A 56,065-nucleotide genomic window follows, 5' to 3' on the forward strand; every position below is an offset into this window, starting at 1 on the left:
GATATCCGATCACCGGGACGCGCCAGCACCCCCACAGGCACGCTTTCCATAATGCCCTGCCAGTCTTGCCAGCGATGGAAACTCGCCAAATTATCTGCCCCCATAAGCCAGACAAACCGCACATCACGATATCGTGCCTGCAAGCCGCGCAAAGTTTGCGCGGTATAGCGCGTTCCTAGCTTGGCCTCCAAATCCGTGACCATAACCCGAGGGTGATCCATCACATCGCACGCCCGCGCCAGCCGCTCCGCCATGGGTGCTGGCCCACGCAATTTCAGTGGGTTTCCGGGGCTGACCAGCCACCAAACCTGATCCAACCCAAAGCGTTTCAGCGCCTCGCGCGTGATATGTGCATGCCCGCTATGGGCCGGATCAAACGACCCGCCCAGCAGGCCCACAACTTGACTAGCCCCCGCAATTGGCCACCCCGCCTGCATTAAATCACTCAGTCTCGGAGGATTTCGCCCAAAGGTTGATCGCCTCCTCCGCGCTAATCTCGTCGATCTTTGCCAGATCATCCGCCGTGAATTCCAGATTTGCAACGGCCCCTACGCAGTCCACAATCTGGCTGGGTTTAGACGCGCCAATCAAAGCCGTCGTCACGCGACCGCCGCGCAACACCCAAGCCAGCGCCATCTGCGCCAACGTCTGTCCGCGCGTCTCCGCCAGATCATTCAACGCCTGAACGCTCGCCAAGGACCGCTCGTTAATCATACCTTCCAGCAATGATTTGCCCTGTGTCGCCCGGCTCCCCTCGGGAATACCGCCCAGATATTTCTTGGTCAAAATACCCTGCGCCAAAGGCGTGAACGCAATGGACCCCATACCCAAGTCATCCAGCGTATCCAGCAAACCGTCATGTTCCACCCAGCGGTTTAGCAAGTTATACGATGGCTGATGGATCAACATCGGCGTGCCCATCTCTTTCAAAATCGCCACGGCTTCACGGGTCCGCTCGGAATTATACGATGAAATTCCCGCATAAAGCGCGCGCCCCGAGCGCACGATATAATCCAGCGCCCCCATGGTTTCTTCCAAAGGCGTCTCTGGATCAAACCGGTGCGAATAGAAAATATCAACGTATTCCAAGCCCATTCGCTTCAACGATTGATCGCATGAGGCGACCAGATATTTCCGGCTCCCCATCTCACCATACGGCCCTGACCACATGTCATAGCCCGCTTTGCTTGAGATGATCAGCTCATCGCGATATCCCGCAAAATCCGTGCGCAAAACCTCTCCGAACGCGGTTTCCGCAGACCCGGGAGGCGGGCCGTAATTATTCGCCAAATCGAAATGCGTGATGCCATGATCAAACGCCGTGCGGCACAGTTCGCGTTTCAATTCATGCGGCGTGTCACCGCCGAAATTGTGCCACAGCCCAAGGCTGATCGCGGGCAACTTAACGCCCGATTTACCGCAACGGCGATAGGGCATCGTTTCGTACCGATCCTGTGCGGGTCGGTAAGCGGGCGGGAATACTTTCGGCGGGGTGCTAATTTTTGTCATAACCGCAGTCTGCGCGAAATCTGTAGTAGTTTCCAGAACCCAATTTTCTGCGGAGCTCACCACCAAGTTAACTTATACATATCGCAATTGCCCCGCCTCGCCCAACCCGCTAAACTTGCGCCAACATTTCACCTCTTTTCGGAGCATCCCCCATGGCAGCTAATAAATTCGTCTACTTCATGGACGGCGTCTCCAAGCAATATCCCGGCGGCAAAAAGGTGTTTGAAAATATCCGCCTTAACTTCTTGCCTGGCGTCAAAATCGGCGTAGTCGGGACCAACGGTTCGGGCAAATCATCCCTCATGCGCATCATGGCCGGTCTGGACAAGGATTTCACTGGCGAGGCATGGGCCGCCGAGGGCGCTCATGTCGGCTATTTGCCGCAAGAGCCGAACCTAGATGAAACCCTAGACGTACGCGGCAATGTGATGCTCGGTGTAAAGCCGAAAAAGGACATTCTTGATCGCTACAATGAGCTCGCGATGAATTACTCCGACGAGACCGCCGACGAGATGGGTAAGCTACAAGACGAGATCGACGCACAAAACCTGTGGGATCTTGACGCGCAGATCGACGTTGCGATGGAAGCTTTGCGCTGCCCACCTGATGACGCCGAAGTTGCCAGCCTTTCAGGCGGTGAAAAACGCCGGGTTGCCCTGTGTAAATTACTCCTTGAAGAGCCAGACATGTTGCTCCTCGATGAGCCGACCAACCACCTTGACGCCGAAACCATCGCTTGGCTGCAAAAGCACCTGATGGATTACAAAGGCACCATCCTAATCGTCACCCATGACCGCTACTTCCTTGATGATATCACCAGCTGGATTCTGGAACTCGATCGTGGTCGCGGCATCCCCTACGAGGGCAATTATTCCGCATGGCTAGAGCAAAAAGCCAAACGTCTAGAGCGTGAATCCAAGGATGATAAATCCCAACAAAAGACCCTTCAAAAAGAGCTCGAATGGATTCGCGCTGGCGCAAAAGCGCGCCAAGCCAAGTCCAAGGCCCGGATCAACGCCTATAACGAGATGGCCAACCAGTCCGAGCGTGAAAAGCTAGGCCGCGCCCAGATCATCATCCCCAATGGTCCACGTCTAGGGGCCAAGGTGATCGAGGTCGAAAATCTCACCAAGGCCTATGGCGACAAACTTCTCGTCGAGGACCTCAGCTTTAGCCTACCTGCTGGTGGCATTGTCGGCGTCATTGGTCCCAACGGCGCGGGTAAATCCACGCTGTTCCGTATGCTCACGGGCCAAGAGCAGCCCGATTCTGGCTCCGTCACCTATGGCGACACCGTACAGCTTAGCTACGTGGATCAGTCGCGCGACGCCTTGGAATCCGACACAACCGTGTGGGAAGAAATCTCCGGCGGCAGCGAGATTATCCAACTCGGTGATGCGCAAATGAACTCGCGTGCCTATTGCTCCGCCTTCAACTTCAAGGGCGGCGACCAGCAGAAAAAAGTGGGCAAACTATCGGGCGGTGAACGCAATCGTGTGCACATGGCAAAACTCCTAAAATCTGGCGGCAACGTATTGCTGCTCGATGAACCTACCAATGACCTTGACGTAGATACGTTAAGGGCGCTTGAAGATGCGATCGAAGACTTTGCTGGATGTGCTGTCGTCATCTCCCACGACCGCTTCTTCCTCGATCGGCTCTGCACACATATCCTAGCCTTCGAGGGCGAGGCGCATGTCGAATGGTTCGAGGGCAATTTCGAGGCCTACGAGGAAGACAAAATCCGCCGCCTTGGACCGGATTCAGTGGAACCAAAACGGGTGAAATACAAAAAGTTCACACGGTAGGGTGTGTATTCATGCACACCTGCCACCATTACATATCACAGCTTGGTGCGCATAAATGCGCACCCTACGAACATACCCCCGATCGTTGATCACGGTGAACTGATGAAAACTGCCATTCCAATGGGCTTTTCACAAATCCATGCTTCACCAGATTATACCAACAATACTCAACACATGCGCGATAGCTCGCATCATCGCGGATGTGATGCTCCCAAAAGCGGCGTTGCCAAATACCTCGTTCACGGCGCGCTACATGACTTGCCCGTCGCGTTCCCGCAGGGACAGATAGCCCAAACCTTGCCTTAATCACGCCCCACCGTGTCGAGAAATCTCTATCCCCTGCGGGTAATGTCCACACTGCGTGCAAGTGGTCAGGCAATACAACGAACGCATTAATTTCAAACGGCCGCCCTTTTCGTGTAAGTCTCACAGCCTCCCGCAAACTTTCAACTTCGCGGAGCAACAAGTCACTCCCCCTCTCTGCCAAACACACTGTAAAAAACACGCGCCCGCCAGTAATCTTTGGTCTGATATATTTCGACATGCCTCACTCAATACTCCCAAAGCCTTAATAAGCGGCCGCCTGCCCACCCTCACGTTTTTCACCCCCTTTGACCCACATCAATGTCACCGCGGGGGCAAGGCTCATACTCCTCTTAAACACAACCAAGGGAGACCCTCATGTCACATACGCCTCACGAACTCGCCGAAGAATTCCCCGACAAAATCGACCAAATGCATACCCTCAAAGAATCGGACGCCCATTTCCGCAAGTTGTTCGACGAATATCACGAGGTAAACCGCGCCGTGCACCGCGCCGAAACCAACGTAGAGCCAACCGATGACGCCCATGAGGCCGCCCTGCGCAGACAGCGCATGTCCCTCAAAGATCAAATAGCGGCGATGTTATAGACGAAAAAGCTTTACTTGCAGGGCAAAGTCTGCCAAATGCGCCCTGCAACGTTTGCCTCTTTCGACCCACTGTCTTCCCTAATACGGCCGCCAGTCTATTCGTTACAGACCAATCGAGCCGAGCTGCCGCAATAAAGTGGGCAGCACTAAATTAAGGAATAACACGATGGCTAATGGCACCGTGAAATGGTTTAACTCAACTAAAGGCTTCGGCTTTATCGCTCCTGAAGGCGGATCCAAGGACGTGTTCGTGCACATCTCTGCACTTGAGCGCTCCGGCCTGTCCTCCTTGGACGACAACCAAGCCGTAACTTTCGACGTAGAAGCTGGCCGTGACGGCCGCGAAAGCGCCGTAAACATCGCTCTGGCATAAGCCGAACGATCTAAGAATTTGGGAAGGGCGCGCAGGGGAAACCTTGCGCGCCCTTTCTCATTTATACGCGTCTTAGGCGCTACTTTTTCTTAACGAACTCGGTCAGGATCACGATCCGCTGCCCCTCGACCCGCCCCTCGATGTGGCCCGCATTGTCCGCCACCAAGGAAATGCCGCGCACCGCCGTGCCGCGCTTGGCCGTGAAGCCACCGCCTTTAACTGGCAAATCCTTGATCAACACCACATTGTCGCCTGCCGCCAGTAACGTGCCGTTCGAATCGCGATGCTCCAACGGCACATCCGCTGCCCAAGCCGCCAAATCATCTTCCAGATAAACCATATCCAAAGTCTCTGCCGCCCAAGCCGCATCCATCTTGCGCAACTGGCGCACCGCCAACACTTGCACCGCAGGCACCTCGGACCAAACCGCGCCCTGTAAGCAGCGCCAATGCCCCTCATCCCCCGCACCCGACGCGCAGGTATCACACAGCGCCACCACATCCGTACGCGGCGTAACAGCCACGCCGTCCGTTGCCACAGCCCCGCACAACTCACACGCGCCATTGCTGCGCGTCATCACATTCTCTGGTATCATTCTCAAAGCCTCATCCAATTTGCGTCAGCCCTAGCGCGATTATACATAAAAGGCCACTCGCGCAGCGGTTGGCACCTCCCCCTCAATCCTCTAAAAGCCCCCCATGTTGAAATACGATCTCATTGTTGTTGGCTCCGGCCCCGCAGGTTCTGCCGCCACCATCACGGCCGCCAAGGCAGGGCTATCCGTGGCTGTGATCGACAAGGCCACCTTCCCCCGCGACAAACTCTGTGGCGGGCTGTTCACGGGCCGAAGCCAAAAAGCCATGCGCGCCATTTTCGGCCGCGAGGTCGATGGTGACCTGTTCGTGACCTCCAATCACATGCGGTTTTCCGCCAAAGGCCGGGTGCTGGCCGACATCCCCAACGCCCCCCCCGTGCATCTGACCATGCGCCGTGATTTCGACGCGATGCTCCACGCCGAAGCGCTCAGCGCTGGTGCAACCCCCTACCTTGGCCAGCCGATCACTAATCTAAGCGATAACTCCCTGATCCTGCGTGACGGCACAACATTAACCTTTAAGGCCCTCATCGGCGCGGATGGGGTCAATTCCTTCATCGCGCGCACCCTCTTTGGGCGCCCCTTTGACCCTGATAAAATCGGCTTCGGCCTAGAGATCGAAACACCACGCCCCGCCAGTCGTGACGATGCCGTAGAAATTGACTTTGACGGCGCGCATTGGGGCTATGGCTGGTCCTTTCCTAAGCGCAAAACCATCACAATCGGCGTCGGTGGGATCAATATTAAAAACCCTGACATGAAAGCCAATATGGCCGCCTATGTCCGCCAAACAAACAGTGATGAAGACCTGAGGTATAAAGGCCAATACCTGCCATTCGGGGGTTACAAAAAGCGCCCCGGCCGGGGTCACATTATCCTAGCTGGCGATGCCGCCGGGCTGGTAGACCCGATCACCGGCGAAGGTATCGCATTGGCTATGGAAAGTGGCGCGCATGCCGCAAATGCCGTTGCAAAAGCGCTATCTGATAATCAACCAAACACCGCGCTAAAGCACTACATGAAAGCCGTAAAGCCGATACAGCGCTCGATAGATCAGGCCCGCATGTGGCGCATGATTATGTTCCCAAAGGCGACCGAGGGTTATTTCAAGAAAGCGTTCGAGCGCGGCGATTCTCTACAGATGAAATATCTGGAACTCCTCGCCGGAGAGGCAGAATACGCCGACCTGCGCGGGGCGCTGTTGCGGCGTATTCCAAAGCTTGGCTGGCGGCTGTTAAAGCACCGCCTCGGGATCAAAACCCCGGATTAGTCTTTAACGATGAACGTGACTTTCAAAGCCACGCGATATTCGGAAATCTTGCCGTCTTTAACAGTGCATTTTTGGTCTTGAACCCATGCACCTTCAACGTTTTTCAACGTCTTGGAAGCGCGCTTGATACCATTCTCGATGGCATCGTCGAAGCTTTTGGAAGAAGAGGCGATGATTTCTGTGACGCGTGCGATTGACATATTATGTCTCCAGTTAGGGTAAAGAAGCCTAAGCTACGGCAATCAGCGCAGAACACAACTTGCACCAGCGGGGAAAAAGCGTACCACTCCCCCCATGAGTGATCCTTTTTTCTTCGGCTACGGCTCTTTGGTGAACGCCAAGACCCACAGCTACACCTCCACCCATCCCGCCACGCTTAATGGCTGGCAACGGGTTTGGCGCCACACATCCGCGCGTGACTTGGCCTTTCTCAGCGTCACCTCCGCGCCCGGTGCCCAGATCAAAGGCCTCATCGCCAAAGTCCCCGATGCCGACTGGGATGCGCTAGATATTCGCGAGACTGGCTACTTTCGCAGCCCCCTTGATCCCGCCTCCATATCCCACAGTGCTGATGCCCCGGATATTGAAATCTATCAAACCCATCCAAGCCCCGACCCCACTCAGCCACACCCGATCCTGCTCAGCTATATTGATGTCGTGGTCCAAGGCTTCCTAGAGGTGTTTGGCGAAGACGGCGCGGCGCATTTCTTTGACACCACCCAAGGCTGGGACGCGCCGGTCTTAAACGACCGCTCAACCCCGCAATACCCAAGGGCGCAAACCCTAGAACCCGCGCAAACGGCCCTTGTAGATCATCACCTCGCGCGCCTATCTGCGCGCGTGGAAAATACCTAGCAAGCGGCGCTCGCGCTGGAACGGCTCCATCTTGACCGGCTCATTCGCAGCAACCACCCGCACCGCCAAACGCCATGCAATCGCGGCGAAAATCACCCCACCGACGGCTTGCCCAATCAGCACTCCGGGCGCGCCATACATCCACGCGCCCAACATCACAAACGGGATCGTACCCAGCGTATGACGGCCCCAATTCAGCGCGGTCGAATAATACGGATGCCCCAAATTATTGAACCCGGCATTGGCCACAAACATCACCCCGTTGAAGAAATACATCAAAGCCAGCGGGCCGCAGAACAGGTAAATCAAATCCTGCGCAATGGTGCCATCCGCTTGAAATAAACCAACTATCAGGTCGCGCATGACGAATAATGCCAATGCCGCAAGCACCACATAGATTGCAACGAATATGACCGCATCCCTAAGCGTGCCAACAACACGCTCAGACTTTCCAGCCCCCAAATTTTGCGCAAATATCGGCCCAACAGCGCCCGACAACGCAAAGATCGCTGCGAATGCCATCGGCGTCAAACGTGACACAACCGCCATGCCCGCCACCGCAACTTCGCCAAACTCAGCCATCGCTCGGGTCACATAAGCCTGCCCCAATGGTGTTGCCAATTGCGTCAGGATCGCCGGGACCGCGATAGCAAGTATAGGGACCGTGTCGCGAAATAATGCCCTAGGCGTTGGCCGCTCGATCCCGCCGTAATGCACAATCAAAGGTCGCATCGCCATAACCGCAATCGTCAGGCGCGCCGCAACCGAGGCCATCGCCGCCCCCGTCAGATCCAGGCTAAACGCAAAGATAAAAATAGGGTCCAAAACGGCATTCACCACACCGCCCCAAATTGTTGCCATCATTGATCGCCGTGCGTCGCCATAGGCACGCAAAACTGCGCTGCTCATCATGCCCAACATCAAAAACGGCAGGCTTGGCACAATGATCGCTAGGTAGTGTTCTGCTAAAACCGCGGTCTCTCCGGTGGCCCCAATCAACCCCACCAGAACATCTAAATTGAACCACACAATCGCCGCAAAACTCACCCCAACGCCAAAGCCCCACACCAAGGAACTACTGGTTAATCGCCGTGCTTTTTCCGTGTCACCCGCCCCCAAAGCCCGCGCCACCAAAGCGCCGCCCGCGATCGACATGCCAATGCCCGCAGAGCTGGTGAAAAACAAAATTGCGCCCGAATACCCAATCGCCGCGGCCAGCTCTGCCTTGCCCAACATCGAGATGAAAATCATATCGACAAAATCAACAAAGAAGATCGCCATTAGCCCAACCGAGGCCGCCAAACTCATCACGGTGATATGTCGCAACAGGTTTCCTTCAACAAATTTTGCTTGATCAGACATGAGCGTAACGCCTCCTGCGCGCCATCAGCTCACACTGACATCGTCGCCGCAACCGCCTTTTTCCACGCGCTGTATTTTTCACCTCGCTCCGCCTCATTCATATCCGGCTCAAAGCGGCGCTCAAGCGCCCAACTCGCGGCAAACCCGTCCATATCTGGGTAAATTCCGGCGCGCGATCCCGCCAACCATGCCGCCCCCAACGCGGTTGTCTCCAACACCTCGGGGCGGTCAACTTGCGCATCGATAATGTCCGATAAAAACTGCATCGCCCAATCGCTGGCCGTCATTCCGCCATCGACACGCAGCACATTTTCACTATCCCCGCCCCAATCTGCCTTCATCGCCTCCAGCAAATCACGCGTCTGATAGCCCACACTTTCCAGCGCCGCACGCGCCAATTCCGGCGCTCCCGTTGCACGCGTCAGCCCAAATATCGCGCCTCGACAATCCGCATCCCAATAGGGCGCCCCAAGCCCCGTGAATGCCGGCACCATAATCACATTTTGCCCCGGATCAGCCCCCTCGGCCAAAGCATGCGTCTCGCCCGCATCACCAATAATCTTGATCCCATCGCGCAGCCATTGCACCACTGCGCCAGCGATAAAGATCGAGCCTTCCAGCGCATAAGTTGGTTTCCCATCAAACTGATAGGCAATCGTTGTTAGCATCCGGTTCTTGGACGCCACAGGTGTGCCACCCGTGTTCAGCAACGCAAAACACCCCGTTCCATAGGTTGATTTCATCATCCCCGGCTGAAAACATGCTTGCCCCACCGTCGCCGCCTGCTGGTCCCCTGCAACACCCAAAATAGGCACCTCAGCCCCCAGAAAATCAGCGTCGCAAACACCAAAATCAGCCGCGCAATCCTTCACCTCTGGTAGCATCCCCACCGGGATGCCCAACAGCTCGCAAATCGCCATGCTCCACCGCCCCTTGCGAATATCGTATAGCAAAGTGCGCGCCGCATTCGTCGCGTCCGTCACATGGCTTGCGCCGCCCGTCATCTTCCAAATCAAAAAGCAATCCACGGTGCCAAAAAGCAGCTCACCCGCCTCAGCGCGCGCCCGCGCACCCTCTACATTCTCCAAAATCCAGCGCAATTTCGTCCCCGAAAAATACGGGTCCAACAACAGCCCTGTGCGCTCGGTGAACATCGCCTCATGCCCCGCATCACGCATCTCGCGGCAATAGTCGCTGGTGCGCCGATCTTGCCAAACAATCGCATTATAAACCGGATCGCCCGTCACTTTATCCCACACTATCGTGGTCTCACGTTGATTAGTAATCCCGATCGCCGCCACATCGCTGGCACTCAGCCCCGCGCGCTCAAGCGCCGCACGACACGTCGCAACAGTGCTGGACCATAAATCCGCAGGGTCATGCTCCACCCAGCCAGATTGCGGGAAATGTTGCGTAAATTCTTCTTGCGCCGAGGCCACAATCTTCATGCCCCCATCAAAGATAATCGCCCGACTTGATGTCGTCCCCTGATCAATCGCCAAAATATGTGTCATGCAATTCCCCCCCCAATACCTCTCTTACGCCGCGCGTTTTGCCTGCATCCAATCGTCCAACAGCTTGATCTCAGCCTCGCTCATTCGCAAGCCCAACTTAGACCGCCGCCACACCACATCTTCCGCGCTTTGCGCAAACTCATGCGTCATCAACCAAGTCACCTCGCGCGCGCTCATTGTCGCGCCAAAGCTCTGCCCCATCTCGGATTTCGCCCCTGCATCCCCCAACATAACTCGCGCATCAGTCCCATAAGCCCGCACCAATCGCTTCGCCCAAACATCGCTCAAAAACGGGTAATCCATAATCAAGCCGTCAATCAACGCCTCAACCCCATCGACCGCAAAATCGCCGCCTGGCATCGCAACACCCGCAGTCCAATCGCCCTTATCCTCATCCACAAACGGCGCAAGCTTCGCCATCGCCCCTTCCGCCAACTTGCGATATGTCGTGATCTTGCCGCCAAAAATGTTCAGCAACGGCGCGCCCTCATCATTCAAACTCAGCACATAATCGCGCGTCGCCGCCGCCGCCGATTTTGCCCCGTCATCATATAGCGGCCGCACACCCGAATAGCTCCACACCACATCCTCCACCGAGATATCACGCTTGAAATACCCGTTCGCAAACTCAATCAAATAATCGCGCTCGATATCTGTGCAAACAGGCGCCTCAAACGCATCCCCGTGCTCCGCATCCGTCGTCCCAATCAGCGTAAAATCCGTCTCATAGGGAATGGCAAAAATGATCCGCCCATCTTCACCTTGAAAGAAATACGCCTTGTCATGCTCAAACAATCGCTTGGTCACAATATGGCTGCCACGCACCAAGCGCACACCCTCACGCGATGCAATCCCCGCGACATTCTTAATCACATCCTCGACCCAAGGCCCGCCTGCATTAACCAACACTTTGGCCTTTTGCTGCCACTCATCGCCAGTGCGCCCATCCCGCAACGACACCACCCAAAGCCCCGCCTCACGCGTCGCCGACACAACCGTTGTGCGCACCATAATCTGCGCCCCGCGCGCCTGCGCATCACGCGCATTCAGCACCACCAACCGCGCGTCCTCAATCCAACAATCCGAATACTCATAGGCAAACTTGAACCGATCATCGATCCCCTCGCCCACCTCATCCACGCTCAAATCCACCGTCCGCGTGCCCGGCAAAATCTCCCGCCCACCAAGGTTGTCATATAAAAACAGGCCAAAGCGGATCAGCCAAGCAGGCCTGCGCCCGCGCATCCAAGGCATCACAAAGCTCAACAGCTTTGACGTCGGCGTCGCCCCCTCAAAGCGCATATCCCTATGATAAGGCAGCACAAAACGCATCGGCCAACTGATATGGGGCATAGCACGCAACAACGTCTCACGCTCGATCAGCGCCTTGCGCACCAATCCAACCTCAAAATATTCCAAATAGCGCAAACCGCCGTGAAACAACTTGGTCGAGGCACTCGACGTAGCCCCCCCCAAATCGCCCATCTCCGCCAAGCTCACAGACAACCCGCGCCCCGCCGCATCACGCGCAATACCGCAGCCATTTATGCCGCCACCAATAACAAATAAATCAACCACGCCTTCACGCATCATCACCGCGACTCCTCAGATCTTCACCCTCAAACCACATAGGTTTACTTTCGTTTCGTCAAGGTTTACTTTCGCTTTATCGTCAAATCAGGTGCGTTATGGCAGAAAACTTCCGGCAATCAGAAATCCTCGACATCGCCCGCCGCAAAGGCCGCGTCAGCGTTGATAAGCTCGCGCGCCGCTTTCACACCTCCGTGCAAACCATCCGCAAAGACCTGTCAGACCTGTCAGATAACGGCCACCTAAAGCGGGTGCATGGCGGCGCAATCCTTCCCAAAAGCGCCTCCGTTATTGGCTACGAGGACCGCCGAAACCTCAACCACACCCCCAAAGCGCGCATAGCCAAAGCCTGCGCCGCCGACATCCCAGAAGGCGCCTGCATCTTCCTCAATATTGGCACCACAACAGAGGCCGTCGCACGCGCCCTCCTCAGCCATCAAAACCTGATGGCCGTTACAAATAATCTCAACATTGCCAATATCTTATCCGAAAATCCAAATATCAAAGTCATGGTTGCAGGCGGCACCCTGCGCCGCTCGGATGGCGGCTTAATTGGCGCCATGACCACAAAACTCATCGCCCAATTCAAGTTTGATATCGCCGTAATCGGCTGCTCTGCCATGGATGATGACGGTGATATTTTGGATTTCGACATTCAAGAGGTCGAAGTCAGCCAAACCATCCTGTCTCGTGCGCGCAAAAGCTACCTTGTATCGGACAGCTCAAAACTCCAACGCACAGCCCCGGTCAAAATCGCATCGCTCAAAGACATCGACCACTTCTACACCGACGCCCCCCTGCCCAAAAAACTCCAAACCTCCTGCGCCAACTGGGCCACAGAAATCCACGTCTATTAACCCCATCATTGTTCCAAAAATATCCCGGGGGCCCGGGGGCAGAGCCCCCTAATTAACCTCTGCGGGCAGAGCCCCCATCACTTAAAACAGCGCGCGCAGCGCACCATTTGAACAATCGTTCAGTTCACGCATCATCAGGCTCAGGTATCCCCATCAATGCCATCGGGCTCACCCCCAAAGTCGCAGATGCAAACGGTCCCCCATGGCATGTCAGACCCAAATCATTCAAATCCGCCGGACCCGTCTCAGCCAAAATTTCAGCCGCAAAGTCCTCACCATTATCTTTCGGGCGATATCCCAAATGCGATGATTTTGAATTATCCACCGGTGATCGATCATTATCCGACACCCCGTAAATTACGGTAAACCCGACCACAGGCGTATCAATCGCGCGTGTCACAACTTGCACCAAATCATCCGGGCTCAACCAAGACCCAAGCGCGCGCGCATTACCAGGGCGCGAGGTCGCCGACAGGATGCGGATATGCACCGATTCCAGCCCCTCTTTTTCCCAATACATCCGGCCCAAATCCTCAGTGAAGCACTTGGCCAAGCCATAATATGTGTCCGGTCGATGTGGCATATCAGGCGTAATCGAAACAGTTTTAGGGTACATTCCCATCGCATGAATCGAAGACGCATACACGATGCGCCGCACCCCATGCTCCTTGCCCGCCTGCCAGATATTATAAGACCCCACAAAGTTCGGGCCCCACATTTGCTCAAACGGCAGCTCGTCCACAATCGCGCCAAAATGCACCACCATATCCGCGCCTTCCAGCAGTGGGCCAATTTGCGCCATATCGGCCAAATCAGCCTGCACAAACCGCTCATTACCGCCTAATTCGCCAATGTTTTCAACAATGTCTGTGGATACCAGCTCATCGCACATCGCCGCCAACGGCGCGCGTAACAGCTTACCCAGATTGCCCGCAGCACCCGTTAACACGATCTTTTTCATAGCATATTCCTCAAAACCATTTGGCCTGACATCAACACTCTGGGATGTTAACTGCAAGCCCCCCAAGCGAGGTTTCCTTGTATTTCGTACTCATATCCACGCCGGTCTGGCGCATCGTCTCGATGCAATTGTCCAGCGGCATAAAATGCGTGCCATCCCCGCGCAGCGCCAGCGACGCCGCCGACACGGCCTTGATTGCACCCAATCCATTGCGCTCAATACACGGCACCTGAACCAGCCCCGCCACAGGATCGCACGTCATGCCCAAATGATGCTCCAACGCAATCTCCGCCGCGTTCTCAATCTGCGCATTCGTACCACCCAGCGCCGCACATAATCCCGCCGCAGCCATCGCCGAGGCCGATCCAACCTCGCCCTGACACCCAACTTCCGCCCCCGAAATCGAGGCATTATGCTTAATCAGCCCACCAATCGCCGCCGCCGTCAGCAAAAAATCTCGCTGCCCCGCCTCATGCGCCCCAACACATTGGTCGCAATAATAGCGCAGCACCGCCGGCAACACGCCCGCGGCCCCATTCGTGGGCGAGGTCACAACCTTGCCCCCAGCCGCGTTTTCCTCATTCACCGCCATGGCGTAAACGCTCATCCAATCGTTAATCACATGCGGCTGAGACCGGTTCATCCCCTGCTCCGCGACCAATTGGTCATGAATTCCCTTGGCGCGTCGCTTCACCTTCAACCCACCCGGCAGCACCCCATCAATGCGCAACCCACGGTCCACGCACTCAAACATCGCATCACGAATAACGTCCAAATCACGGTCCAATTCAGCGCGCGACTGCCCCACCAACTCGTTGGCTTCCTTCATCTGCGCAATACTCTTGCCCGCCTTCGCGCCCATCGCCAGCATCTCTTTTGCCGAGCCAAACGGATACGGAAACCCCGCCTCCACCTTTTGCACATGCAAATCCGGCTCATCACCAGCCAGCTCCGCCTCGCTCATCACAAAACCGCCACCGATGGAATAATACGTCTCCTGCATATACAAATGCCCCGCCCGGTCCCACGCCTTCAAAATCATCCCATTCGTGTGGCCCGGCAAAATCAAATCATAGTCAAAAACCAAATCCTTGGACGGATTAAACGCCAATTCAGGCAAGCCCTCAGGGCGCAAAACCTTGTCGCGCTCCAGCGCTTCAATCAGCCCATCCACCACATCTGGATCTAAACTTGCAGGCAAAAACCCCATGAACCCCAGCATCACCGCGCGGTCTGTTGCATGCCCCTTGCCCGTAAATGCCAACGAGCCATGCAGCGACGCCGAAACGCCCGCCAACTCGCCCGCACCCGGCTCCTTTTCACGACCACTACGCAGATCATCCAAGAACCGCCCAGCCGCCGTCATTGGCCCCATCGTGTGGGACGAGGATGGGCCTATGCCCACCTTAAAGATATCGAAAATACTCAAAAACATGAGCTCATAATCTCCGCAAACGAAAACCGCCGCCCATCAAAACAAGACAGGCGGCGGTCAATTTACGACTACAATTGGTAGTTTAGCTGCGACCCTTCCAAGGCACCAAAATCCGTTCGGCCCAGCGCATCAACAAGTCGATGCTAAAGCCAATAATGCCGATCAAAATGATCCCCATCAGCACGATGTCAGTGTTTTGGAACTTGGCGGCAACCATGATCATCATGCCTGCCCCTTTCTCGGCGGCAACCAATTCAGCTGCCACAACAGTGCCCCAACAAACACCCATCGCAACACGTGCTCCGGTGAATATTTCCGGCAAGGAATTGGGGATAATCACATGGCGCATAATTTGCCATTTTGACGCCCCAAGTGAATACGCTGCGTGCACTTTGGTGATGTTCACCCCCGATACGCCAGATCGTGCGGCAATCGCCATAATCCATAATGCTGCAAGGAATAGCAGGATGATTTTGCCTGTCTCCCCGATGCCTGCCCACAAGATTACCAGTGGGATCAAAGCCAAAGGCGGCACTGGGCGCATGAACTCCACGATTGGATCAAACCAGCCGCGAAACCAATTACTTAGCCCCATTGCATAGCCTAGTGGGATGCCCACCAATGCGCCAAATATGAACCCAACAACAACTCGAAACAAAGAGAAGCCAAGATGCTGCCACAAGGTGAAATTGCGGAACCCATCAGTGGCAACCTCCCCAACGCGGCTTAGCACATCCTCGGGTGGTGGCAGCCAAATCGGCTCCATCTGCCAGCCCGTATTAGGCACGATATTCAGCGTGCCTTTTGGGGTCATCGCAACGCGCGCAAAATCGGTAAACACCTCGCCGCCCGGCGCAATTTCTTGCCCGTTCACAGCCACGATTTTCGCACCGTCATCACGCCCCAGATCGTCGTTTTTATCAACGCGCAGCAGCTTGGATCGGTATTTCACAATCGACATTGCATCATTTTTAGCAAAGCCATCGCCGGGCTCAACCGCAGGCACACCATCTGCACCCTCTTTTTCATGCACATTAACTGTCACGGTCGCATCATCACGCTGCCCGTCAGCCTCTAGCGTATAAGTGAATTCACCCATCCCAGTATAGGCGCCCGGCGCATGTAGAAACGATGGGATCATGCTAGAGCCGGTAAAAGCCCCCCAGATCAAAAAGATCGACACGACCGAGATAATCGACGCGGCACGGCTTGGCTTAACAGCGCTCTCATCGCCAAATGTCACCGTTTTCAGCGACGTATAATCACCACGGCTGCCTTGTTTAGAGACAAACTTCACCGCGAAATAAGCCCCAACAAAGATCGCTACATAGATTGCTAAAATAATCATGCGCTTTCCTCCGTGCGGCCCATAATCTCTTCTTCCATATCCCAGATCATGGCCAAAATTTCTTCACGGGTTTTGTTGTAATCAGGGTGCTTCTTCACCTCGCGCAAATCCTGCTCTACGCCTAGGTCTGCAAACGGCAGGCGGTACTCTTTATGGATACGACCGGGGCGCGGTGCCATGACCAACAACCGCTCGCCCAGCAGCAATGCCTCCTCAACCGAGTGGGTGATCAAAATGATCGTCTTGCCGGTCTCTTTCCACAGCTTCAGCACAAGGCTTTGCATCTTTTCGCGGGTCAGCGCATCCAGTGCGCCCAACGGCTCATCCATCAAAATAACGTCTGGATCATTTGCTAAACAGCGAGCCAAAGCCACACGTTGTTGCATCCCGCCCGACAGCTCATAGATCGCTTTTTCTTTGAAATCATGCAGCCCAACCACATCCAAAAGGTGATCCACATTGGCGCCATATTGCGCCTCGCGTTCCCCTTTCATTCGGGGGCCAAAGGCTACGTTTTCACGCACCGACATCCACTCAAACAATGCACCTTGCTGGAACACCATGCCGCGTTCCGCATCAGGCCCGTGCACTGTGTGTCCGTTCATCGCGATGCGCCCCTCAGTCGGGGCCAAGAAGCCTGCAACAATGTTCAGCAACGTCGTTTTACCGCAGCCTGATGGGCCAAGCACGCTCATCAATTCGCCCGGTTTCAAATCTAGCGACACGTTTTCCAATGCTTGAATAGAGCTGCCATTGGGCAGGTCAAACCGCATGGAAATATTCTCAATCGTCAGGCCCGTCATAACTGCCCCACTTCATGTAAATGGATGGTTGAAAAGTAGAAAAGGTGGCGCATGATTCACCGTGCGCCACCCTCATTTTGCTCTACATTTTGGAAGCAGCTTCCAGCGGACCAATATTCACAGTCGCGCTATAGCTATCCAATGCAGCGTCGATGGATTTGGCACCAACAAAGATGTCTGCCACGCCCTTCATGAATGTTTGTGCGCCGCCGCCCAGCCATTTTTCGCCCAGCTGATCTTCCACACTTGGGAAGATAAAGCCGTCCAAAGTGGACTTGGTTGCGTCGTCATCCATGCCGGAATCCTTGGCGATTACCGGCAACATTTTGGCTTGGTTAGCCTCATCTGCCCACATCGCGTTAGCGTCTGCTGTGACCTTCAAGAACTTGGCAACCACGTCGCCATTTTCTGCCACGAAACCAGCAGGCCCGGAAGTCACGTCAAACACCAAGATGCCCAGCGCTTCTTTCTCTGCACCCGTCAGCAGCACGTTGCCAGATTCTTTCATGCGGCGCAGCGCACCACCCCAGCCACAGGCCATATCCACATCACCCTGCGCCAGTGCCGCAGCACCCTCAGCAGGGGCCATGTCAACAACCGACAAGGACGACAATTCTACGCCAAAGTGGCCCATCTGGCTCAAGAAGCCAAAATGCGCCGCGGTGCCCAATGGAACAGCAACTTTCTTGCCAGCCAATTCGCCCGCAGAGGTTTTGTCGATCTCCAGACCGGACGCCACGACGCAGTTGTCATTGTCAGAGTAGGACACAGCCACATCCAAGATCTGCAAGTCTTGTCCGGCAGAGGCCGCAACCACAAACGGCGGCACGCCTTGCGACACGGACAGGTCCACATCACCCGATGCCATCGCAGCCGACATCGCGGTGCCGGTGTCAAAGGACACCCAAGTAACTGGCATCCCCAGCGCCTCATCATAGGTGCCGTTCACTTTGGCGAATTGGAACGGCATTGGCCATTCCAGAAAATAGCCCACGGTGATACCGTCTTCGGCAGCCATCGCAGCTTGCGCGCCGGTTAGCATTGCAACGCCTGCAACGGCGCCCATCAATTTGGTGGTAAGTTTCATATGTTCTTCTCCCATGTCGAACTCATTGCGCCCTACGGCGCGGATAGATCCTCTCGGGTCAGGCTTCCCCCGATGCCGGGTCAAAAGCCGCCCAAAAGGGGCTGACTGAACAAAGCACACAGCAATCAAGTTGCCAATGAACATCGCCCAGATGAAGACGGTTTCAGGAACTTGCAGTACCCTTTCCGGCTTTTCTGGATGTAGGCTGGCGGCGCAAGGGGGCATCCGTCAATGGGGTTCGCGCATCTGTTTACAGGAGCCCGACGTCTTGCTTATCGACACTTTTCCACTCAAATACCTGACAAAATAGGATTTTTCTTCAAATTCCACCAAATTCCTTACCGTCTACCCAAAAATTTGGCCTTATTCGTCGCCAGATTCTGGCCCTATTGCGCGCTCATAATCCATGCAGCTTGCTAATAGGCGCTAAACTTTTAGCCTAGTAACAAGAATCGTCGGGGATATTCATGTAGTTCCCCTTCCGGCCCCATTAGATTCAGGAGACAAACATGGACGGCACCCTACAAAGCAATGATCTCTCTGGCGTTGTCGAGGCCGACCGCGCCCATGTTTGGCATCACCTTAGCCAGCACGCGGGTTACATGGCTGACGCAGGTCAAACCGACCCAAAAATCATGGTCGAAGGCAAAGGCATGCATATCTGGGACCAAAACGGTCGCAAGCATCTTGATGCCGTCTCTGGCGGCGTTTGGACCGTCAATGTTGGGTATGGCCGCGAAAGCATCGCCAATGCGGTCCGTGATCAATTGGTCAAAATGAACTTCTTCGGCGGCACCGCAGGCTCAATCCCCGGCGCGCTATTCTCGGAAAAACTAATCGCCAAAATGCCTGGTCTTAGCCGCGTCTATTACGCAAACTCCGGTTCTGAAGCCAATGAGAAGGGCTTCAAAATGGTTCGCCAAATTGCCCATAAACGCTATGGCGGCAAAAAATACAAAATCCTCTACCGCGACCGCGACTATCACGGCACCACTATTGCCTGCCTCTCGGGCGGTGGCCAAGACGAGCGCGGCGCGCAATATGGCCCCTTCACCCCCGGCTTCATTAAAGTCCCCCATTGCCTAGAATACCGCGCCATGGATCATGGCCTTGGTGATTTATCCGGCGAGGCATACGGCATCGCCGCTGCCAACGCGATCGAAGACGTAATTTTACGCGAAGGCGCGGACACCGTTGGCGCGCTGTGCCTGGAACCTGTCACCGCAGGCGGCGGCGTCATCACACCACCCCAAGGCTATTGGGACCGCGTGCAGGAAATCTGCAAAAAATACGATATCCTTTTGCATATCGACGAAGTCGTTTGCGGCATGGGGCGCACCGGCACATGGTTTGGCTACCAACATTACGGCGTGAAACCTGACATCGTCACCATGGCCAAAGGTGTCGCATCCGGCTACGCCGCCATCTCGTGCTGCGTCACAACCGAAGCCGTCTTTGATATGTTCAAAGATGACAGCTCCGACCCGCTCAACTATTTCCGCGACATCTCTACCTTTGGTGGCTGCACCGCAGGTCCGGCCGCCGCGATAGAAAATATGCGCATCCTTGAGGATGAAAACCTCCTCGAAAACACCACTGTTATGGGCGACTATATGCTCGCCCAACTAGAGGTATTGAAAGACAAACACCCCTGTGTTGGCGATGTGCGCGGCAAGGGCCTGTTCCTAGGCGCAGAGCTGGTCGCAGATCGCACCACGCGCGAACCTCTGTCCGAGAAAATCGTCGCCGCTGTTACCGGTCATTGCATGGCAAAAGACGGCGTCATAATCGGCATGACCAACCGCTCGGTGCCGGGGTTCAACAACACGCTTTGCTTCTCGCCCGCACTAATCACCACCAAGGATGACATCGACGAGATCATCACATCCGTTGATGGCGCGTTGACGGCGGTGATGGGTTAAACTCCCATCACATTTCCTACCTAAGCAAAGCCCGCTCTTTATATTAGAAAGGAGCGGGCTTTTCACTGATACGCGCCCTCTCCCTTCCCCCCAGCATGCAGCCTTCCGCGACCCCGCAATTACGTGTATATCCACATTACACCGCCCATAAGGCCAGCCAGCATATGCCCATCGCCGTTGAAACCTTCTTCCTGGACCCCTCATTCGAGGGCACGCTCCAGCAGCAAATCCAGCAGATGGTTGCTGGCGGCATCCTTGCTGGCCGCTTCCGCCCCGGTGAAAAGCTGCCCTCATCGCGCAAACTTGCGCAACATCTCGGCGTCAGTCGCATCACCGTGACCCTCGCCTATAACGAGTTGATGGCCGACGACTACCTCTCCTCCGCCGGGCGTTCCGGCTACTTTGTCTCGCAAAACGCCCCAGAGCCGCCGCAACTCCGCCCCCGCTCTTCCACCGATACCGTCGATTGGTCGCGCGCTATTGGCAATCGTTTCTCCGGCACGTTGCAAATCGAGAAGCCAGTGGATTGGAGAAAGTACAAATATCCCTTTCTTTACGGCCAAGTAGACCCTTCTCTGTTTGACCGTCAAAACTGGCGACTCTGTGCCGTGCGCGCCCTTGGCCACCGGGACTTTGACAGCCTGACTGCCGATCAAGGTGATCGGGACGATCCGCAATTGCTGGAATTCATTGCCCGAAACACCCTGCCAAGACGTGGTATTTTGGCAAACCCCGACGAAATTCTGATCACAGTTGGCGCGCAAAATGCCCTGTGGCTTGCGGCTCAAGTTCTGCTCACCCAGCGTCGCACTGCCACCTATGAAGACCCTTGCTACCCCGGTCTGCGCACCATTTTGCACCAATCTCGCTGCCACCGCATCGGAATTCCCGTGGACAGTGACGGCTTACCTCCTGACCTGATCCCCCCCGAAACGGATGTGGTTTTCACCACCCCCAGCCACCAATGCCCCACCGCCTCCACCATGCCGATTTCGCGGCGTAAAGAGTTGCTGAAACGTGCCTCGGAAGATGACTTTCTGATCGTCGAGGATGATTATGAGTTTGAGATGTCCTTCCTCAAGCCGCCCTCTCCCGCGCTCAAATCCCTAGACGACGAGGGGCGCGTTATCTACGTCGGCTCTTTCTCCAAATCCCTGTTTCCCGGTCTGCGTTTGGGTTATCTCGTCGGTCCCGCGCCCTTCATCCGCGAGGCGCGCGCCCTGCGCTCTGCCGTGTTGCGTCACCCCCCCGGCCACATGCAACGCACCGCCGCATATTTTCTGTCCCTTGGCCATTACGACGCCTTGGTCCGCCGTCTGCGTAACGCCCTACATGACCGCCGCCGCATCATGGACCTTGCCCTAGCAGAACATGGCCTCACCGTTGCTGGTGCTGGCGCGTTTGGCGGCTCTAGCTACTGGATGCGTGCCCCCGATGGCGTCGACACCACGCAATTGGCCGAACGGTTGCGGGCAAAATCTGTCCTGATCGAACCTGGCGCCGCATTTTGCGAGGGAAAACAGCGCGAGTATAAGCATTACAGGCTAGCGTATTCCTCAATAGGGGCCGCCAAAATTTCACCTGGGGCAGCCCTGATTGCCGAAGAAATAAAGCAAATATTACGCTGAATTAGTGATTTTTGAGACTAAACCACCTCGCAGAAATCACATATTTTTAGATAAATGCACATATTTTAAAATATTATTGGATATATAGACCAATAAATCTGGTCATAACAACAACTCTCCCCTCAGCCTAGCGTCGATCCAGAAGCCTGCAAAGGGGTAGCTACGTGCTGCCCATACCCATCTGGAGATTATCCCCATGAAGATGACGACTGAAGAAGCCTTCGTCAAAACCCTGCAAATGCATGGTATCCGCCACGCTTTTGGCATTATCGGCTCGGCCATGATGCCAATTTCAGACCTGTTTCCGACCTCTGGCATCAAGTTTTGGGACTGCGCCCACGAGATGACCGCGGGCATGATGGCCGACGGCTACACCCGTGCCACCGGCGAGATGTCGATGATGATCGCGCAAAACGGCCCCGGCATTACCAACTTCGTTACCTCCGTCAAAACCGCCTATTGGAACCACACGCCATTGCTGCTGGTCACGCCTCAGGCGGCCAATAAAACCATCGGTCAGGGTGGCTTCCAAGAGATGGAGCAGATGAACCTGTTCAAAGATTGCGTCGCCTACCAAGAAGAGGTCCGCGACCCAACTCGCATCGCCGAAACATTGAACCGCTGCATCATGCAAGCGCACCGCGCGTCTGCCCCTGTCCAGATCAACATCCCGCGCGATTTCTGGACCCAAGTGATCGACATTGAGCTGCCCATTAAGGTCGAATTCGAGCGCCCCGCAGGCGGTGAAGGCGCAATCAAAACCGCGGCCGAGCTGCTGTCCTCCGCCAAATTTCCCGTCATTTTGAACGGTGCTGGCGTGGTTCTCGCAGGTGGCATCGACGCCTCGATGAAGCTGGCCGAAGCCTTGGATGCACCTGTTTGCGTCGGCTACCAGCACAATGACGCCTTCCCCGGAAATCACCCGCTGTTTGCTGGCCCGCTGGGTTACAACGGCTCAAAAGCTGGGATGGAGTTGATCTCCAAGGCCGACGTCGTGCTGGCCCTTGGCACACGTCTAAACCCGTTCTCCACCCTGCCCGGCTACGGCATCGACTACTGGCCGACAGAGGCGAAGATCATCCAAGTTGACCTGAACCCCGACCGGATCGGGCTGACCAAAAATGTCACCGTCGGCATCGTTGGTGACGCGCGCAAAGTTGCCAACGGCATTTTATCCCAATTGGCTGGCAGTGCAGGCGACGCAGGCCGCGCCGAGCGCAAGGCGCTAATCGCGCAAACCAAGTCTGCTTGGGCGCAGGAACTCACCTCGCTGGACCACGAAGACGACGATCCGGGCACCACATGGAACGAGCGCGCCCGCACCCGCGAGCCAGAAAAAATGTCGCCCCGTATGGCATGGCGCGCGATCCAAACCGCGCTCCCAAAAGACGCGATCATCTCGTCTGACATTGGCAACAACTGCGCCATCGGCAACGCTTACCCGTCGTTTGAGCAAGGTCGAAAATATCTGGCGCCGGGCCTGTTTGGCCCTTGTGGGTATGGCTTTCCAGCGATCTGTGGCGCTAAAATTGGCTGCCCCGACGTGCCTGTTGTAGGCTTTGCCGGGGACGGTGCATTCGGTATCTCAATGAACGAAATGGTCTCGGTCGGGCGCGGCGACTGGCCCGCCATGACCATGGTTATTTTCCGCAATTACCAATGGGGCGCAGAGAAGCGTAACACCACGCTTTGGTTCGATGACAACTTCGTCGGCACCGAGTTGGACACCAACGTCTCCTACGCCAAAATTGCGGATGCTTGCGGCCTAAAGGGCGTGCAAGTCACCACCATGGCCGAATTGACCGAGGCGCTTGATACCGCGATCAAAGGCCAGATGACCGGCAATGTGACCACCTTCATCGAGGTTCTTTTGAACCAAGAGTTGGGCGAGCCATTCCGCCGCGACGCGATGAAAAAGCCGGTCTCCGTCGCAGGCGTCACCGCCGCCGATATGATCGACTTTTAACCCCCCACACATGAACACGGTCGGCCCGATCTCTGGGCCGACCACCCCCTTCAGCGACTGCCCAGCCAGATGTTTCGCAAGGCCAAGCCGCCCTACGTAGACATCCAGCAGAAAGGAAAACTCCTCAAAATGTTGCAGTCGCTTGCTACCCTTCCCGCATCCAGCAGACGCCTTTGGCCGGGCTTCATGGTCGCCACCGTGATCGCCATCACCGCCAAATTCCTGTCCGAGCATTACGGCGCGCCCGCCATGCTTATGGCCCTACTTTTGGGCATTGCTTTCCACTTCTTGTCTGAGGACCAAAAATGCGCCGAAGGCATCGAGTTCACCTCGCGCAGCGTCCTTCGGGTCGGCGTCGCTTTGCTAGGTGCGCGGATCAGTGTCGAGTTGTTGCTCGGCCTTGGCGCGGACCTCATTGCGTTGGTCATCGGCGGCGTCATTGCCACCCTTCTGTTTGGCTATATCGCCGCGCGTCTTCTAGGTCGCGGCTGGCGTTTCGGGCTGCTCACGGGTGGCTCAGTTGCCATCTGCGGGGCCTCCGCCGCCATGGCAATTTCTGCCGTTCTTCCCAAGAACGAGCACTCCGAGCGCAACCTGATTTTTACCGTCCTTGGCGTCACCGTCCTGAGCACCGTCGCCATGGTGATCTACCCCTTGGCGACCTTGTTCTTTGATCTTGATGACCGTTCTATCGGCGTCTTTTTGGGCGGCACCATCCATGATGTGGCCCAAGTTGTCGGCGCTGGCTTCTCGGTCTCCCAAGAGACCGGAGAGGTCGCCACATTGGTCAAGCTGATCCGCGTCACCATGCTGGCACCTGTGGTTTTGGTCATCGCCTTGGGCGTGCGCCAGTTCGCCAATACGTCACAAACCAGCGCAGAGCGCCCCACCTTAATGCCGTTCTTCGTCGTCATGTTTCTTGGGTTCGCCGCACTCAATTCCGCAAGGGTACTGCCGCAAAGCCTGATCCAATTCATGAGCCAAGCCTCCAGCTGGGCGCTGCTCATTGCCATTGCCGCCGTCGGCATCAAAACCTCGCTCAAGCGTATTTTCGAGGTCGGCGGGCAGGCCATCATCCTGATCATCCTTGAGACGATCTTTATTGCCGGCTTGGTTTTAGCCGGAATACTTTGGCTGGAAACTGCATGATGACACGCCCGAAAACAGATGTGGCGCCCGTGCATAGGGCCAGTAAAGTGATGGGCAATCACACTCGAACCAGAAAGCGAGGATAGCCCATGCCATCTTCCCATCCCTTCATATCTACCCGCGACGCCACCTGCCCCGGCTGGCTTCTCGACATGGCCCAAAAAGCCCCCTCGCCGCGTGTTGCAATCGCACGCGCTGGCGCGCCGCTGCCCATGCAGGCCGCCCATGAAGCAACGCAAGCCAACATCATGGAACCAGTCTTCACGGGCGAGCGCACATTGATCGAGGCCGAGGCGGAAAAACTCAACTGGGACATATCGCAATTCCAGATCATCGAGGCCGAGGGCGAGGCAGAAAGTGGCAAAGCCGCCGCCATGGCCTGCGGGTCGGGGCGCGCCGATGTCATGATGAAAGGCCAGTTGCATACCGACATGTTTATGCGCGCCGCCTTGTCGCGAGATGCAGGCCTGCGCACGGGCAATCGCCTTGTGCATATCTTCCACATCACCCACCCCGATGGCGGCCCGTCGATCACCATCTCAGACGCCGCTGTCAACGTGGCCCCCAACCTCGAGACCCGCCAAGACGCCACCCGAGAAGTCGTTAAGCTCTTGCATATGCTGGGCAACTCGCGCCCCAAAGTGGCCTATCTCTCGGCCACGGAATCCGTGTTGCCTGCGGTGCCTTCCTCGGTGGATGGTGACGCGTTAGCAACTTGGGCGAAGGCTGAAATCAAGGACGCCGACTTCTCCGGCCCCTTGGCGTTGGACCTAATTTTATCACCCGCCGCCGTCGCCACCAAAAAGCTAACCGCTGATCCCGTAGCAGGTCACGCCGACGCCATCATTGTGCCAGATATCGTGTCCGGAAACTCATTGTTCAAATCACTGGTCTACCTTACGGGTGGCTGCGCGGCTGGCATCGTTATGGGCGCAAAAGTCCCGGTTCTGTTAACCTCGCGCGCCGATCCTCCTGCTGCTCGCATCGCCTCTATTTGCCTTGCCGCCATTGTGAACGCCGCCGCATGAACCTGCTCAGCCTCCTCACCGATCTGACCACAACACAGCTTGCAATCCTTGCGGGCATCACGTTTGCGGCAGCCATGGTGCGCGGCTTTTCCGGCTTCGGCCTCTCGGCAGTTGTCATGGCCAGCGCGGTGTTCATCCTGCCACCTTTACAACTGATCCCAATGCTGTGGTTTCTAGAGATGGCGGGCAGTCTGGCGATGTTCAAAGGCGGCCTCAAAGACGCCAATACCAACGTCGCCAAGCGCCTGATAATCGGCTCTGGTTGCGGCTTGCCCATCGGCCTCCTGCTCAACATGCAACTTGCAGCAGAGACCTCCAAAGCCGTCGCCCTTACCCTTTTAATCATCCTCGCGCTCAGCCAGCTCCTTAAGCTAAAAATACCTTTCCTCGCCACCACCACAGGCACCTACAGCTCTGGCCTGGCGGCAGGCATCATCACCGGGTTCGCAGGCGCGGGCGGCATGTTCATCGCGCTTTATATGCTAGCGCGCCAATTGCCCGCACGCACCATGCGCGGCTCCATGTCGATCTACCTGCTTGGCGCGGGGGGCTTAGGTCTCATCACCCACTTAATCATCGGCACCATGGATCAGGTCGCCATCGCGCGCGGGCTGTTTTTCATCCTGCCTACGCTGATCGGCCTCTATGTTGGGCGCGCATTTTTCATCCCGCGCCTAGAGCCATATTACAAACCCTTCTGCCTGACCCTTTTGCTTGGCCTCGCCTCGCTTGGGCTGGCACGAACCATCATAAACTAACCCCGGAGAGAACAGCCATGAACCAGCCAATACTCGACCTCTCCCCCAAAGTCAGCGACGAGATCCGCAAGACAACTTGCTACATGTGCGCGTGCCGTTGCGGCATCAATGTGCACATGAAAGACGGCAAGGTCGCCTATATCGAAGGCAACCGTGATCACCCCGTCAACAAGGGCGTGCTCTGCGCCAAAGGCTCTGCTGGCATCATGCAGCACAACGCGCCCTCACGGCTTCGCGCACCGATGAAACGCACAGGCCCGCGCGGCTCTGGCGAATTTGAGGAAATCAGCTGGGACGAAGCCTATGACATCGCCACCGCCCTGCTGAAACCTATCCGCGAAGAGGCCCCCGAGAAGCTGGCTTTCTTCACGGGCCGCGACCAATCACAATCCTTTACCTCGCTTTGGGCACAGGGTTTTGGCACGCCAAACTACGCGGCCCATGGTGGTTTTTGCTCGGTCAATATGGCCACCGCAGGCATCTACACCATGGGCGGCGCGTTTTGGGAATTTGGGCAACCGGATTGGGACCGCACCAAGCTGGTGATGATTTTCGGCGTGGCGGAAGACCATGACAGCAATCCGATCAAGATGGGTCTGGGCAAGGTCAAAGCGCGCGGTGCCAAGGTCTTTGGGGTGAACCCTATTCGCTCTGGCTACAACGCTGTGGCCGATGAATGGGTCGGCATCAATCCCGGCACCGACGGGCTGTTCATCCTCGCCATGGTCCATGAACTGTTCAAAGCAGGCAAGCTGGACCTCGACTATCTGGCGATGTTCACCAATGCTCCAGTGCTGGTGAACGGCGACGAAACATCCGAGGATTTCGGCCTGCTGCTCCGCGACGCCGACAACAAATTGATGGTCATCGACCGCACCACGGGCAAGCCCGCGGCCTATGACGCCAAAGGCGTGACCCCTGATCTGGCAGGCAATCTGCGCGAAGCAGGCATCACCCACAGATCCGTATTCCAGCACATGGCCGAGAAATATCTCGACCCGCAATATGCCCCTGAAGCCGTGGCCGAACGCACCGGAATTTCCGCCGAACGCACCCGCCGCATCGCTGCTGAATTGGCCGATACCGCCTTCAATCAATCCATCGAGTTAGACCGCGAATGGACCGATTTTCGTGGCAATAAGCATAGCAAAATGGTCGGGCGCCCAGTGTCTTTCCACGCCATGCGCGGGATTTCCGCCCATGCCAACGGGTTCCAAACCTGCCGCGCACTGCATGTCTTGCAAATCATCCTCGGCTCGGTCGAAACCCCCGGCGGCATGCGCTTCAAACCCCCATACCCTAAACCGCCCGAGGCTCATCCCAAGCCGCATTACAACGTCAAACCCGGCCAGGCACTGGACGGCCCGCATCTGGGGTTTGTCCATAGCCCCGATGATCTTTGCCTCAAAGAAGACGGCTCGCCCGCGCGCATCGACAAGGCCTTCACATGGGAAAACCCGCTGTCCGCGCACGGCATGATGCACATGGTGATTTCCAACGCCCACGCTGGAACGCCCTATAAAATCGACACGCTATTTATGTATATGGCCAACATGTCGTGGAACTCGTCGATGAACACTGGCGGGGTGATCGACATGCTCACCGACACCCATGATGACGGCTCCTATGTCATTCCCAACATCATTTATTCCGATGCGTATTCCTCGGAAATGGTCAGCTACGCCGACCTGATCCTGCCCGACACCACCTATCTGGAACGCCACGATTGCATCTCGCTGCTGGACCGCCCGATCTGCGAGGCCGACGCTGTGGCCGACGCAATTCGCTGGCCCGTGGTCGAGCCTGACCGCAACGTCAAAGGCTTCCAATCGGCACTGTGCGATCTTGGCGCGCGCCTTGGCCTGCCCGGTTTCATCAACGAGGATGGCAGCCAGAAATACCAAGATTACGCCGACTACATCACCAACCACATCCGCCGCCCCGGCGTTGGCCCACTAGCAGGTTTTCGCGGCACGGGCGACGATCACGGGCGCGGCGATGCCAACCCCGAACAGCTTGATCGCTACATCGAGAATGGCGGCTATTGGGTCGAACACGTCCCCGAAGACGCCGCCTTTTATAAGCCGTGGAACATGAATTACCAAAACTGGGCGGTGAAAAAATCCTTCTTCGACAAGCCCCAGCCCTACCTGTTCAACCTCTACGTCGAACCCCTGCGTCGTTTTCAACTTGCGGCTGAGGGCCATGGCACCCGCCAGCCGCCAGAGCATTTGCGCGAGCGGATCAAAGCCACCATGGACCCGCTGCCAATTTGGTACTCAAACGAGGCCGAGAACATGGTCGATGATTTCCCCATCACCGCCCTGACCCAACGCCCGATGGCGATGTACCACTCATGGGGCGGTCAGAACGCGTGGCTGCGCCAAATTCATGGCCGAAACCCGCTCTATGTGCCGACCAAAATCTGGGAAAACAACAACTTCTCCGAGGGCGATTGGGCACGAGTCACCTCGCCCCACGGCGAAATCGTGGTGCCCGTGGCGCTGCAAGCCGCGCTCAATTCCAACACGGTCTGGACATGGAACGCCATCGGCAAACGCAAGGGCGCATGGGCGTTGAAAGAAGGTGCCGACGAGACCACCAAAGGTTTCTTGCTCAACCACCTGATCCACGAATTACTGCCCCCAAAAGGCGACGGGCTGCGCTGGTCGAACTCCGATCCGATCACTGGGCAAGCCGCTTGGTTTGATCTAAAAGTGCGCATCGAGAAAGCCGTACCGCCCTCCCAAAGCCAACCCGACACGCCCGCACAAAAGTCACCCGTGGGCACGGGTCCAAGCCAATTGACATGGAAGGTCGGCAAATGATCCGTCACGACATCACAGGCCATAACGGCGTAAATATCGCCACCTTTGAAGGCGGAAATCCCGACGGACCGCCCCTTCTTTTGGTGCATGGCTGGTCGCAACATCACCTCAGTTGGTCACGCCAGATGAGCGGCCCGCTAGCCGATAAATACCGCCTGATCGCCCCCGACCTACGCGGCCATGGTGCCTCCGACAAACCGCTTGATGCGGAGAGCTACAACAATTCACACCCTTGGGCTGGCGACTTTGACGCCATCATCAAGGCCCTCAACCTAGACAACCCTCTGCTGGTCGGCTGGTCCATGGGCGGCTGGGTTTTGAACGACTACATCCGCGTGCATGGCGACGCCGCTATCAGTGGGATTTGCCTGATCGGCACGGCAGTTGCCACCGGAAAATTCGCCCCTCCCGAGGCATGGAAAATGCGCATGGGAGATCTGGATGTGAAGGCCGAGGGCATGTATTCCGACGATTACGCCACTGCGCTGGAAGCCACGATCCGCTTCATCCAAGCCTGCGTCGCGACACCCTTGCCTGCCCATGATTTGGCGCTGATGACCGCCTTCAACATGCTCTGCCCACCACAAGTTCGCCACGCCGCGCGGGTGCGCCAAGAGGACTGGCAACCAAGTGCCGCCAAGATGACCAAACCTGCCCTGATCTTATGGGGCCAGCACGAGCGCCTTGCGCCAAAACCCATGGCAGATCAGGCCTTGGCCACCATCCCCAACGCGCGCGAACTGGTCTACGAGATCTCCGGGCACGCGCCATTCTGGGAAGAATCTGATCGCTTCAACGCGGATCTTGCCGCCTTCGCAGACACCTGTTTTAGCATAGGGGCAACACCATGACCCAACTTCCAACCCATACCGAGAAAAAACTCGGCCTTGTTATCGACCTTGATACCTGTGTCGGATGCCATGCCTGCGTGATCTCATGCAAAGGCTGGAACACCGAGAATTACGGCGCGCCCCTGTCGGACCAAAACCCCTATGGCGCGGACCCATCTGGCACGTTCCTAAACCGCGTCCACAGCTTCGAAGTTCAGCCCGATCACGGCGAGGCCATGAGTGTCCACTTTCCCAAATCTTGCCTGCATTGCGAAGACGCCCCCTGCGTCACCGTCTGCCCAACAGGGGCCAGCTACAAGCGTGTCGAGGACGGCATCGTATTGGTAAACGAGAGCGATTGCATCGGTTGCGGCCTATGCGCATGGGCCTGCCCTTACGGCGCGCGCGAGTTGGACCAAGCCGAAGGCGTGATGAAAAAATGCACCCTTTGCGTGGACCGCATCTACAACAAGAACCTGCCCGAGGAAGACCGCGAACCCACCTGCGTGCGCACCTGCCCTGCGGGCGCGCGACACTTCGGTGATTTGGGTGACGAAACCTCTGAGGTCTCCAAGTTGGTAGCAGCGCGCGGTGGCATGGACCTGATGCCAGAACTGGGCACCAAACCGGTTAACAAATACTTACCCCCCCGCCCCAAGGACGATAAAATCGACATCCTTGCCCCCGTCCTGCACCCCATCGCCACAGAGCCGCAGGGCTTCCTTGGCTGGCTTGATAAAACGCTCGAGAGGATTGGCTAATGCATCCAGCACCGTCCATTATATTCTTCACCGTATTCTCTGGCCTTGGCTTTGGAATGCTCACGTTTCTCGGCTTCGGCAAGCCTGACTATTCCGGCTTCATCGCCTTCATCTTTTTCGCACTCGCCTACGGGCTGGCCATCGGTGGGCTGATCGCCTCGACCTTCCACCTTGGCAACCCGAAACGCGCCCTCAAGGCGTTCAGGCAGTGGCGCACCAGTTGGCTGTCACGCGAAGGCTGCCTCGCCGTTGCAGCCCTTAGTATCATGGGCCTCTACGCCATCGGTGTCGTCTTCTTTGACACCCGCTGGGCCCTATTGGGCTGGCTTGGCGCAGCGCTTTGCCTCGCCACCATATTTGCCACCTCGATGATCTACACCCAGATCAAAACCGTGCCACGTTGGCACCATTGGACCACGCCCATAACCTTCCTGCTCTACGCGATCACCGGCGGTGCATTCTTTGCCGGGCAAAGCTCCATCGCCGCGCCGCTTTTGCTGATCCTAGGCGCGGTCCAATGCGTCACCTGGCTCATCGGTGACAAGCAATTTGCACGCTCCGGCTCTAGTATCGAGACCGCCACTGGACTGGGCCATATGGGCAAGGTCCGCATGTTCGAGGCCCCCCATTCCTCAGACAACTACCTGATGAAAGAAATGGTCCATGTCATTGGCCGCAAACACGCCCGAACCCTGCGCATCATTGGCCTTGTTTGCGTCTCGATCCTGCCCTTCATCATCCTCTCCATCCCCGCTTTCAGCCACATCGTCGTGATGCTGGCTTTGCTTCTACACATCGCAGGCGCGCTAACCCTACGCTGGCTTTTCTTCGCCGAAGCGGAACATGTGGTTGGCCTCTACTACGACCAGCGTTAAGGTCACTCGCGATCCAAACGCGAACTGGCGGCACGTGAACATGACCAAAAATGCAGCGGACCTTCGGGTTGATTTCATCGGTGGCGCCGTCGCCCATCGGCTGCGCTTTGGTGGCGGGCGCGGTCAGGCCTTGCCCAAGGCCATGGGGCTGCGTGCTGGCAAAACTCCGATGATTGTGGACGCCACAGCTGGCTTGGGCCGCGACGCCTTTTTGCTAGCCTCCCTTGGCGCGCATGTGGTGCTGATAGAGCGCTCGGAGCAAATGCACCGCCTCTTGGCCGAGGGCCTTAAGCGTGCTGCCCTTGAGGGCGGTGAATTTCGCGACATAGTTGCCCGCATGACGCTGATGAAAGGCGACGCAAAAGACCTGCTTCCCGATCTTTCAACCCAGCTATCAGCGGAAGCCATCTTAATCGACCCCATGCACCCCGCCCGCAAAAACTCGGCCTTGGTCAAACGCGAGCTACGCCAAATCCGCGAGATCGTCGGCACCGATGAAGACGCGGCCAACTTGATGCGTGTGGCGCTGGAAAACGCCAGCAATCGCGTCGTTCTAAAATGGCCGGCAAAGGCCGATCCTATTGAGGGGATACGGGCCTGCTCGCACCAAATTATGGGCAAATCAACGCGCTACGATGTGTTTATGACGGGCTAGACCACTGCACTCTACGTCACTCAATCCGCTCTTGCTCGGCCACTTCAAACCCCCACTCACGATCCCCGCCAAACTTCTGCAATCGCCAATCGCAAGCCCGCGCATGGGCATCCATCCCCTCGGTGCGTGACAGCCGCGAGGCCACCGACGACATCATCGGATCGGCATCTGTCGCGATCTCCTGCCATGTCAGTATTTTCAGAAATTTCATCACATTCAGCCCACCCGTATAGCGCGCCGCCTGACGGGTCGGCAAAATATGGTTGGTGCCGGAACATTTGTCGCCATGGGCCACCGTGGAGCCCTCGCCCAGAAACAGTGAGCCATAGTTGCGCAGCCGCGCCTTCCACCACTCCAAATCTTCCGCCTGCACCTGTAAATGCTCGCAAGCATAGCGATCAGACACCTCTGCCATCTGCTCTCGGTCATCACAAATCACAATCTCACCGTGGTTCGCCCATGCTTCCAAAGCAACCTCCCCCGTCGGCCAATCATTGGCGATTTGGGGCAAAATGCGGTTCACAATCTCAGCAAGGCTAGGCGACGTGGTAAACAGCCACACGGGCGATGTCGTGCCATGCTCTGCCTGTGACAACAGATCAATTGAAACGGTCATCGGGTCGGCGGTCTCGTCGGCGATCACTGCACTTTCCGTCGGGCCAGCGAACAAGTCGATCCCCACGCCGCCGAACAATTGCAACTTCGCCTCCGCCACAAATGCGTTGCCGGGGCCGACCAGAATATCCGCAGGTCGCGCGCCAAACAATCCCATAGCCATCGACGCCACAGCCTGCACGCCACCCATCTCCAAAATCAAATCCGCGCCCGCCAAATCCATTGCATAAGCCACCGCCGGATCAATCGCATCACCCCGTGGCGGCGATGCGGCAACGATGAACGCCACCCCCGCCGCGCGCGCCGTCGCCACGCTCATCAACGCCGAGGCCACATGCGCATAACGCCCCCCCGGCACGTAGCAGCCCGCGCACTCCACCGGCACGCATTTTTGGCCCAAGGTCACCCCCGGTTCGGTCTCTAGCTGAAAATCCGTCAGGCTGGCCCGCTGCGCCTTGGCAAAGCGCATAATCTGGGTGTGCGCGAACTGAATGTCCTCCTTTGCCTGATCCGAGACCTGCGCAATCAGCCGCGCTTTCTTCTCATCGGACAGGGCAAAATCTTGGGTCCAACCGTCCAGCTCTTTGGCATAGTCACGCACGGCCTTCTCGCCATTCTTGCGAATATTGGCCAACATGCCCTCAACAATCGCGCGGGCCTTATTGTCTGCGTCCAACTTATCAACGAGCGGGGTCTTGAGATGCTTCATGGCACGCGGCCTCCCTTGCAAACTACTGCCATAGGCATCGGTCACGCGGGCCACTTTCGCAAACCTTATTCATCGGTCACGCGACACTTTCAGGAAACCTAAAACTCCGCTTTGCGCTAATCGTTATCTTGCAACCCGGCCCCCGCGCCAGACAACCGCGATGCATCCGTGGCGGGCACAAGCGTCTTCGCCGCCAGCGCGTCCAATCGGCTCAACGGCACCAGTGGCACGGCTTGCGGTGCCCCCAACGCAGCCAGTCCCTTAGCTGCTTTTGACACCATGACCGTCTGCGCGTCGGGCCGATCAAATTTAACCTTCACCCCGTAGACTTTTTCCGCCTGCACCATGACTGGCCATAGCAGTTGCGGCCAGTCCAGCCCGTGTAAAACCACCCGCGCAGCACCGCACACAAACGCATCCACCAGCGCGGGCGCAGCCATGGCAATGCGCGCGTCCTCAATCACGCGATGCTCCGCTGTGCCCTCGGACCGGACCGCCATATGCGGCCCCTCCAACGCGGCCGCAGCCATCGCAAACAGCTTCGGATCACTCATCAATAAAGCCGCCAATCCGGCGAAATCCTGCGCATGGCCCAGCGGCAACCCCGCCCCTGTACCCGCCTTCAATAGCAACCCCTGCACTTCGCCCTCCGAGCGCCGCTCGGCTGCATACTCCGGCCCGTCAGCCAAGAACTCATCAATCCAGCTCATGATTTCAACTCAGGCTCAAATACTGGCAACCACCAGTCATCAGCGCGCTCCAATTCATCATGCAAAGGCGCCCCCTGCGCCAAGGTGATCCGCGTCCACCGGTCCGATTTTGGGTCAAATTTAGCCGCCCCGAAAAATGCCAACTTGCACCGCAACATATCAATCGGCTTACATCCCTCGCCAATCAAATTGTCGCGAATCTCACCATAAGGATGCGTGATCAAAAGCTGCACCCGCCGCGCCACACTCCGGTGCTGTGGGAAGGTCCGCAAGAAGTCGCCAAGCACACCAGTCTTGCCCGCCAAATCAGCCGCCATCGCCTGCATTTGCCGCGCGATATCCAGCGGGCTTTCCAGATCTGCCCCCACGTCCTCATACCGCTTGCCCAACCTCGGCTCCTGTTTTTCTTCACTCACATACCAAAACTGGGCGTCCTCGCGCGGATCACCAAAATCATAGCCCAGCGCCCAGACGCAATCACGCTCCATCGCCACACGTAAATCCGCCACCCTCATCGTCGGATCCAACGGCGCCCGAGACCCCGTGGCCATGCATCCCGCCAGCCCATCCACCAGCGCGCCAAACGGCTCCAGCACCAGTGAAACCACCAACTCCTGACATTCCACCGAGAACACCTCAGCCACCCGCACCACCTGATCCAGCGGCTTTGCCTGATCCAGCAGCTCCCCCAATTGCGGCACTAAATCCGCCCAGTCCCGTTGCACCTGCGCAATGCGCGTCTGGTGCTCCGCATCAGGCACGCGCCACTGCTGTAAATGCTGCGCGGCACGGCCCGCCAACTCGATAATCCGCGCCCTTTGTGCGCCCGTCAAATCAGCCACCGCACGCACCCGCGCAAGGGCGGTTTCGCGTGCCATCACCCAATTGTTCAACAGCTCAGGATGTGACACCAAAAACGGGGCCATCCCCAATCCGGTAGAGTTTCCGATCCCCAAATGTCGCTTTAAAGCGCGTTCCAGCGGCGCCCCGCCCACATGCTCAACCAGATCATGGGTAAACCCCCGGATCAGCCAAACCGTTAGCATTTCAGCGGCGAATGGCCCTTCCAAGCCGGGGCGTTCTGCAATCACCGCGCGGTCCGCGATGCCAAACTTGCCGTTCCCGTAAACGGCGGTGGTGCGCATTAAATAACCAATATCACCGATCATCCCAACGTCCGGTTGGCGGTCTTCTCGCAACGCCTGCACCACCTCTGCAAACAGACGTACTGACTTATTTGCGCGGCTTAAAACCAGATCACGCTTAGTAAACCGTCCGGCTTCTTGGCGCGGCGCACTCGAAGCCAGTCGCGCAATTTCCGCCGCATCAGGCACCCCGTCATAAAGCACAAACGCAGCGTCCCAAGCCTGTGCAATCACCCGGTCCGTGCGCTGCTCAGGTGCCAATTTGTTGGAAAACGCCACCAGAGAATACACATGTCCGCCCAACGAGATCGAATAAACCGCGTGCCCGAACCCGTCGCCATCCATGGCCCAAACAGGCCGCGTTAGCTGCGCATCCTCACGGCCCAACCGCCGGATAATGCTGCGCAGAAAACTCAGCCGTGACGGAAACATAGCCCCCATGCGTTGCAGCCGCATCACCACATCGGGACTGCGCAACGCAACCTGAGGCGGCAACGCTGCTTTCACAAAACACCACCAAACGAGGCATCATAAAAGCGCAACCAGTTGCCCCCCATGATCCCCTCGACCTCGCCCGGATCAAACCCCGCCCTCAGCAGCCCCACGCTTAGGTTCGGCATATCGCGGTTGTCCTTGAACCACGGCGGCTGCGGCGGAAAACCGGCCTGCGCGGCAGAGCCCTCGCCGTAGTCCACCTGCTTGGACCACCGCCCGTTGCGCATCCACGTCACCACACTGTCCGGCTGGTCTTGGCAAAGGTCCGAGCCGATCCCTAGGGTCTCCGCCCCATAGCGCGATGCGGCCTCCGCAATCATCTGACAAAAGCTGTCCAGCGTGCAATCCGTGCCGTCTTTCAGGTGATGCGGGTACATCGAGAACCCCAACATTCCGCCCGCCCCCGTCAAAGCCCGCAACACCTCGTCAGATTTGTTGCGCAGCGCCGCGTGCCACCATTTCGGGTTCGCATGAGTGATCGCAATCGGGCGACTGGAGCGCTCAATCGCCTCCAGCGTTGATCGGTCGCCGGAATGGCTCATATCAACCACCATCCCTACCCGGTTCATCTCGCTGACCGCTTGTCGGCCAAACCGCGTCAATCCGGTGTCGTCATCTTCATAACACCCCGTCGCCAGCAGCGATTGATTGTTATACGTCAGTTGCATGAACCGCAGCCCCAACTGGTGCCACACTTCAATTAACCCGATATCATCCTCAATCGGCGCCGGGTTTTGAAACCCGAAAAACACCGCCGTGCGCCCCGTCTCCATGGCCCGCCTCACGCAATCGCCAGTCGTGCCACGCACAATCAACTCCGGGTACTGCTCAAACCAGCGATTCCACTGCGACACATTTAACACCGCTTCGCGAAAACTCTCATGATAGGCAATCGTCACATGTACCGCATCCACGCCACCACTGCGAAGCTGGCGAAAGGCCGTCTCGGACCAATTCACATATTGCAGATTATCAATAACGGCTGTTCTCATACCCTAATCCTGTCAGAAACCGCCCCAAACGCAAGAAGAAGGGGCACAGCCGCGCCCCTTCTTTGTTCTTAAAAATACGGAATCTCGCACCCGATCAAAAGTCCACCGCCGTGTATTTGGTGTCCATATAATCCTCCAACCCCTGCGAGCCGCCCTCTTTGCCAAGCCCGCTTTCCTTCATCCCGCCAAACGGGGCTTCAACTGTAGTAATCAGCCCCGAATTGATCCCGATCATGCCATATTGCAGCTTTTCATTAAGCCTAAAGACCCGCCCCAAATCGCGGGTATAGGCATAAGACGCCAACCCGAAATCCGTGTCATTCGCCCATGCAATCGCATCATCCTCATTCACAAACCGGAACACCGGAGCCAATGGCCCGAAGATCTCCTCCCGAGCAAAGCTCATGTCCTGCGTAGCCTCGGTCACAATCGTCGGCTCGAAGAAGCTGCGACCATTGCCGTGCCGCGCACCACCCGTAACGACCTTACCGCCCTTAGACACCGCATCCGCGACGAAAGCTTCAACTTTTTCAACGGCCTCCATGTCAATCAACGGCCCTTGTTCAACCCCTGCCTCGCGACCATCACCGACCTTCATCTTCTCAACCGCAACCTTCAGCTTGGCTACGAATTCGTCGTACACACCGTCTTGCACATAAATCCGGTTAGCGCAGACACAGGTCTGGCCAGAGTTGCGAAATTTAGACACCATCGCGCCCTGTACCGCTGCGTCCACATCGGCGTCATCGAACACCAAAAACGGGGCGTTTCCGCCCAACTCCATCGACACTTTCTTCACCGTCGCAGCCGATTGCCGGATCAATTCCTTGCCCACTTCAGTCGAGCCGGTGAACGTCACCTTGCGCACCCGCGCGTCTTCCATAATCGCACCACCAATGGCGCGCGCTGAGCCCGTCACCACGTTGACAGCACCTGCCGGATAACCCGCCTCTTCGGCCAGCGCACCCCATGCCAAGCCGCTGTATGGCGTCGCACTCGCAGGCTTCGCAATCACCGTGCATCCCACAGCCAACGCAGGCGCAATTTTGCGCGCCAACATCGACGACGGGAAGTTCCACGGCGTGATCATGCCCACCACGCCCACGGGGTGTTTCGTCACCAAAAAGCGGCGCCCATTCGTTGGTGCGGGCACAATCTCGCCCTTAGCGCGGCGCACTTCTTCGGCGAACCAGCGCACATAGGCCGCGCCAATCCCAATCTCCCCCATCGCCTCGGCCAAGGGTTTGCCCATCTCGACTGTCAATAATTCCGCCAGCGATTTTTGGTTATCCATCAACGCATCATGCAACTTCCACAACAGCCCGACCCGCTCCATCAACGCCATGCCCGCCATGGTGTCGAATGCACCATGAGCCGCATCAATCGCGCGCTTGGTTTCCGCCTCGCCGCAGGCTGGCACCGTGCCAATCACTTCCCCCGTGGCGGGGTTGGTCACGTCCAATGTTTTGCCACTGTCCGCACCGACCCACGCGCCGTTGATAAAATTGGCCTGCTTCATGTATTTCGTATAGCTCATAGCGACTTACCTTTTGGAAAACGCAAACTGCGTGTGTTGTTTGTAGGTCTCACCGGGGCGCAAAACCGCGCTTGGGAACCCGTTGTGATTAATTGCATCCGGCCAGACTTGAGGCTCCAATGCAAGCCCCGCATTTGCCCCGTATTGCCGCCCGCCAAGCCCAGGCGGCGCGATGTCCAATTTAAAGCCATCATAGACCTGCAACCCCGCCTCGCTGCTGCACACTTCCATCGCAACCCCCGACAGGCTAGATCGTAGCGATCCGATCCGGCGCAGCCCTTGGCGCGTGTCTGAAAGGCATAGATTATGGTCGATAAATACGTCGTCATAAATAGGGCGCTCGGCGCGGAAATCATAACGCGTGCCACTCACATCGCGGCTTTCCCCTGTCGGAATAAACCCGTCATCCACCACCGTCATCCGATCCGCATCCACCTGCATCAGGTGATCACGCGTCGTCGCCCCCCCGTCCAAATTCCAATAGGTATGGTGGGCAAAATTGCACAGCGTCGGGGCATCGGTCTCGGCCTCTAGGCGCACGTCAAACACCCCATCTGCGAGGCAGGCATAAGTACAGCGCACGACCATATTTCCCGGATAGCCCATCTCCCCGTCAGCCAAATCTATGCGCAATGTAATCCGGTCCTTCGCCGCAACCTCAACCGTCCAATTTCGCTTGCCCGTGCCTTTCGCGCCGCCATGCAAATGGTGGCGGCTTTGGAAGTTTTGATCCACTTGATACGCTTTGCCATCCAGCTCGAACCGCCCCTCGCCGATCCGGTTCGCACAGCGCCCGGCAATCGCGCCAAAGTATGGGCTGTCCATTAGGTAGGGGGCAAATTCCTCAAACCCCAGAACCAGCGGCGCCTCATGCCCGTCCAGTCGCAAATCCTGCAACACCGCGCCATAAGACAGCACATGCGCCACCAACCCGCCGCCCTCAATCCGGTGCCGCTCAACCGCTGCGCCATCTGGCATCACTCCGAAGCTCATTTTGATTGTCCCTCAAATTCCGACCGTTCCGCGCACACCAAAGCCGACACAGCGCCGTCGCGCAAGCATTCACCAGCGCCATTCGCTCAAAAACACTTGCCGCGAAATTATGAAACGTACAACCTGCACAAAATACGGTACACGCCGTACACCACGTACAAAATATCCGAGGTTTCGATGACCAAACTCGCCACATTCCATGACTTACAGGGCACGTCCGTTTTCATCACGGGCCGCGGCCCGATCACCACATTGGTTAACAACGCCGCTAATGATAACCGCCACACCACCCAAGACGTCAGCAGCAATTTCTTCGACGAGATGATCGCAATCAACCTCAAGGCTTACTTTTTTGCCAGCCAAGCTGTTGTTCCTTATGTGGAAGAAGTTGGCTCCGGCACATCAAGAATGATGACAGGGCAAGCCTTACTCATTGACGGCGGCGTGGTGGTAACTGGTTGATGTCAAATGATTTAACATACCCCGACTGGATTGCCGTTGATTGGGGGACCTCCAATCTTCGGGTTTGGGCAATGACTTCTGAGGGCGAGGTTTTGGCCGAGAACGGCTCGGATCAAGGCATGTCCAGCCTTGCCCCAGATGAGTTTGAAGTCACCCTACTTTCGCACATTGCCCCATGGCTAAAAACCGGACAAACCCCTGTTATTGCTTGTGGAATGGTCGGTGCACGGCAAGGTTGGTCCGAGGCCCCTTACCGTGCGGTTCCCACAACCCCGCTTGGCGACCTCCACGCGGTCCCTTGCAAAGACAGCCGCATTTCGATGCACATTCTACCTGGCCTAAAGCAAGAAAAATCAGCCGATGTGATGCGCGGCGAAGAGGTCCAAATCGCAGGCTTCCTTGCTGGTAACCCTGAGTTTGACGGCATCCTCTGCCTGCCCGGGACCCACACCAAATGGGCGCATATAAGCGCCGGAGAAATTGTTTCTTTTCAAACCTTTATGACTGGAGAGTTGTTTGACTTACTCAGTCATAAATCAGTCCTGCGCCACTCCATTGGTGATGGCAGGGCCCTTGATCAGCTGGCGTTTTCTTCCGCCATTTCCGACACCATCAGTCGCCCCGAGGCTATCGCCACCCAACTATTTAAAATTCGGGCCGTAGACCTGTTGCACGGTGCCTCGCCCTCTGTGTCCCGCGCCCGCTTGTCCGGTTTGCTGCTTGGCCTAGAGCTCGCCGCCGCACGCCCCTATTGGTTGGGTCAGGAAATCGCCCTTATAGGGGAGCCAGCACTGAACATGCTCTACGCAAAAGCATTGTCAGATCAAGGGGTTGAGCCAACACAACACGAGGTCCACGTAATGACCCTTAACGGCCTAACCGCTGCTTATCAGGAGTTTTCTCAATGAGCCGTTCTCTAATTGCCATCCTACGCGGAATCACGCCAGAGGAGGCTTTGCCGATTTGCGAAGCCTTGATCGACGCTGGCATTGACCACATCGAGGTTCCTCTGAACTCTCCGGACCCGTTTGACAGCATTGGCAGAATGGTGAAAACTTTTGGCAATCAAGCCCTTATAGGGGCTGGCACAGTACTGACCCCCGGTGATGTGGCCGGTGTCGCCGCCGTGGGCGGCAAGCTCATCGTGTCACCGAATGCGGATCCAGATGTCATTGCGGCGAGCCTAAAGGCAGGCCTACAAAGCTGGCCCGGCGTACTCACCCCGACCGAGATGTTCGCGGCCCTAAAAGCCGGTGCGACAGGCCTTAAAATCTTTCCCGCGTTCAAGCTGGGCACCGACGGGTTGCAGGCCATCCGCGCGGTTCTTCCACCTGCCACGCAAGTCTATGCGGTCGGCGGCGTTGGGCCCAATGAATTCGCCGCTTGGAGGTCTGCCGGCGCAGATGGGTTTGGCATTGGATCGGCCCTCTACGCTCCGGGACGGAGCGCCGCAGACGTAAAATCCGCCGCCCTAGATTTGGTTGCAGCCTATGATGCGGCCTTTAAATGAGCGCCCGCATTCATGACGCTCGTAGATGTGTTCTTGGCGAGGGGCTCTTTTGGCACCCTACGCTTAACAAATTGTTTTGGTGCGATATTATCAGCTCTCGGCTGCTCTGCGATGATGGCAGAGAATGGCAGTTTGACGAGCATATTTCAGCCATAGGTTGGGTTTCTGACACCTTACTTTTTCTGGCCAGCGAAACCGCCCTATTCACCTTTTGCCTCGCAACCGAGGAGCGCACCACCCTTTGCCAGTTGGAAGCCCTTGACCCCAGCACCCGCTCCAATGACGGTCGTGCAGACCCGCAAGGCGGCTTCTGGATCGGAACTATGGGCAAAGAAGCCGAGGTGGATGCAGGCGCAATTTATCGGTTCTACAAAGGCGAATTGCGTCGTCTGTTTGCCCCGATCACCATCTCCAACGCGATCTGTTTTACCCCCGATGGAAGCTACGCCTATTTCACCGATACCTATTACGCCCGCGTCATGCAGGTCCCGCTAGACCAAGACGGCTGGCCCTGCGCCGTGCCTGAACGGTTCTTGGACCTGAGCGAGCAGGGCCTAAACCCCGACGGCGCGGTCACCACCGCTGACGGTGGCGTGCTGATCGCCCAGTGGGGGGCCGCACGAGTGGCGCTCTATGCGCCGGATGGCACGTTGCGCGACGTTTTCGCCATGCCCACCGACAACATTACCTGTCCGGCTTTGGGTGGTGAAAATCTATCGACGCTTTTTGCAACCTCTGCGCAGCAAGGCTTGTCCCCGGCAAAACGGCTGATGCAACCCGATGCGGGCAAAACTTTTGCAATCGCGACGCGCCTAACCGGGCTGCCCGCGCCACAGATTATCTTATAAGCCCAAACGGCAATTCATTAAGTAAATTAAGGGAAGTATTGGTGGCGTGAGGTGGACTTGAACCACCGACCTAACGATTATGAGTCGTTCGCTCTAACCAACTGAGCTACCACGCCAATGGGCGGGGGATATTAAAGCCAGCCATCGGGGTCAAGCGGGAATCTTTTGTTTTTGACTTGCCATTGTCGCCTTGCGGGTAGAACTTCCCGTCAAAGACGGAGATTACCATGACATTATTGAATAAATTACGCGACATCGTGGGCAGCACCCATGTTCTAATCGAGGCTGATACCGCCAAATATGATCATGACTGGACCGGCAAATATGTGGCAACGCCCATTGCCGTTGTGCGCCCTGGCTCTACCCAGGAAGCCAGTGAGGTGGTCAAGGCCTGCGCGGCCTCCAAGACGCCGATCGTGCCCGTGTCGGGCAACACGTCACTGGCGGGCGGCACCTATGGCAAAGACGCGGTAATGATCTCGGTCGAGCGGCTAAACACTATTCGCGAAATTCGCCCCGAAGCACGGATTGCCATCGTTGGTGCGGGGGCGATTTTGTCGTCAATCCATGACGCCGCAGACGCGCATGATCTGGTGTTCCCCCTGACGTTCGGGGCCAAGGGATCCGCGATGATCGGCGGCGCGCTCAGCACCAATGCAGGTGGCTCGAACGTGCTGCGTTATGGCTCCACGCGGGGCCTGTGTTTGGGCTTGGAAGTGGTGATGCCGGACGGGCAAATCATGAACCTGATGAGCGAATTGCACAAAGACAACTCCGGCTATGACCTTAAGGGGTTGATGATTGGGGCCGAGGGGACATTGGGTCTGATCACCTCCGCCGTGGTCAAATTATTTCCAAAGCCGCGCGCCTATGCAACGGCCATGGTTGCGGTGCCAACGCTGCCCGATGCACTGACTTTGCTGCATAGCTTGCAAGAGGTGACAGGCGGTAATGTCGAAGCATTTGAATACATGGATGCGCAATATATCGGTGACTATTTAACTATGTTCCCGAGCGCGCGTCCCCCCTTTGCGGAACACCACGCCGTTAACATTATGGTCGAGGTCGGCGTAACCGCACCGCACCTGTCTAGCGTTCAAGAAGATGGCACGATTCCTGTCGTCACCATGCTGGAGGAGGCCTTGGTAACAATGATGGAAGGCGGACAGATACTAGATGCCGTCGTTGCTCAAAACGAGGCGCAACGCCGCGAGATGTGGGAACGCCGCGAAGCGGCGGGCGAGGTGATGTTGATACGTAGCCCCATGATCAACAACGACATTTGCGTCCCTGTCGACAAGGTTTCCGACTTCATTGATCAAGTAAATTTGCGGCTCGCAGAGCGCGATGAAGGAGCGATACAATGCTCGATCAGCCATTTGGGCGATGGCAATGTTCATTTGCTGATCACGCCCACCAAAGGCGATGCGCAGCACATCGATATGCTGACTGAAATGGTTGAGGATATCACCCTGGGCCTTGGCGGCAGTTTTTCAGCAGAGCATGGGATCGGGTTGACTAAGAAGCCGTCGATGGCGCGGCGCAAGGATAAGGTGGCGCTGGCTGTTATGCGTTCAGTGAAGGCGGCAATAGACCCCGACAACATTATGAATCCGGGGAAAGTTTTACCAGCGACGGACTGAGCTTAGGATCGCCGCGCGGCTTTGTTGCACAAATCGGTTGAAAGGCGAGTTTCCCCCTTCCCAAAACGGACTTATCCTACTGGCTCTGTTACAAGTATGCCAAGAGCGGTGTAGCGGTTAAGGACGGCATGGGCACCACCATCGTGGCGCTTTCGCGTGTCACAAACCCCGACTGCGGCCACAGAGCCAATGTTCTGATCGTCGGGGATTTGTTCAACAACTCAGGCAACATGAGCGCGTTACCCACATTGTTGGTCGTGACTTCGACGACCCGAACTTCCAGCGTTTCTTCGTCGATACCTATGTGTATCTTGCGCCATATACGCCATTTGGGGCCGCCATGCTTGCGGGCATTCCACTCTCCTTCACCTTCTGACTTAATACCGGTGCAGTCGATAAGAAGATTTAGCGGGCCAGTGCTGCCGCGATACGGCAGATTCACGTTTAGCACCTTTTGGCAAAGCTCTGCATCATTGGTTGCGATATGAACCCACAACCAAGTTACCATGTGTGGCAAGATCACGCCGCTCTCCTTTGTAGTTACGGCTTGGGTGCTTGCTATGCATGTTAGTTTTGCGATAATTTCGACCATACCTCCGAGTGACCCGTTATTTTTGCAGGACTCAGGTGGCAAAGGAATGCCGGTTAATGCTTGATTTTCTTGTAAAATTACCTCGACCGATTAAGCGGGCTATTCTCTTAATTACTGATGTTGCCTTGGTGCCTGTAAGCCTTTTTGGGGCACTAATGTTGCTGTTTGACTTGGTTGACCAACTGAAAGTCACCCAGAAATCACTACCCCTTTTTGCCCTTTTACCATTACTTTTGGCACCGTTTTTTCTGTTCATTGGATTAAACCGCATTAAACTTTTAGCCTTTGATGTCCACGACATGAGACGTGGGGCATTGGCTGCTCTGTCCGTTGTCACGGCAGCAATTACGGTGAATTACCTGCTTGGGCTAGCGATGCCCAAGTCTGCGCTTATGTTGGTTGGGCCAGTATTTTTAGTGCTTCATCTGGGAATTCGGACGATAGGTCGAAACCTAATGATGCGGCAATTGAATAACGGGGCAGGAAGAATTCCAGTGGCAATTTATGGTGCAGGTTCTGCTGGCGTCCAATTGCTTGCGGCGCTTCGCCAAGATTACCAGATGCGGCCTGTTACCTTCGTGGACGACAATGTTGTGCTACAATCCATGACCGTGTCTGGAATGTCAGTGTGCTCTAGAGGGCATCTAGAAACGTTGGTTAAAGATAAGAAAGTACAACGCATTCTGCTTGCCATGCCCTCGGTTTCTGGCGCGAAAATGACGAACCTGATTGAGGAGCTTTCTGCGATTGGCTGCGAAGTTCATGCATTGCCATCATACGGGGAATTGGTTGAGGGGAGCGGGCTTGCTGGCAATTTGAGGCCAGTTACCCCTGATCGCCTTTTGGGGCGTGATAAAGTAGACCTCGAAACGCCAGAAGTAGCACGCGCCTATGCAGGACGTCGGGTTCTGGTGACAGGTGCTGGGGGGTCTATTGGCTCTGAGCTGTGTCGCCAAATACTGCTGTGTCGACCAGAGCGCCTAACCTTGGTCGATCACTCAGAATACGCACTCTATACAGTCTCACGCGAGCTTGCTCCGATTGCACTGCATCATGATGTGGAGCTCGTGACGCGGCTGGGGTCAGTTTGTGATCGTGATCGCATGACTCAGGTAATGACTGAATCTGATACCGATATTGTCCTGTTCGCAGCCGCCTATAAACATGTTCCTTTAGTAGAGGAAAATGAGACCGAGGGCCTGCGCAACAATTTGTTCGGAACCCTCACCACCGCTGAGGCAGCTCAGGATGCCAATGTGGAGCGGTTCATCCTTGTGTCCACGGATAAAGCCGTGCGTCCGACCAATATAATGGGCGCCAGTAAGCGCCTGGCTGAGTTGGCCATACAAGACTTACAAACCCGCTCCGATACTAAGTTTGCGATGGTTCGTTTCGGCAATGTTTTGGGCTCCTCTGGCTCGGTGATACCACTGTTTCAGGAACAAATTTCTGCTGGGGGACCAATCACGCTTACCCACGAAAAGATCACGCGGTATTTCATGACGATATCCGAGGCCGCGCGGCTAGTTCTTTTAGCGGGTGCATATGCCACTGGTGGCGATGTGTTCGTTCTGGATATGGGCGAGCCGGTGAATATCAATGATCTTGCCCGCCGCATGGTTGAGCTAACAGGCCTAACTGTGCGCGATGAGAATAACCCGCACGGTGACATCGAAATACAAACAGTGGGCCTACGCCCCGGGGAAAAACTTTACGAGGAGCTCCTTATTGGCAACAATATCTTGCCAACCCCACATGAGAAAATCATGCGCGCTGAAGAAAACAAGCTCTCTCAGATTGAAATGGCCCGGATACTTAAACAAATTCGAGAGGCTCTTGTGGCCCATGACCCCGAAGCGCTACGTCGGATTATCTCGAACGGTGTCGTTGGGTTTCACGCTTCTTCAGAAGGGCTAAATGACGTTGTCTGACGCCAGCAGAATTGAATGATCAAGGACGCGTCTAAAGCATCTTGGTTGCTGATGGGTGCCAGTGGTCGCGTTGGGCACCTGCTTAGCACCCATTGGGCGCAAAACCCCGCGTCGCACCCTATTCTAACCCATTCGAGAGGCACGAGGCATGACTTTTCTTGGTCGCCTGTGGATGAGGGAGCTGCCCCATTAAGCCGGTTTGTTGAAGAGCATGAGCGCATAGATGCAATCGTTGCAATGATAGGTGCTACCCCATCAACAAGCGGAGAGATGAGTGAAACGGTACAGCTTGCTCGCTCGGTAATTGAGGCGGCAAAAAAGGCTAATATTAAGCGTGTTTTGCTCGCATCATCCTCAGCAGTCTACGCGCCGGGGGAAGGTTTGAGCGAGAGCAATAACACAGCACCAACCAGCCTATATGGCCAAGTCAAAATGGCAATGGAGCGCGCTGTCACACATGAAAATAGCAGCCCGAATGTCTGCTGTTTGCGCATTGGGAACGTGGCTGGTGCAGATGCGCTTTTAGGCCGTGTGAATGATGTGTCTATACGTCATCCTATGCAACTGGATCAGTTCCCCGACGGCCAAGGCCCATTTCGATCCTATATTGGCCCATCTCAATTGGCACGATGCGTGGAGGCCCTTCTAGAGCATCCGGCCCCGCTACCTCCCGTACTAAATTGCGCAGCTGCCCACCCTGTAGCCATGGTTGATCTAGCTCAAGCAGCAAACCTGTCGTGGGCTTGGCAACCAGCCCCTAAAGAGCGATATTCGACACAGCGCATTACCCTCGATTGCTCAAGGCTGTCTCATCTTATCGGCGCGGGTATGCTTGCTGCCTCACCTGAAGCCATGGTAACGGAGTTGCGCAATTTGGGGGCGCTGTCTTGACCACATCTAAACGACTATTTGACCTCGCCGCATTGCTGCTGCTCGGGCTGATTTTACTGCCTGTCATTGTGATAACGGGTTTGGTGGCTTTGGTGCTGGACGGGCGCCCGGTCTTTTATTTAGCGGAGCGGATGAAAACCCCGACCAAATCGTTTCGACTGGTTAAATTCCGCACCATGACGACAGCCGATGAAGACCAAGGCGTATCAGGTGCCAACAAGGCGCATCGGGTGACACGCACAGGTGCTATGATGCGCCGCGCCCGCCTTGATGAAATTCCACAGCTATGGAATGTTTTGGTTGGCGATATTAGCTTTGTTGGCCCCCGCCCTCCCTTACGTGAATATGTTGAACGGCACCCCGAGACTTATGCGCAAGTTCTAAAAAATCGTCCCGGAATTACCGGATTGGCATCCATTAAATTCCATCGTCACGAGGAATTGTTGCTGGCGCAATGCACCACCCCGAAGGAAACGGATGAGGTATACGTCAGGCGCTGCATTCCCCGCAAAGCACATTTCGATTTGATGTATCAGGAAAATCGAAACCTATGCATGGATGCGTGGATCATGGTCAAAACCATCTTCTAAATACGGCCTCTAACATGACGCACAAAGGTCGCAAGAGCGTGGCTACCTGCGCTTGGCCTGCGGCAAATCGTTGACACAAAGACACCGATCTCGCATCCCACAGATAGTAACAAGAGGCAGAGTATGAAAATTGCGATGATCGGCACAGGATATGTCGGGTTGGTATCGGGCGTGTGTTTCTCGGACTTTGGGCATGATGTGGTTTGCGTAGATCGTGACCCCAAAAAGATCGAGATGCTGAACGATGGCCAAGTGCCAATCTACGAGCCGGGTCTTGATGCGTTAATGGCCAAGAACGTGGATGCAGGCCGTCTGTCTTTCACCACGGATTTGCTTGCAGGTATTACCGGGGCTGATGCGGTATTTATCGCCGTAGGCACGCCAACGCGACGCGGCGATGGTCATGCTGACCTCACGTTTGTCTACGCCGCTGCCGAGGATATTGCGCAAGCCTGCATCGCGGCGGGCAATCCCTATACAGTAATTGTGACTAAATCGACGGTACCCTTGGGCACCAATCGCCAAGTAAAACAGGTGGTGCGAAAAACCGCGCCGAGCCTGAAGTTTGACGTGGCCTCCAACCCAGAATTTCTGCGTGAGGGCGCTGCGATTGACGACTTTATGAAGCCTGACCGCGTTGTCGTTGGGGTCCAAACCGACCAAGCCGCCGAGGTGATGGCCGAGATATACCGCCCGCTTTATTTGCGCGACTTCCCCATCCTGACCACGGATCTGGAAAGCGCCGAGATGATCAAATACGCCGCCAACGCATTTTTGGCGACCAAGATCACCTTCATCAATGAGATTGCAGCTTTGTGCGAAAAAACGGGCGCCGACATCAAACAGGTGTCGCGCGGCATGGGGATGGACGGGCGCATTGGCAATAAGTTCCTGCACGCAGGCCCCGGCTATGGCGGCTCTTGCTTCCCGAAAGACACCTCTGCCTTGGCACGGATCGGACAAGAACACGCCGTTCCGATGCAGATTACCGAGACGGTGATGCGGGTGAATGAAGGCATCAAAACCCGAATGATCGAGAAACTCCGCGACCTGTGCGAAGGCTCTTTTAACGGAAAAATCGTGGCGGTTCTTGGCGTGACCTTCAAGCCAAATACGGACGATATGCGCGACGCGCCCTCGTTGACGATTGTGCCTGCGCTGGTTGGTGGCGGGGCCAAGGTTCGCGTGGTCGACCCTCAAGGGGCACGGGAGGGGACGGCGTTACTGCCCGGCGTGAATTGGGTCGATGAGCCGTATAAAGCAGTGCAAAATGCCGATGCTGTCGTCATCTTGACCGAATGGAACGAGTTTCGTGCGCTTGATTTAAAGAAGATGGCCAAGAAGATGGCAACGCCTCGGATGGCAGATTTGCGCAATGTTTATTCCCCCAAAGACGCCAAGCGCGCTGGGTTTGAGGCTTATATCTCGATCGGCCGCCAAGGGTTCAATGCTGCGCAATGACGCCAGCCTTGGTATTTTGCGTACAGATCACTACGTTTAAAATGACCGCGTAACGTACAGGAGCATTTACTATGTTTAACCCCATCATTGGCCTCATTACTTTTGGCTTAGACGTCTGGGCCATTGCGTCGATCTTCAACTCCAAGGTAGAGACCCCACAAAAGGTAATGTGGATCGCACTGGTGCTGATTTTGCCACTTATCGGTTTCCTGATCTGGTACTTTGCCGGCCCGAAGCCCAGTAAATAAATGATCAAGACACTACGCCATTTGCAAGGGGCCTATCGGTTTGGCCGCAATTTGCTGGCCACCATGGATGCGCGTAATTTAGGCCTAATCTCGGCAGGCGTTGCATTCTACGCGATGCTGGCCATTTTCCCCGCGGTAGCCGCGATCATTGCTTTGTGGGGCGTTTTCTTTGATCCCGCGCTGATTGAAGGTCAGGTTGCGATGTTGCAACGCTTTATACCAGCCGATGGGTTTCACCTATTTGAGGCGCAGGTTGATGCACTGATCAATGCAAATGATTCAACTTTAGGCTACACGATGATGGTGTCATTGCTTACGGCCCTATGGTCAACGCGCACAGGGGTTGCAGCTCTCATCCGCGGGCTAAACGCCGTCTACTCCGCCCCACACAGAACGGGCCTAAAACGCGCGTTCTCAGCACTTTTTCTGGCCTTGTGCTTGATGGCAATGTCACTGGTAGCACTGCTTGGCATCGTAGTGTTCCCACTGGTCATAGCGGTCTTCCCTTTAGGCGAGTTGACTGAGAAAACATTTGAAATATGGCGCTGGGTACTGGTTGCCGCGGCTGCCATTTTTGGGCTGGGATTGGTCTATCGTTTTGGGCCTAATCATCAAACTGCACATTTGAAAACCAGCTGGATTTCTCCCGGCGCAATTTTGGCATTAATTATCTGGGGGGCATCGTCGTGGGCATTCTCGCTCTTCTTGGCAAACTTTGGAAAGTATAACGAGGTCTATGGCTCCATCGGGGCCGTCGTGGCGTTATTGATATGGTTCTATATTAGCGCTTGGGTCGTACTGCTGGGGGCTACTTTGAATTGCGAGTTAGCGCGCCGGCGCCACGCTTTGGCATAAAGTTTGCAACTACCGCAAAGTATCGCCGGTTGCGAAAATCGGCGATAGTTCAATCCGTTTTTCATACGTGGCATGGCCCGAGCTATCTGCTTGAGCCGCGATAATCTGCGCGGCAGCCTTACCAATCTCATCCCGGCAACTGTCCATAGTTGCCAGCTTTCGCGGCAAGCCCTCGATCAGGTCGACACCGTTAAAGCCAGCAAGACCCAGTTTTCCGGGCACATCAATGCCAGCCTCCAAGCAATACAAAAGCCCGCCTGCGCCGATCATGTCATTGGAATAATAGAGGAAATCCAAATCCTTGTTCTGCTTTAAAATATTGGCGGTCATCTCACGCCCCTTGCCCAAGGCGGAACCACCGGAGTAATGTTCTTCAGCCGCAAGGCTAAGGCCGTTTTCACGCAAAACGGCCTCAAAGCCCTCAAAGCGCTTACGCGCGCGGTGATCCAGAGGCATCTTTGTGCCAAGAAAGCCGATGTTACGATAGCCGCGTTTGATAATCTCTTTCGCGGTCTCACGTCCGGCACGGGTATGAGAAATGCCAACTGCGGCATCCACGGCCGGGCCGTCGACATCCATAATCTCAACAATTGGAACACCCGCATTTTCCATCATGCGACGTGCAAAATCAGTGTGCTCCAACCCCGCGACAATCAGGCCGGAAGGGCGCCAAGATAGCATCTCGAAGATGACTTTTTCTTCCTTCTCGGGAAGATAATCCGTGACGCCTACAACGGGCTGCAAGGGCGTGTCGTCAAGAACCTTGGAGATCCCCATCATCACTTCTGGGAACACCATATTTGACAGCGACGGGATGATAACCCCAACAAGGTTCACACGGTTTGATGCCAAGGCACCGGCAATCTTGTTGGGCACATATCCAAGCCTGCGCGCGGCCTGCTGGACCTTTTCACGAGTTTTGTCGGAAACTTCACCGCGATTTCGCAAGACGCGACTGACGGTCATCTCACTGACGCCAGACGCCTCGGATACGTCGCGCAGAGTGAGTTGGTGGCGGTAATCAGGGCTGGAGCGTTCGGCCAAAGGATGTCTCGTCATTTAGTGAAGTTAAGGCATGATAGCGCTAATAGTGGCACTCTCCAAGGAGCAACTACAGTGGGCTTTTTGGGTTGCCTGTCAGGCCTGATTCCAGTCATACAGATTTTGTGGTCCCGTGGCTCAACTGGATAGAGCAGCCCCCTCCTAAGGGGCAGGTTATTGGTTCGAATCCAATCGGGATCACCATCCTCAAACCATCCTGATCGCGTGAGGTTCTACCGCCAGCATGTATCCTTTGCGGGCGATATTTTTGATTAACAACTCGCTCATCATTTGATTGCCAAGGTGGTCGCGCAGCCGTTTGATCCGGGTCGCCCCCGAGGCCTCATCACAATCAACCTCGGGTTTACCAGAGATCATCGCCTCAATTTCCAGTCCCGACAGGATGTCATCGTCCAGCCGGGCTTCGGCCAATATCGAGAGGGTTTCTAGCGCGGCCTCGGTTAGTTTGAATTCCATATCGTTTATTTGCACGGTCCGCTCGTCACGACTGACGATGAGGGAATTCACCTGAATACCGCTTTTCTCAATCTCGGCCATTCGGCGCGCCAGCGTCACCAGAAATACGATCGACACCAAGGCGGCGATCAGCAGCGCAGTCGCGAAAACCAGCAGCACAAAAATAATAAACCTATAGGAGGATAGCGTGTCCGAGAAGGCAGTGCCCGATTGGGCAAGAATTTCCAGCAGGCGAATTTCACCGCCTTGGGTCAGGGCGTCATTCTCAATGAAAATGCGCTCGACCCGCATGTTGAAAGCATTGGCATCGGGCAGGTTGATGAACAGGACTAAGGCGGCCACCACAAGGATGCCCACGATAACTGCCATGCCGAGGACGATGACTTGTGCCGGTGACGGGGGTTTAGAAGCGGAGGAAGTAAGATCCGGCATTGGCCTGTCTCCTGTCTAACCCGGCATCATCAAAGACCGACACTATGTTGAGCAGTGTCCAGCCTGATGCAGCTAGGCGTGGGGCCACAGCTTGCGCGGCTGTCCGCGCTGAAGTGCACTTGTTGTCGGGCAAAGAAATCACGCCGTAATGCAATTTCAATGGATTGTCTTTCTTGGCCTTGTAGTCGGCAAAGCATGCGGCCTGAGCAGGCAGCGCGAGCAAGCTTAGCCCAAGACAAAGAGCGAAGGTGTAAATGATGTGTTTCATAAGGCAGAGAATGAGCGTCGCAACGATGTTATTCAATATCAACCTTCATTCTTGGCTCTGTTATTTAATAACGGGACACTGTCATTGAGCGACATTGCGGCTTGGCACCATGATCAACCCATCAACAGATGCCCGAGTGGGCTCCATAATGAAGGAAACACCATGACACGCCAATTTATTGCAGCCCTCTTAAGTCTCTCACTTGGGTTTAGCGCCATGACCACAGCCCCCGCCCGCGCAGATGAAGATGTCATCAAAGTTATTGCCGGGCTTGCGATGTTGGGAATTTTAGCAAATTCAATTAAACACAATAAACGCGAGGGCGTGACGCGAACACCGACGCGCCCTAGGGCGGTTCACCCAGTGCGCCCCCGCCATTCCAAAGTGGCCCCGCGCCGGTGTCTGCGTGAGCAGTGGACCCATCGGGGCACGCGTAATGTTTATGGGGCGCATTGCTTGCAAAGAAACACCCGCCACGCGTTGCCGCGTAGCTGTAAACGCCGGGTCGAGACGCGCCGTGGTGTCCGCAAGTTTTACACCCCACATTGCCTGCGCAAGCATGGTTGGAAAGCCTAAAGCACCCGAATAATCGAGCAGGAGGGGCGAGCCGCAAGGCCCGCCCTTTTTTCTGTTAAGACTAACTATAGCTCGAATTGCCTCATTGTCAGTGTGGACCCTGCTGACATTTTTGTAATTTTAACAGGCTCTGCCAGCCATGTTTGATAAAACTCAAACACTTCTTTGACGTAGGTCTGATCATGGTGCTCGCGCAAAGCCTGAGCATTCTGCCAAACCTCAAAGAGAAAGAGGCGCGGGTCATCATCTTGACCCTTGAGGAGGCCAAAGACATGACAGCCCTCCTCGTTTAAGGTCACGGGCGTGATCTTATCTATGGCCTCTCGGCAATCTCCCAAGTGCTCCGGTTTCGGAGTGATCTCCGCAAAGATGAAAAGACAGTCGTCATTAATCTGCATTGAAAGTCACCATTGGCTTAAGAGCTGAGATTACGCCTTCTTGGGTGCTGCGGATTTGCTCATTCATAAGTGACACGCCCATGTCATCGCCAACAGTTACCCGGAGCGGTGGGGTGCCCATGGCAATGAGAGATGCAATCTTTCGGGCGATATTCACTGGGTCGTTCACGTCATTTCCCTCGGCAAAGACGCCTTGGAACATGTCCACGAGGGAGGCCGGGCCGTTTGCGACCTTGCCATATGATGCGACGCATTCTTGATCAGACGGCATTGGTGGGTTTTTGACTAAATCGGTCGCATGGCCTCCCGGTTCAAGAATGGTTGTGTTGATATCGAAGTTTTCCAACTCGTAGTGCATCGACTCGGCGTAGGCTTCCAAGGCCCATTTGCTAGCACAGTACAGGCCAAAGAACGGCAGGGCCAAGCGTCCGGCGTTTGAGCTGACATGCAACAAATACCCTTCGCGCCGTTTGCGCATCTGGGGCAGAACTGCCCGGCAAACTCGTGCAACGCCAAGTAGATTGAGGTCAAAACAAGCTAGAATATCATCTGGCGAGTAGGCCTCGGTGATGCCAACGGGCATGGTGCCTGCGTTGTTGATTAACACATCAATGGGGCCTTTTTTCTCGATCAAGGTGACCGCAGATTGGACCGATGTCTCGTCGGTGACATCCATCTCAATCGGTTCCAGTGAATGTTGTCCAGATCGGGCGAAGGTGCGAAGCGCATTGGCACTAGCAGCGTTTCGGTCCTCAATGTCGCGCATTCCAGCAAAGACTGTGTGGCCGCCTTCGGCCAGTAATTTTGCCGTCAGGTATCCAATCCCTCGGCTTGCACCGGTGACCAGTATCGTTTTTGAAGTGGGCATGTTTAGGTCTTTCGTTTGAAGATTGTTTTTTGAAACAGTCTTAGTGGCGTGTCGTTTCGGTCCGCTTTCATTCTTGTGAGCGCACCGCTCCAAGCATTTAGCAACCAGTCTGCGGCCTCATTGTTCGACAGGGATTCTAGGCCAATATCCGAGAGATTCATTTGAGCAAGACAGTTGGATATTACCGTAGCCAACTCTGTCCATTGCGCGCCGAGAAGTGTTTGGAAGGCGTGGTTGGTGTCGCCCAACTCGGTTGATAGATTGCACATTAAACATCCATCCGCGAAATCGCGTTTGGCATAGTCATCGCAGGCATTCTGAAAGAAGGCATAAAGCCTCTCTAGGGGCGGGATTGATGTGTCAGTTAAGATCTCTTGAGCAGCGGTCATTTGCTGAGCGTGGTAATATTCCGCTACCGCAAGCCCAAAGGCCTCTTTGCTCTCGAAGTAATGGTAGAAAGAGCCACGAGGAGCGTTGCTTTCTTTTAGGACGTCGTTGATCCCTACTCCGTTAAAACTGTCGGAACGGATCAGTCGCAAACCGGCCTCCAGCAGTTTGGAGCGAGCGTCATCATACTTACCTTGGTTTCTTATTCGTGCCATGCATAATTAATAGACCGATCTATTATTAATTAGCAAGGCCGAACTCATCACAAAAAAATTTACCGGTAATCTCTTGTTGCGTTGATCGTGCCGCGTGGTTGCATTGGGCCGATATATTCGGTTGAGTGTACGAATGACAAATCCAGATTTTTCCTACGAACAAGCATTGCTCGATCAGGGTGTGTTAATCATTGCAGGCACCGACGAGGTGGGGCGGGGGCCGTTGGCCGGGCCGGTCGTTGCAGCAGCGGTTATACTGGATCCGGGCAACATTCCCGAAGGCCTGAATGATTCCAAAAAACTGAGTGCAAAGAAGCGAGAGGTTTTGTTCGATCAGATCATCGCCTGCGCACGTTACTGTGTGGCGGAGGCGAGTGTCGAAGAAATCGACGAGATCAACATCTATCATGCCTCGCATCTGGCGATGTGCCGCGCGGTTGCGGGCTTGGGGGAGGTGTCTCATGTGCTGGTCGATGGAAACAAAATTCCGCACGATA

The 56,065-nt window shown here is 55.9% G+C and carries 55 protein-coding genes, 2 tRNA genes and 1 pseudogene (2 of these 58 cut by a window edge); 31 read left to right on the forward strand and 27 right to left on the reverse strand.

Features of this window, described 5'->3' with window-relative positions:
- Positions 1-437, reverse strand: the 5' portion of a protein-coding gene (locus AC3Y7R_RS08960) for a nicotinate-nucleotide adenylyltransferase (protein ID WP_490041694.1). It extends 169 nt beyond the left edge of the window; the window shows 437 of its 606 coding nt (coding positions 1-437); its start codon is at positions 435-437; its stop codon lies beyond the left edge, outside the window.
- Positions 438-441: 4 nt separating this feature from the next.
- Entirely contained in the window at positions 442-1,509 is a 1,068-nt protein-coding gene (gene mgrA / locus AC3Y7R_RS08965) for an L-glyceraldehyde 3-phosphate reductase (RefSeq protein ID WP_490041695.1), read from the reverse strand.
- 152 nt (positions 1,510-1,661) lie between these two features.
- Here mgrA and ettA point away from each other — a divergent pair, with 152 nt between their 5' ends.
- Positions 1,662-3,317, forward strand: coding sequence for an energy-dependent translational throttle protein EttA (gene ettA / locus AC3Y7R_RS08970; RefSeq protein ID WP_490041696.1), 1,656 nt, complete (start codon positions 1,662-1,664; stop codon positions 3,315-3,317).
- Between the two features lie 64 nt (positions 3,318-3,381).
- On the opposite strand, the gene AC3Y7R_RS08975 is transcribed toward ettA, so the two are convergent.
- The gene (locus AC3Y7R_RS08975) at positions 3,382-3,861 is read right to left on the reverse strand and encodes an REP-associated tyrosine transposase (protein ID WP_490041697.1); all 480 of its coding nucleotides are present in this window, start codon (positions 3,859-3,861) and stop codon (positions 3,382-3,384) included.
- 137 nt (positions 3,862-3,998) lie between these two features.
- Between AC3Y7R_RS08975 and AC3Y7R_RS08980 the strand changes: the two genes are divergently transcribed.
- A complete protein-coding gene (locus tag AC3Y7R_RS08980) occupies positions 3,999-4,229 on the forward strand; it encodes an HP1242/YdcH family protein (RefSeq protein WP_490041698.1) in 231 nt (76 codons plus the stop codon).
- Between the two features lie 166 nt (positions 4,230-4,395).
- Positions 4,396-4,602, forward strand: a complete 207-nt coding sequence (locus AC3Y7R_RS08985) for a cold-shock protein (protein WP_490041699.1) — start codon at positions 4,396-4,398, stop codon at positions 4,600-4,602.
- Between the two features lie 79 nt (positions 4,603-4,681).
- On the opposite strand, the gene AC3Y7R_RS08990 is transcribed toward AC3Y7R_RS08985, so the two are convergent.
- Positions 4,682-5,197 (reverse strand): PhnA domain-containing protein, encoded by a 516-nt coding sequence (locus tag AC3Y7R_RS08990; RefSeq protein WP_490041700.1) that lies wholly within the window; start codon positions 5,195-5,197, stop codon positions 4,682-4,684.
- Positions 5,198-5,300: 103 nt separating this feature from the next.
- Between AC3Y7R_RS08990 and AC3Y7R_RS08995 the strand changes: the two genes are divergently transcribed.
- On the forward strand, positions 5,301-6,467 hold the full coding sequence (locus tag AC3Y7R_RS08995) for a geranylgeranyl reductase family protein (protein ID WP_490041701.1): 1,167 nt from the start codon (positions 5,301-5,303) through the stop codon (positions 6,465-6,467).
- On the opposite strand, the gene AC3Y7R_RS09000 is transcribed toward AC3Y7R_RS08995, so the two are convergent.
- Positions 6,464-6,667, reverse strand: coding sequence for a dodecin family protein (locus tag AC3Y7R_RS09000; protein ID WP_490041702.1), 204 nt, complete (start codon positions 6,665-6,667; stop codon positions 6,464-6,466). The two genes, AC3Y7R_RS08995 and AC3Y7R_RS09000, sit on opposite strands and share 4 nt — an antisense overlap.
- A 94-nt stretch (positions 6,668-6,761) precedes the next feature.
- Here AC3Y7R_RS09000 and AC3Y7R_RS09005 point away from each other — a divergent pair, with 94 nt between their 5' ends.
- Positions 6,762-7,322 (forward strand): gamma-glutamylcyclotransferase family protein, encoded by a 561-nt coding sequence (locus AC3Y7R_RS09005; protein WP_490041703.1) that lies wholly within the window; start codon positions 6,762-6,764, stop codon positions 7,320-7,322.
- On the opposite strand, the gene AC3Y7R_RS09010 is transcribed toward AC3Y7R_RS09005, so the two are convergent.
- From AC3Y7R_RS09010 to glpD, 3 genes are read right to left on the reverse strand one after another with little or no spacing between them, the layout of a single operon-like run.
- Complete coding sequence (locus tag AC3Y7R_RS09010; RefSeq protein WP_490041704.1) at positions 7,296-8,684, reverse strand: MATE family efflux transporter; 1,389 nt, start codon at positions 8,682-8,684, stop codon at positions 7,296-7,298. The two genes, AC3Y7R_RS09005 and AC3Y7R_RS09010, sit on opposite strands and share 27 nt — an antisense overlap.
- Before the next feature lie 29 nt (positions 8,685-8,713).
- Positions 8,714-10,198: a glycerol kinase GlpK gene (gene glpK, locus AC3Y7R_RS09015; protein ID WP_490041705.1), complete on the reverse strand. Its 1,485-nt coding sequence runs from the start codon at positions 10,196-10,198 to the stop codon at positions 8,714-8,716.
- A gap of 24 nt (positions 10,199-10,222) precedes the next feature.
- Complete coding sequence (gene glpD / locus AC3Y7R_RS09020) at positions 10,223-11,791, reverse strand: glycerol-3-phosphate dehydrogenase (RefSeq protein WP_490041706.1); 1,569 nt, start codon at positions 11,789-11,791, stop codon at positions 10,223-10,225.
- Positions 11,792-11,886: 95 nt separating this feature from the next.
- Between glpD and AC3Y7R_RS09025 the strand changes: the two genes are divergently transcribed.
- Positions 11,887-12,645 carry a DeoR/GlpR family DNA-binding transcription regulator gene (locus AC3Y7R_RS09025; protein WP_490041707.1) on the forward strand — a complete coding sequence of 253 codons (759 nt, stop codon included), beginning with the start codon at positions 11,887-11,889 and terminating at the stop codon, positions 12,643-12,645.
- A gap of 124 nt (positions 12,646-12,769) precedes the next feature.
- Here AC3Y7R_RS09025 and AC3Y7R_RS09030 read toward each other — a convergent pair whose 3' ends face one another.
- The 5 genes from AC3Y7R_RS09030 to AC3Y7R_RS09050 form a co-directional block, all read right to left on the reverse strand.
- Positions 12,770-13,606, reverse strand: coding sequence for an NAD-dependent epimerase/dehydratase family protein (locus tag AC3Y7R_RS09030; RefSeq protein ID WP_490041708.1), 837 nt, complete (start codon positions 13,604-13,606; stop codon positions 12,770-12,772).
- Between the two features lie 31 nt (positions 13,607-13,637).
- Positions 13,638-15,041: an L-serine ammonia-lyase gene (locus AC3Y7R_RS09035; RefSeq protein WP_490041709.1), complete on the reverse strand. Its 1,404-nt coding sequence runs from the start codon at positions 15,039-15,041 to the stop codon at positions 13,638-13,640.
- An 82-nt stretch (positions 15,042-15,123) separates the two neighbouring features.
- Entirely contained in the window at positions 15,124-16,389 is a 1,266-nt protein-coding gene (locus AC3Y7R_RS09040) for an ABC transporter permease (RefSeq protein WP_490041710.1), read from the reverse strand.
- Positions 16,386-17,192 carry an ATP-binding cassette domain-containing protein gene (locus AC3Y7R_RS09045; protein WP_490041711.1) on the reverse strand — a complete coding sequence of 269 codons (807 nt, stop codon included), beginning with the start codon at positions 17,190-17,192 and terminating at the stop codon, positions 16,386-16,388. The genes AC3Y7R_RS09040 and AC3Y7R_RS09045 overlap by 4 nt, the downstream gene beginning before the upstream one ends.
- An 82-nt stretch (positions 17,193-17,274) precedes the next feature.
- Entirely contained in the window at positions 17,275-18,279 is a 1,005-nt protein-coding gene (locus AC3Y7R_RS09050; protein WP_490041712.1) for a taurine ABC transporter substrate-binding protein, read from the reverse strand.
- A gap of 509 nt (positions 18,280-18,788) precedes the next feature.
- Here AC3Y7R_RS09050 and AC3Y7R_RS09055 point away from each other — a divergent pair.
- The 11 genes from AC3Y7R_RS09055 to AC3Y7R_RS09105 all read left to right on the forward strand — a co-directional run bounded on the left by AC3Y7R_RS09055 (position 18,789) and on the right by AC3Y7R_RS09105 (position 32,679).
- Positions 18,789-20,201: an aminotransferase family protein gene (locus tag AC3Y7R_RS09055; protein ID WP_490041713.1), complete on the forward strand. Its 1,413-nt coding sequence runs from the start codon at positions 18,789-18,791 to the stop codon at positions 20,199-20,201.
- Positions 20,202-20,365: 164 nt separating this feature from the next.
- Positions 20,366-21,829, forward strand: a complete 1,464-nt coding sequence (gene pdxR, locus AC3Y7R_RS09060; protein WP_490041714.1) for a MocR-like pyridoxine biosynthesis transcription factor PdxR — start codon at positions 20,366-20,368, stop codon at positions 21,827-21,829.
- A 196-nt stretch (positions 21,830-22,025) separates the two neighbouring features.
- Entirely contained in the window at positions 22,026-23,795 is a 1,770-nt protein-coding gene (gene xsc, locus AC3Y7R_RS09065; protein ID WP_490041715.1) for a sulfoacetaldehyde acetyltransferase, read from the forward strand.
- 129 nt (positions 23,796-23,924) lie between these two features.
- Positions 23,925-24,944 (forward strand): YeiH family protein, encoded by a 1,020-nt coding sequence (locus tag AC3Y7R_RS09070; protein ID WP_490041716.1) that lies wholly within the window; start codon positions 23,925-23,927, stop codon positions 24,942-24,944.
- 89 nt (positions 24,945-25,033) lie between these two features.
- Positions 25,034-25,972, forward strand: coding sequence for a phosphate acyltransferase (locus tag AC3Y7R_RS09075; RefSeq protein WP_490041717.1), 939 nt, complete (start codon positions 25,034-25,036; stop codon positions 25,970-25,972).
- The gene (locus AC3Y7R_RS09080) at positions 25,969-26,730 is read left to right on the forward strand and encodes a TSUP family transporter (RefSeq protein ID WP_490041718.1); all 762 of its coding nucleotides are present in this window, start codon (positions 25,969-25,971) and stop codon (positions 26,728-26,730) included. The genes AC3Y7R_RS09075 and AC3Y7R_RS09080 overlap by 4 nt, the downstream gene beginning before the upstream one ends.
- Positions 26,731-26,747: 17 nt before the next feature.
- Entirely contained in the window at positions 26,748-29,558 is a 2,811-nt protein-coding gene (locus AC3Y7R_RS09085; protein ID WP_490041719.1) for a molybdopterin oxidoreductase family protein, read from the forward strand.
- Positions 29,540-30,409, forward strand: coding sequence for an alpha/beta fold hydrolase (locus AC3Y7R_RS09090; RefSeq protein WP_490041720.1), 870 nt, complete (start codon positions 29,540-29,542; stop codon positions 30,407-30,409). Before AC3Y7R_RS09085 ends, AC3Y7R_RS09090 begins: the two co-directional genes overlap by 19 nt.
- Complete coding sequence (locus tag AC3Y7R_RS09095; RefSeq protein ID WP_490041721.1) at positions 30,406-31,149, forward strand: 4Fe-4S dicluster domain-containing protein; 744 nt, start codon at positions 30,406-30,408, stop codon at positions 31,147-31,149. The genes AC3Y7R_RS09090 and AC3Y7R_RS09095 overlap by 4 nt, the downstream gene beginning before the upstream one ends.
- Positions 31,149-32,024: a dimethyl sulfoxide reductase anchor subunit family protein gene (locus AC3Y7R_RS09100; protein WP_490041722.1), complete on the forward strand. Its 876-nt coding sequence runs from the start codon at positions 31,149-31,151 to the stop codon at positions 32,022-32,024. The genes AC3Y7R_RS09095 and AC3Y7R_RS09100 overlap by 1 nt, the downstream gene beginning before the upstream one ends.
- A 40-nt stretch (positions 32,025-32,064) precedes the next feature.
- Complete coding sequence (locus AC3Y7R_RS09105; protein ID WP_490041723.1) at positions 32,065-32,679, forward strand: class I SAM-dependent methyltransferase; 615 nt, start codon at positions 32,065-32,067, stop codon at positions 32,677-32,679.
- A 16-nt stretch (positions 32,680-32,695) separates the two neighbouring features.
- Here AC3Y7R_RS09105 and hisD read toward each other — a convergent pair whose 3' ends face one another.
- The 6 genes from hisD to AC3Y7R_RS09135 all read right to left on the reverse strand — a co-directional run bounded on the left by hisD (position 32,696) and on the right by AC3Y7R_RS09135 (position 39,875).
- A complete protein-coding gene (hisD, locus tag AC3Y7R_RS09110) occupies positions 32,696-34,003 on the reverse strand; it encodes a histidinol dehydrogenase (protein ID WP_490041724.1) in 1,308 nt (435 codons plus the stop codon).
- Positions 34,004-34,119: 116 nt separating this feature from the next.
- On the reverse strand, positions 34,120-34,713 hold the full coding sequence (locus AC3Y7R_RS09115; RefSeq protein ID WP_490041725.1) for a hypothetical protein: 594 nt from the start codon (positions 34,711-34,713) through the stop codon (positions 34,120-34,122).
- Positions 34,710-36,314, reverse strand: a complete 1,605-nt coding sequence (locus AC3Y7R_RS09120) for a hypothetical protein (RefSeq protein ID WP_490042014.1) — start codon at positions 36,312-36,314, stop codon at positions 34,710-34,712. The genes AC3Y7R_RS09115 and AC3Y7R_RS09120 overlap by 4 nt, the downstream gene beginning before the upstream one ends.
- Positions 36,315-36,361: 47 nt before the next feature.
- Positions 36,362-37,345: a membrane dipeptidase gene (locus AC3Y7R_RS09125; RefSeq protein WP_490041726.1), complete on the reverse strand. Its 984-nt coding sequence runs from the start codon at positions 37,343-37,345 to the stop codon at positions 36,362-36,364.
- A 94-nt stretch (positions 37,346-37,439) separates the two neighbouring features.
- Positions 37,440-38,882: an NAD-dependent succinate-semialdehyde dehydrogenase gene (locus AC3Y7R_RS09130; protein ID WP_490041727.1), complete on the reverse strand. Its 1,443-nt coding sequence runs from the start codon at positions 38,880-38,882 to the stop codon at positions 37,440-37,442.
- A 6-nt stretch (positions 38,883-38,888) separates the two neighbouring features.
- Positions 38,889-39,875, reverse strand: a complete 987-nt coding sequence (locus AC3Y7R_RS09135) for an aldose epimerase family protein (RefSeq protein ID WP_490041728.1) — start codon at positions 39,873-39,875, stop codon at positions 38,889-38,891.
- Between the two features lie 177 nt (positions 39,876-40,052).
- On the opposite strand from AC3Y7R_RS09135, the gene AC3Y7R_RS09140 reads away from it, so the two are divergent.
- Genes AC3Y7R_RS09140 through AC3Y7R_RS09155 form a run of 4 tightly spaced genes read left to right on the forward strand, consistent with a single transcriptional unit; the run spans position 40,053 to position 42,695 of the window.
- Entirely contained in the window at positions 40,053-40,337 is a 285-nt protein-coding gene (locus AC3Y7R_RS09140) for an SDR family NAD(P)-dependent oxidoreductase (RefSeq protein WP_490041729.1), read from the forward strand.
- Positions 40,337-41,245: a 2-dehydro-3-deoxygalactonokinase gene (locus tag AC3Y7R_RS09145; RefSeq protein WP_490041730.1), complete on the forward strand. Its 909-nt coding sequence runs from the start codon at positions 40,337-40,339 to the stop codon at positions 41,243-41,245. Before AC3Y7R_RS09140 ends, AC3Y7R_RS09145 begins: the two co-directional genes overlap by 1 nt.
- A complete protein-coding gene (locus tag AC3Y7R_RS09150; protein WP_490041731.1) occupies positions 41,242-41,847 on the forward strand; it encodes a 2-dehydro-3-deoxy-6-phosphogalactonate aldolase in 606 nt (201 codons plus the stop codon). The genes AC3Y7R_RS09145 and AC3Y7R_RS09150 overlap by 4 nt, the downstream gene beginning before the upstream one ends.
- The gene (locus tag AC3Y7R_RS09155; protein WP_490041732.1) at positions 41,844-42,695 is read left to right on the forward strand and encodes an SMP-30/gluconolactonase/LRE family protein; all 852 of its coding nucleotides are present in this window, start codon (positions 41,844-41,846) and stop codon (positions 42,693-42,695) included. Before AC3Y7R_RS09150 ends, AC3Y7R_RS09155 begins: the two co-directional genes overlap by 4 nt.
- Positions 42,696-42,734: 39 nt before the next feature.
- Here the strand turns inward: AC3Y7R_RS09155 and AC3Y7R_RS09160 are convergent.
- Positions 42,735-42,811: transfer RNA gene (locus AC3Y7R_RS09160), tRNA-Met, on the reverse strand.
- 111 nt (positions 42,812-42,922) lie between these two features.
- Here AC3Y7R_RS09160 and AC3Y7R_RS09165 point away from each other — a divergent pair.
- On the forward strand, positions 42,923-44,338 hold the full coding sequence (locus AC3Y7R_RS09165; RefSeq protein ID WP_490041733.1) for an FAD-binding oxidoreductase: 1,416 nt from the start codon (positions 42,923-42,925) through the stop codon (positions 44,336-44,338).
- A gap of 119 nt (positions 44,339-44,457) precedes the next feature.
- Here AC3Y7R_RS09165 and AC3Y7R_RS09170 read toward each other — a convergent pair.
- Positions 44,458-44,795, reverse strand: a pseudogene (locus AC3Y7R_RS09170) (transposase); the annotation flags it as partial.
- A 191-nt stretch (positions 44,796-44,986) separates the two neighbouring features.
- Here AC3Y7R_RS09170 and AC3Y7R_RS09175 point away from each other — a divergent pair.
- The 6 genes from AC3Y7R_RS09175 to AC3Y7R_RS09200 all read left to right on the forward strand — a co-directional run bounded on the left by AC3Y7R_RS09175 (position 44,987) and on the right by AC3Y7R_RS09200 (position 50,906).
- Positions 44,987-46,861 carry a polysaccharide biosynthesis protein gene (locus AC3Y7R_RS09175; protein ID WP_490041734.1) on the forward strand — a complete coding sequence of 625 codons (1,875 nt, stop codon included), beginning with the start codon at positions 44,987-44,989 and terminating at the stop codon, positions 46,859-46,861.
- A 51-nt stretch (positions 46,862-46,912) separates the two neighbouring features.
- Positions 46,913-47,752, forward strand: coding sequence for an NAD-dependent epimerase/dehydratase family protein (locus AC3Y7R_RS09180; protein WP_490042015.1), 840 nt, complete (start codon positions 46,913-46,915; stop codon positions 47,750-47,752).
- Entirely contained in the window at positions 47,749-48,342 is a 594-nt protein-coding gene (locus AC3Y7R_RS09185; protein ID WP_490041735.1) for a sugar transferase, read from the forward strand. Before AC3Y7R_RS09180 ends, AC3Y7R_RS09185 begins: the two co-directional genes overlap by 4 nt.
- A gap of 123 nt (positions 48,343-48,465) precedes the next feature.
- On the forward strand, positions 48,466-49,803 hold the full coding sequence (locus tag AC3Y7R_RS09190; protein WP_490041736.1) for a UDP-glucose dehydrogenase family protein: 1,338 nt from the start codon (positions 48,466-48,468) through the stop codon (positions 49,801-49,803).
- 71 nt (positions 49,804-49,874) lie between these two features.
- Positions 49,875-50,051 carry a PLD nuclease N-terminal domain-containing protein gene (locus tag AC3Y7R_RS09195; protein ID WP_490041737.1) on the forward strand — a complete coding sequence of 59 codons (177 nt, stop codon included), beginning with the start codon at positions 49,875-49,877 and terminating at the stop codon, positions 50,049-50,051.
- Entirely contained in the window at positions 50,052-50,906 is an 855-nt protein-coding gene (locus tag AC3Y7R_RS09200) for a YihY/virulence factor BrkB family protein (RefSeq protein ID WP_490041738.1), read from the forward strand.
- A 9-nt stretch (positions 50,907-50,915) separates the two neighbouring features.
- Here AC3Y7R_RS09200 and AC3Y7R_RS09205 read toward each other — a convergent pair whose 3' ends face one another.
- On the reverse strand, positions 50,916-51,965 hold the full coding sequence (locus AC3Y7R_RS09205) for a LacI family DNA-binding transcriptional regulator (protein ID WP_490041739.1): 1,050 nt from the start codon (positions 51,963-51,965) through the stop codon (positions 50,916-50,918).
- A gap of 109 nt (positions 51,966-52,074) precedes the next feature.
- Between AC3Y7R_RS09205 and AC3Y7R_RS09210 the strand changes: the two genes are divergently transcribed.
- Positions 52,075-52,151, forward strand: a tRNA-Arg gene (locus AC3Y7R_RS09210).
- A 3-nt stretch (positions 52,152-52,154) separates the two neighbouring features.
- On the opposite strand, the gene AC3Y7R_RS09215 is transcribed toward AC3Y7R_RS09210, so the two are convergent.
- Together AC3Y7R_RS09215 and AC3Y7R_RS09220 are read right to left on the reverse strand one after the other, a co-directional pair.
- The gene (locus AC3Y7R_RS09215) at positions 52,155-52,856 is read right to left on the reverse strand and encodes a winged helix-turn-helix domain-containing protein (protein ID WP_490041740.1); all 702 of its coding nucleotides are present in this window, start codon (positions 52,854-52,856) and stop codon (positions 52,155-52,157) included.
- Positions 52,828-53,124: a hypothetical protein gene (locus tag AC3Y7R_RS09220; protein ID WP_490041741.1), complete on the reverse strand. Its 297-nt coding sequence runs from the start codon at positions 53,122-53,124 to the stop codon at positions 52,828-52,830. The genes AC3Y7R_RS09215 and AC3Y7R_RS09220 overlap by 29 nt, the downstream gene beginning before the upstream one ends.
- Before the next feature lie 162 nt (positions 53,125-53,286).
- On the opposite strand from AC3Y7R_RS09220, the gene AC3Y7R_RS09225 reads away from it, so the two are divergent.
- Positions 53,287-53,700 (forward strand): hypothetical protein, encoded by a 414-nt coding sequence (locus tag AC3Y7R_RS09225; RefSeq protein ID WP_490041742.1) that lies wholly within the window; start codon positions 53,287-53,289, stop codon positions 53,698-53,700.
- Positions 53,701-53,765: 65 nt separating this feature from the next.
- Here AC3Y7R_RS09225 and AC3Y7R_RS09230 read toward each other — a convergent pair whose 3' ends face one another.
- Genes AC3Y7R_RS09230 through AC3Y7R_RS09240 form a run of 3 tightly spaced genes read right to left on the reverse strand, consistent with a single transcriptional unit; the run spans position 53,766 to position 55,568 of the window.
- On the reverse strand, positions 53,766-54,098 hold the full coding sequence (locus AC3Y7R_RS09230) for a putative quinol monooxygenase (protein ID WP_490041743.1): 333 nt from the start codon (positions 54,096-54,098) through the stop codon (positions 53,766-53,768).
- Positions 54,088-54,966, reverse strand: coding sequence for an SDR family oxidoreductase (locus AC3Y7R_RS09235; RefSeq protein ID WP_490041744.1), 879 nt, complete (start codon positions 54,964-54,966; stop codon positions 54,088-54,090). Before AC3Y7R_RS09235 ends, AC3Y7R_RS09230 begins: the two co-directional genes overlap by 11 nt.
- Positions 54,967-54,968: 2 nt before the next feature.
- Complete coding sequence (locus tag AC3Y7R_RS09240; protein WP_490041745.1) at positions 54,969-55,568, reverse strand: TetR/AcrR family transcriptional regulator; 600 nt, start codon at positions 55,566-55,568, stop codon at positions 54,969-54,971.
- A gap of 133 nt (positions 55,569-55,701) precedes the next feature.
- On the opposite strand from AC3Y7R_RS09240, the gene rnhB reads away from it, so the two are divergent.
- A protein-coding gene (rnhB, locus tag AC3Y7R_RS09245; RefSeq protein ID WP_490041746.1) for a ribonuclease HII crosses the window boundary here: on the forward strand, positions 55,702-56,065 show its 5' portion. It continues 251 nt past the right edge of the window; the window shows 364 of its 615 coding nt (coding positions 1-364); it begins with the start codon at positions 55,702-55,704; its stop codon lies off the right edge, out of view.

Source organism: Litoreibacter sp., assembly GCF_058136045.1.

Bases quoted from the DNA above. Each gene is read 5' to 3' on its own strand.
- AC3Y7R_RS09220 (WP_490041741.1), bottom strand. From the start codon at position 53,124: ATGAAACACATCATTTACACCTTCGCTCTTTGTCTTGGGCTAAGCTTG.
- AC3Y7R_RS09105 (WP_490041723.1), top strand. From the start codon at position 32,065: ATGACCAAAAATGCAGCGGACCTTCGGGTTGATTTCATCGGTGGCGCC.
- AC3Y7R_RS09115 (WP_490041725.1), bottom strand. From the start codon at position 34,713: ATGAGCTGGATTGATGAGTTCTTGGCTGACGGGCCGGAGTATGCAGCC.
- AC3Y7R_RS09195 (WP_490041737.1), top strand. From the start codon at position 49,875: ATGTTTAACCCCATCATTGGCCTCATTACTTTTGGCTTAGACGTCTGG.
- AC3Y7R_RS09080 (WP_490041718.1), top strand. From the start codon at position 25,969: ATGAACCTGCTCAGCCTCCTCACCGATCTGACCACAACACAGCTTGCA.
- AC3Y7R_RS09100 (WP_490041722.1), top strand. From the start codon at position 31,149: ATGCATCCAGCACCGTCCATTATATTCTTCACCGTATTCTCTGGCCTT.
- AC3Y7R_RS09025 (WP_490041707.1), top strand. From the start codon at position 11,887: ATGGCAGAAAACTTCCGGCAATCAGAAATCCTCGACATCGCCCGCCGC.
- AC3Y7R_RS09190 (WP_490041736.1), top strand. From the start codon at position 48,466: ATGAAAATTGCGATGATCGGCACAGGATATGTCGGGTTGGTATCGGGC.
- AC3Y7R_RS08975 (WP_490041697.1), bottom strand. From the start codon at position 3,861: ATGTCGAAATATATCAGACCAAAGATTACTGGCGGGCGCGTGTTTTTT.
- AC3Y7R_RS09075 (WP_490041717.1), top strand. From the start codon at position 25,034: ATGCCATCTTCCCATCCCTTCATATCTACCCGCGACGCCACCTGCCCC.
- AC3Y7R_RS09090 (WP_490041720.1), top strand. From the start codon at position 29,540: ATGGAAGGTCGGCAAATGATCCGTCACGACATCACAGGCCATAACGGC.
- AC3Y7R_RS09205 (WP_490041739.1), bottom strand. From the start codon at position 51,965: ATGACGAGACATCCTTTGGCCGAACGCTCCAGCCCTGATTACCGCCAC.
- AC3Y7R_RS09180 (WP_490042015.1), top strand. From the start codon at position 46,913: ATGGGTGCCAGTGGTCGCGTTGGGCACCTGCTTAGCACCCATTGGGCG.
- ettA (WP_490041696.1), top strand. From the start codon at position 1,662: ATGGCAGCTAATAAATTCGTCTACTTCATGGACGGCGTCTCCAAGCAA.
- AC3Y7R_RS09055 (WP_490041713.1), top strand. From the start codon at position 18,789: ATGGACGGCACCCTACAAAGCAATGATCTCTCTGGCGTTGTCGAGGCC.
- AC3Y7R_RS08985 (WP_490041699.1), top strand. From the start codon at position 4,396: ATGGCTAATGGCACCGTGAAATGGTTTAACTCAACTAAAGGCTTCGGC.
- AC3Y7R_RS09145 (WP_490041730.1), top strand. From the start codon at position 40,337: ATGTCAAATGATTTAACATACCCCGACTGGATTGCCGTTGATTGGGGG.
- AC3Y7R_RS09035 (WP_490041709.1), bottom strand. From the start codon at position 15,041: ATGTTTTTGAGTATTTTCGATATCTTTAAGGTGGGCATAGGCCCATCC.
- glpD (WP_490041706.1), bottom strand. From the start codon at position 11,791: ATGATGCGTGAAGGCGTGGTTGATTTATTTGTTATTGGTGGCGGCATA.
- AC3Y7R_RS09010 (WP_490041704.1), bottom strand. From the start codon at position 8,684: ATGTCTGATCAAGCAAAATTTGTTGAAGGAAACCTGTTGCGACATATC.
- AC3Y7R_RS09005 (WP_490041703.1), top strand. From the start codon at position 6,762: ATGAGTGATCCTTTTTTCTTCGGCTACGGCTCTTTGGTGAACGCCAAG.
- AC3Y7R_RS09120 (WP_490042014.1), bottom strand. From the start codon at position 36,314: ATGCGGCTGCAACGCATGGGGGCTATGTTTCCGTCACGGCTGAGTTTT.
- AC3Y7R_RS09130 (WP_490041727.1), bottom strand. From the start codon at position 38,882: ATGAGCTATACGAAATACATGAAGCAGGCCAATTTTATCAACGGCGCG.
- AC3Y7R_RS09000 (WP_490041702.1), bottom strand. From the start codon at position 6,667: ATGTCAATCGCACGCGTCACAGAAATCATCGCCTCTTCTTCCAAAAGC.
- glpK (WP_490041705.1), bottom strand. From the start codon at position 10,198: ATGACACATATTTTGGCGATTGATCAGGGGACGACATCAAGTCGGGCG.
- AC3Y7R_RS09200 (WP_490041738.1), top strand. From the start codon at position 50,052: ATGATCAAGACACTACGCCATTTGCAAGGGGCCTATCGGTTTGGCCGC.
- AC3Y7R_RS09040 (WP_490041710.1), bottom strand. From the start codon at position 16,389: ATGATTATTTTAGCAATCTATGTAGCGATCTTTGTTGGGGCTTATTTC.
- AC3Y7R_RS09140 (WP_490041729.1), top strand. From the start codon at position 40,053: ATGACCAAACTCGCCACATTCCATGACTTACAGGGCACGTCCGTTTTC.
- AC3Y7R_RS09150 (WP_490041731.1), top strand. From the start codon at position 41,242: ATGAGCCGTTCTCTAATTGCCATCCTACGCGGAATCACGCCAGAGGAG.
- AC3Y7R_RS08990 (WP_490041700.1), bottom strand. From the start codon at position 5,197: ATGATACCAGAGAATGTGATGACGCGCAGCAATGGCGCGTGTGAGTTG.
- AC3Y7R_RS09030 (WP_490041708.1), bottom strand. From the start codon at position 13,606: ATGAAAAAGATCGTGTTAACGGGTGCTGCGGGCAATCTGGGTAAGCTG.
- AC3Y7R_RS09050 (WP_490041712.1), bottom strand. From the start codon at position 18,279: ATGAAACTTACCACCAAATTGATGGGCGCCGTTGCAGGCGTTGCAATG.
- AC3Y7R_RS09165 (WP_490041733.1), top strand. From the start codon at position 42,923: ATGACATTATTGAATAAATTACGCGACATCGTGGGCAGCACCCATGTT.
- AC3Y7R_RS09240 (WP_490041745.1), bottom strand. From the start codon at position 55,568: ATGGCACGAATAAGAAACCAAGGTAAGTATGATGACGCTCGCTCCAAA.
- AC3Y7R_RS09225 (WP_490041742.1), top strand. From the start codon at position 53,287: ATGACACGCCAATTTATTGCAGCCCTCTTAAGTCTCTCACTTGGGTTT.
- AC3Y7R_RS09045 (WP_490041711.1), bottom strand. From the start codon at position 17,192: ATGACGGGCCTGACGATTGAGAATATTTCCATGCGGTTTGACCTGCCC.
- AC3Y7R_RS09095 (WP_490041721.1), top strand. From the start codon at position 30,406: ATGACCCAACTTCCAACCCATACCGAGAAAAAACTCGGCCTTGTTATC.
- AC3Y7R_RS09085 (WP_490041719.1), top strand. From the start codon at position 26,748: ATGAACCAGCCAATACTCGACCTCTCCCCCAAAGTCAGCGACGAGATC.
- AC3Y7R_RS08980 (WP_490041698.1), top strand. From the start codon at position 3,999: ATGTCACATACGCCTCACGAACTCGCCGAAGAATTCCCCGACAAAATC.
- AC3Y7R_RS09235 (WP_490041744.1), bottom strand. From the start codon at position 54,966: ATGCCCACTTCAAAAACGATACTGGTCACCGGTGCAAGCCGAGGGATT.
- xsc (WP_490041715.1), top strand. From the start codon at position 22,026: ATGAAGATGACGACTGAAGAAGCCTTCGTCAAAACCCTGCAAATGCAT.
- AC3Y7R_RS09125 (WP_490041726.1), bottom strand. From the start codon at position 37,345: ATGAGAACAGCCGTTATTGATAATCTGCAATATGTGAATTGGTCCGAG.
- AC3Y7R_RS09175 (WP_490041734.1), top strand. From the start codon at position 44,987: ATGCTTGATTTTCTTGTAAAATTACCTCGACCGATTAAGCGGGCTATT.
- AC3Y7R_RS08995 (WP_490041701.1), top strand. From the start codon at position 5,301: ATGTTGAAATACGATCTCATTGTTGTTGGCTCCGGCCCCGCAGGTTCT.
- mgrA (WP_490041695.1), bottom strand. From the start codon at position 1,509: ATGACAAAAATTAGCACCCCGCCGAAAGTATTCCCGCCCGCTTACCGA.
- pdxR (WP_490041714.1), top strand. From the start codon at position 20,366: ATGCCCATCGCCGTTGAAACCTTCTTCCTGGACCCCTCATTCGAGGGC.
- AC3Y7R_RS09155 (WP_490041732.1), top strand. From the start codon at position 41,844: ATGAGCGCCCGCATTCATGACGCTCGTAGATGTGTTCTTGGCGAGGGG.
- AC3Y7R_RS09135 (WP_490041728.1), bottom strand. From the start codon at position 39,875: ATGAGCTTCGGAGTGATGCCAGATGGCGCAGCGGTTGAGCGGCACCGG.
- AC3Y7R_RS09230 (WP_490041743.1), bottom strand. From the start codon at position 54,098: ATGCAGATTAATGACGACTGTCTTTTCATCTTTGCGGAGATCACTCCG.
- AC3Y7R_RS09070 (WP_490041716.1), top strand. From the start codon at position 23,925: ATGTTGCAGTCGCTTGCTACCCTTCCCGCATCCAGCAGACGCCTTTGG.
- hisD (WP_490041724.1), bottom strand. From the start codon at position 34,003: ATGAAGCATCTCAAGACCCCGCTCGTTGATAAGTTGGACGCAGACAAT.
- AC3Y7R_RS09215 (WP_490041740.1), bottom strand. From the start codon at position 52,856: ATGCCGGATCTTACTTCCTCCGCTTCTAAACCCCCGTCACCGGCACAA.